The organism is Curvibacter lanceolatus ATCC 14669, assembly GCF_000381265.1.
Taxonomy (GTDB): domain Bacteria; phylum Pseudomonadota; class Gammaproteobacteria; order Burkholderiales; family Burkholderiaceae_C; genus Curvibacter; species Curvibacter lanceolatus.
In genome coordinates, this window is record NZ_KB906266.1 from 1 (window position 1) to 56,580 (window position 56,580).

Consider the following 56,580-nt stretch of genomic DNA (forward strand, 5'->3'; position numbering starts at 1 on the left):
AATCCAATTCAAAGTCTGGTTATGCCAAGACGCAATACAAAAAATAAAATCTGATTCCAAACTCTATGAATTCGCCAGGCTGTTGCTAACCAACAGCCCAGCACCAAGTTATGCCTGATGACCATAGCGAGTTGGTCCCACTCCTTCCCATCCCGAACAGGACAGTGAAACAACTCCGCGCCGATGATAGTGCGGGTTCCCGTGTGAAAGTAGGTCATCGTCAGGCTCTTACAGCCCTCAAAACCCCCTCCAGGCAACTGGCGGGGGTTTTGTCTTTGGCGCGCTGAAAAATCATGCTCCTCTCGATCCAAGCACAGTCAACATCGCTTCAAGGCATCAAGCGCCACACGCGGTGGGAAATTTTGCCCCTAATTCCGCCCATTGGATGAGCGTGCGTCTATGTGGCTCTTGCCCTTAAGTAAATTGCACGACAGGCAAATTCCTGAAAGTGGCCATAATTAGGTCCATGAGCTTCCTTGCTATAGATGTCGGAAACACACGCCTGAAATGGGCGCTGTATGAGGCCCCTTACCGGGGGGCGACCGTGTTGGCGCAAGGCGCTGAGTTCTTGGAGAACGTCGACAAGTTGGCCGACCATGCATGGGCGTCATTGACGCCCCCGGATCGCATGCTGGGGTGCATTGTTGCGGGCGAGGCCGTGAAACGGCGGGTCGAAGAGCAGATGGAAATATGGGATGTGCCTCCCAAGTGGGTGGTTTCGACTCAGGCCGAGGCAGGACTGCAGAACGGGTATGACCACCCGACCCGCCTGGGATCTGATCGCTGGGTCGCCATGATTGGCGCACGGCACCGGATGTTGAGCCGTGGAGAGCGATCGCCCCTGATTGTTGTCATGGTCGGAACGGCGGTGACCGTGGAGGCGATTGATCCTGATGGCGTTTTTTTGGGAGGTCTGATCCTCCCAGGGCATGGGATCATGCTCAGAGCGCTTGAATCGGGTACGGCTGGCCTTCATGTCCCAACCGGTGAGGTCAAGCTCTTTCCAACCAATACCAGTGATGCCTTGACCAGTGGGGGGACCTATGCCATCGCGGGAGCCGTGGCACGCATGGTCGATCACCTAAGAACCCATTGTGGACAGGAGCCGCAGTGTGTCATGACTGGGGGGGCGGGTTGGAAGATGGCGCCCAGCATGTCCGTTCAGTGCGAGTTGGTTGACAACCTCATTTTCGATGGACTGCTGGAGATTGCTGCGCGGCGCTTTCCGCCAACAGAACAGGCTTGATTGGTGCAGATGCGCTGTTCAGTGCGCCGTCAATTCGGTTTTGGCCAATTCGCAATAGAGCTGTTCAGAGGCATCGGCCGGAACACAGCTGGCGGCACGTTCGTAGAGCTGGTTTGCTTGATCATGGCTTGCATCTCCGTTTAGCATGACGAGGGCATTTGCATACTCAACCAAGCCGGCAGCAGAGTCCGGATTGTGATGAAGCGCTTCCGACAGAAGCTGCAAGCCCACATCTTTGCGCGCACCGTAGGTCATGCCGCCGATCAATGCCCCAACCTTGTCAATCACTTCGGCGTGAAATGCGCCTAGTGCAATGCGCGCTTCTACATGCTGTGGGCAGATTTGCAGGGTCCTCTCCAGAGAGTCCTTGACCTTGCTGCCCAGGCCCTGAGCCAAGGCTTTGGCCACACTGATGGCTTGGCTGTACCGGCCAAGCGCATAGGCCTGCAGAAACCACCCATTTTGATTGTGAGGTGTATGAACAGTTTGTGCGCCAGCACGCTGGGCGACATCCATGAACAGGTCCAGCCGGGCCTGTTCACTTTTTTCCAGGTAGCAGGCATATATGCAGGTCGCTTTGTTCGCAACGGTCATGCCACTTGATTCGCCTGCCGCTGCCGCTTCAAGGCCCAAAGTCCTGGCTTCAGCAAAATCGCCGTTGTGGAAGTGCACCCATGCCTGCTCCAGTAGCGGATGTTGGGGGTAGGGCTCTGCATCACCCGCATGCAGGCGAACCCAGGACTTCTTGAGTGACTCGACAGTGAAATTGAAGAGGCCCGGATGCGGAAAGGGTGACCAAGTTGCCATCGCTGTCTCCTCAGGAGGTCGTTGCTTGAAGTGGGCCGCAGTGCTCGCCCAATGAAAGTTCTTGCAGGAGCAGACGATCGTCAGCCTCAAGCCAAGGGGCGAGCAAGCTCAGCGCTTGGTGTGTTCCTCGCGCTGAATCGAGCTTTCCCTGCTCCGTGCTCGCCGCCAGACGCGGTGCTTGCACATACACATAACTGAACCAGTAGCAGAGCAGCACCATGAGATTCGATGCAGTCGTTGACACTTGGCTGGCGTCCATGTGAAGAACATTTCCAGCCCTGAGTCGCTGTAGAAGACTCGTCAGCGCGCCTGTTAAATCGATCTGGATCTGTTGGAAGTGGGTCTCAAGATGCCGGTTCTTACTCAGCAAATCGTTGAGGTCGCGGAAAAGAAAGCGATGCGACCAGTTCATTTCAAAAAGCCTTTGAAGCAGTTGCCACGAACCTTCCAGGTCATTGACCGTGATTGCATCCAGCAACAGTGGCCGGAGTTCGGCCTCGTAGCGGTCGAACAGGGCGTTCACCAATTCGTCTTTGGCCGGGTAGTGGTAGTACAAGTTGCCGGGGCTGATGCCCAAAGCTCCGGAAATCAGCGTCGTCGAGACATTGGGTTCACCGAACTTGTTGAACAGATCGAGCGAGACTTCGAGGATTCGCTCGGCAGTCCTGCGAGGCGCCTTTTTCACCATGAAGTCGTCTCCCAGTATTTTTTTTGAACCTGAATCCACTCTAGCCTAGCGACCCGAGCCCAGCTACTAGGGATCTTGCTAGCCTGTACAAGTGTGAACACCGCCGGGAAATCGAATGGTTCGCATTGATGGGGGCGAATGAAGCTCTGTAGTCGAATGAGATAATCCACGACTTTGGCTCCGGCTGAGCCGACTCCATCCAGGGCAGACAGATGATTCTCGTAACCGGCGGCGCTGGCTTCATTGGCGCCAATTTCGTGCTCGATTGGCTGGCTCAGAACGATGAGCCCGTGATCAACCTCGACAAGCTGACCTATGCGGGCAACCGCGAGAACCTTGCATCACTCGAAGGCGACGCTCGTCACCACTTCGTGCACGGTGACATCGGCGACAGCGCCCTGGTGGATGAACTGCTGCGGGTGCATCAGCCCCGGGCCGTGATCAACTTTGCCGCCGAGTCGCATGTGGACCGTTCCATTCACGGCCCCGAGGATTTCATCCAGACCAATGTGGTCGGCACCCTGCGCCTGCTCGAATCGGTGCGCGGCCACTGGAACGGTCTGGGTGCCGAGCAAAAGTCCAGCTTCCGATTCCTGCACGTGTCGACCGACGAAGTCTACGGATCCCTGTCCCCCACCGACCCGGCCTTCACCGAAGACCACCCCTTCGAGCCCAACAGCCCCTATTCGGCCAGCAAGGCCGCCAGCGACCACCTGGTGCGGGCCTGGCACCACACCTACGGCTTGCCGGTGCTGACCACCAATTGCTCCAACAACTACGGGCCGTACCACTTTCCAGAAAAGCTCATCCCCCTGATGATCGTCAACGCCCTGGCCGGCAAGGCCTTGCCCATCTACGGCGATGGTCAGCAGGTGCGTGACTGGCTCTATGTGAAAGACCACTGCAGCGCGATCCGTCGCGTGCTCGAGGGCGGGCGTGTGGGGGAGACCTACAACGTGGGTGGCTGGAACGAAAAGCCCAACCTCGAGATCGTGCACACCGTGTGTGCGCTGCTCGATGAACTGCGCCCGCGCAGCGATGGCAAGCCTTACCGCGAGCAGATCACCTACGTCAAAGACCGGCCTGGCCACGACCGCCGCTATGCCATTGATGCCCGCAAGCTCGAACGCGAACTGGGTTGGAAGCCGGCCGAGACCTTCGAGTCCGGCATCCGCAAGACCGTGCAGTGGTACCTCAGCCATGAAGACTGGGTGAGCCACGTGCAAAGTGGCGCCTACCGCGACTGGGTGCAAAAGCAATACGCCAGCGAAAGCGCCGCATGAGCCTGCACATCCTGCTGCTCGGCAAAAACGGCCAACTGGGCTGGGAGCTGCAGCGAGCCCTGAGCCCGCTGGGCCGGGTCACGGCGCTGGATCGCCACAGCACTGAACACTGTGGTGACCTCAGCCGGCTCGACGAGTTGGCTGCCACGGTGCGCACCTTGTGCCCTGATGTCATCGTCAACGCGGCCGCCCACACCGCAGTCGACCGCGCAGAAAGCGAGCCCGAACTCGCCCGAACCCTCAACGCCCTGGCCCCAGGCGTGCTGGCCCGTGAGGCGGCTCAACTGGGCGCCACCCTGGTCCACTACAGCACCGACTACGTGTTCGATGGCAGCGGCGAGGCCCCCTGGCAAGAGGGTGACGCCACCGGCCCGCTCAGCGTCTACGGCCGCACCAAGCTGGAGGGCGAGCAGTTGGTCCAGCAAAGCGGTGCACGGCACCTGATCTTTCGCACCAGCTGGGTGTATGCCGCGCGCGGTGGCAACTTTGCCAAGACCATGCTGCGCCTGGCCGCAGAGCGCGAACGCCTGACCGTGATCGACGACCAGTTTGGCGCGCCCACTGGGGCGGATTTGCTGGCCGACCTCAGTGCCCACGCCATCCGCGCCGTACAACAGCGCCCCGAGTTGTCGGGCCTGTACCACGCCGTGGCGGCAGGCCAGACCACCTGGCATGACTACGCCCGCTATGTGATCGACCATGCGCGCCGTGCCGGGGTGCCCCTCAAAACGCCTGCTGACGGCATCGCCCCCGTGCCCACCAGCGCCTTCCCGACGCCGGCCCGGCGCCCGGGCAACTCGCGCCTGAGCACCGCCAAGCTGCAGGCGGCGTTTGAGCTGGTCTTGCCTGATTGGCAGCAGGGCGTGGCCCGCATGCTCGACGAAATCCTGCCTGCGACACAGGCCCCCAAGGGCTGATCAAGCTGCCAAGAACATCAGGGAGAAACACACATCATGACCACGCAACGCAAAGGCATCATCCTGGCCGGTGGCTCCGGCACCCGGCTGCACCCGGCCACGCTGGCCATCAGCAAACAACTGCTGCCGGTGTACGACAAGCCCATGGTGTACTACCCGCTCAGCACCCTGATGCTGGCGGGCATGCGCGACATCCTGCTCATCAGCACGCCGCAAGACACGCCTCGCTTCCAGCAGCTGCTGGGTGATGGCAGCCAGTGGGGCCTGAACCTGCAATACGCCGTGCAAGCCAGCCCCGACGGCCTGGCCCAGGCCTTCATCATCGGCGAGCCCTTTGTGGGCAACCACCCCAGTGCCCTGGTGCTGGGTGACAACATCTTCTACGGCCACGACTTCGTGCCCCTGCTGGCCAATGCCGATGCCCAGACCGCCGGCGCCACGGTGTTTGCCTACCACGTCACCGACCCCGAGCGTTACGGCGTGGTGGCCTTCGACAAGAGCGGCAAGGCCAGCAGCATCGAAGAAAAGCCCCCCGTCCCCAAGAGCAACTACGCCGTCACCGGCCTGTACTTCTACGACCAGCAGGTGGTGGAGATTGCCAAGAGCATCCGCCCCAGCGCGCGCGGTGAGCTGGAGATCACCACCGTCAACGAAACCTACCTGCAGCGTGGCCAACTCAACGTGCAGATCATGAAGCGCGGCTACGCCTGGCTGGACACCGGCACCCACGACAGCCTGCTGGAGGCCGGCCAGTTCATCGCCACCCTCGAGCGCCGTCAGGGCCTGAAGGTGGCCTGCCCCGAAGAGATTGCCTGGCGCAATGGGTTCATCAACAGTGAACAGCTCGAGCGCCTGGCCCAACCCCTGGCCAAGAACGGCTACGGCCAATACCTGCTGCGCCTGCTCAAGGACGAAGCCCAATCATGAACGTCATTCCAACCGCCATCCCTGAAGTCCTGATCCTCGAGCCCAAAGTCTTTGGCGACGCCCGAGGCTTCTTCTTCGAAAGCTTCAACCAGAAGGTCTTCAACGAGGCCACCGGCCTGCAAGTCGAATTCGTGCAGGACAACCACAGCCGCTCCACCAAGGGCGTGCTGCGCGGGCTGCACTACCAGCTGCAGCAGGCCCAAGGCAAGCTGGTGCGCGTGGTGCGCGGCTCGGTGTTCGATGTGGCGGTGGACATCCGCAAAAGCTCAGCCACCTTCGGGCAATGGGTGGGGGTGGAACTCAGCGAGGACAACCATCGCCAACTGTGGGTGCCGCCCGGTTTTGCACATGGCTTTGTGGTGACCAGCGACAGCGCCGACTTTCTGTACAAGACCACCGACTACTACGCGCCGCAATACGAGCGCTGCATTGCCTGGAACGACCCCGCCCTGGCGGTTCAATGGCCCGATGTGGGTGAGCCGCCGCGGCTGTCGGCCAAGGATGCACTCGGTGTGCCCCTGGCTCAGGCTGAGGTATTTGCCTGAACCCGCTCGCGCACTTCAGACTGGTACCGCGCTGAAGCGGTAGATGCCATCCGCGTCCAGCGTGCGCTGCAGCAGCCCCTGAAACCACAGCGCGTGCAGGTGGGCCACGGCCTCACCCATGGCAAACGAGGTCTGATGCAGATCCAGCGGGCGTTTGAACATCACGGGCAGGATGTCCGCCCCGCAGCATGGCCGCTCTTGGCAGGCCTGCAAGACCTCGGCCAGGCGATCGCGGTGGTGCTCATGCAATTGCCGGATGCGTTGCTGCAGGCCGCGAAACGGCTTGCCGTGGGAGGGCAGCGTCAAGGTGTCCGCCGGTAGCGTGGCAAATCGATCGACCGAATCCAGAAACAGCTTCAGCGGGTTCGACTCGGGCTCGATGTCGAACACGCTCACATTGGTCGAGATGCGCGGCAGCATCATGTCGCCCCCCAGCAGCAGGCCCAGCGTGGGGCAGTGCAGGGCAATGTGTTCCGGGGCATGGCCATAGCCGCTGATGCACTGCCAGTCGTGGGCCCCGATGCGCACGGTGGCACCGTCCATGAGGCGGTGAAAGCGGGCCGGCATGGCCGGCACCATGCTGGGGTAGTAACGCGTGCGGCCCCGGATCTTGTCCACCGCCTCGGGGTCGCTCAGTCCGTGGGCGGCAAAAAAGCCGGCGGCGTCCGGCCCGCCGAAGCCGGTCGTGCTCTGCGACCCCAGTCGGGCCGCGTAATAGTCGGTGGCACTCATCCACAAAGGCGCGTTCCAGCGTTCACACAGCCAATGGGCCAGCCCGACATGGTCGGGGTGCATGTGGGTGACCAGCACCCGCAGGATGGGCAGTCCCTGCAGTTGTGTGGCAAAGATCTGCTCCCAAAGGGCCTTGGCGTCGTCACTGGCGATGCAGCAGTCCACCACGGTCCAGCCTTTCACACCATCGAGCTCGTCGGCCAGCAGCCACAGGTTGATGTGGTTCAGCGCGAAAGGCAGCGCCATGCGGATCCAGCGCACCCCGGGAGCCACCTCCAGCGTGTGGCCGGGCTCCGGCAGGGCCTCGCCAAAAGGGTAGTCCAGTTCCAGTTCGAGTGCGTTCATGGTGTGGGGCCTTCGTCCGGGCTTGTGGGGTGGTGTTGCCGCTGTGTGCGCCAGGATTGACGTTGACGTAAGCGTCAGATGTAATCGGCCCATTCTAGGCAGGCGTGCACAGGGCAGATGTCACCGCCGTGCTACCGATTCCACCCGTTTTTTCCATGGCCACCACCTACACTATCAGCGACCTCGCCCACGAATTCGACCTCACCACCCGCGCCATGCGCTTTTATGAGGACATGGGGCTGCTGCAACCGCTGCGCGAGGGGCCTGGCGGGCGCACCCGCATCTACACGGCCCGCGACCGCACCCGGCTCAAGCTCACCCTGCGCGCCAAGCGATTGGGGCTGTCCCTGTCGGAGGCGCGTGAAATCATCGACATGTACGACAGCCCGCGCGACACCGGGCCGCAGCTGCGCAAATTCCTCGATGTGCTGGCCGGCCACCGCCGTCAGCTCGAAGAACAGATGGCCGATCTCCAGGCCAACCTCGAAGAGGTCAAGGTGCATGAAAAGGAGGCCCGCGCCCTGCTTGCCAAGGCCAGCAAGGTGCAGGGCGCCGAGGCGGACACCTTGCCGCCGGCCCCGCCTCAACCCGCCGCCACAGCGGCACCGACCCGCAAGCGCCGCGCCGCCTGATCCAGTGGCGCCCTTCAGGGTGTCTGAGGTGGTCTTTCACTAATTGACGTTTACGTAAACGTCAATTAAGCTGCCGGCCCATGAACCGATCCACTTCCGACCAGGCCGCAGGTGTCCACGCGCTGGAGGCCCTGCATGCCCGCATCGAGGCCAGTCTGGCCCGCCAGGGGCTGATGCAGCACCTGGGGGCGCGCCTGCTGCGGGTCGAGCCCGGCCTGTGCGAAATCGCCTTGCCCTATTCCGAGCGGGTGACCCAGCAGCAAGGCGGCTTTCATGGCGGTGCCATGGGCGCGCTGGCCGACATCGCTGGCGGCTACGCCGGCCTGTCGGTGCTCGACGAGGGGCTGGAGGTGGTCACGGTCGAATACAAGATCAACTTCCTGGCCAGCTTCCACGGGGGTGAACTCCACGCCCTGGGCCGGGTGGTCCGCCCCGGCAAGCGGGTCATCGTGACCACGGCCGAACTCTTTCACGTGGCGCCCGACGGGCGCCGTCAATCCTGCGCGGTGATGCAGCAGACGCTGGCACCGGTCCCTCAAAAATACTGAATCTCAAGGAGACTCCCATGAACCTGCCCGGCCTCAATTTCCAACTGGGTGACGACATCGATGCCCTGCGCGACGCCGTGCGCGACTTTGCCCAGGCTGAGATCGCTCCCCGCGCGGCCGAGATCGACCGCAACGACCAGTTCCCCATGGATCTGTGGCGCAAGATGGGCGAGCTGGGGGTTCTGGGCATCACCGTGCCTGAAACCTATGGCGGCGCCAACATGGGTTACCTGGCCCACATGGTGGCCATGGAGGAAATCTCCCGGGCCAGCGCCTCGGTTGGCTTGTCCTATGGTGCGCACAGCAACCTGTGCGTGAACCAGATCAACCGCAACGGCACCGAGGCCCAGAAGGCCAAGTACCTGCCCAAGCTGATTTCGGGTGACCACGTGGGCGCACTGGCCATGAGCGAGCCCGGCGCCGGTTCCGACGTCATCAGCATGAAGCTCAAGGCCGAAGACAAGGGCGGCTACTACCTGCTCAATGGCAACAAGATGTGGATCACCAACGGCCCCGATGCCGACACCCTGGTGGTCTACGCCAAGAGCGAGCCCGAGCTGGGCGCCCGTGGCGTCACCGCCTTTCTGATCGAAAAGGGCATGAAGGGCTTCAGCATCGCGCAAAAGCTCGACAAGCTCGGCATGCGCGGCAGCCACACCGGCGAGCTGGTGTTCAACAACGTCGAAGTGCCGGCCGAGAACATCCTGGGCGGCCTCAACATGGGTGCCAAGGTGCTCATGAGCGGGCTCGACTACGAGCGTGCCGTGCTCACCGGTGGCCCGTTGGGCATCATGCAGTCGGTGATGGACAACGTCATCCCCTACATCCACGACCGCAAGCAGTTCGGTCAGAGCATCGGCGAGTTCCAGCTCATCCAGGGCAAGGTGGCCGACATGTACACCGTGCTGCAGGCCGGCCGCTCGTTTGCCTACACCGTGGCCAAGAACCTCGACCTGCTGGGCACCGAGCACGTGCGCCAGGTGCGCAAGGACTGCGCCAGCGTCATCCTGTGGTGCGCCGAGAAGGCCACCTGGATGGCGGGCGAGGGCGTGCAGATCTTCGGTGGCAATGGCTACATCAATGAATACCCGCTGGGCCGCCTGTGGCGCGATGCCAAGCTCTACGAGATCGGCGCCGGCACCAGCGAAATCCGTCGCATGCTGATTGGCCGCGAGCTGTTTGCGGAGACTTGCTGAGCCTCAAGCAACTGACATGCACAGCCGCTAACATCGCCGCATGACTTCTCCCTCCAGCCTTCAGCATCTGATCGACAACAACCGCGTTTGGGCGGCCCGAATGGAGCAGGCCCGCCCCGGCTTTTTCAGCCAGCTGGCCCAGCAGCAAAATCCCAAGTACCTCTGGATCGGCTGTTCCGACAGCCGTGTGCCGGCCAATGAGATCACGGGGCTGGATCCGGGCGAGGTGTTCGTGCACCGCAATGTGGCCAACGTGGTGGTGCACTCCGATCTGAACGCCCTGTCGGTGATCCAGTTCGCGGTCGATTACCTCAAGGTTGAGCACATCATGGTGGTGGGCCACTATGGTTGCGGTGGCGTGTTGGCCACCTTGCGTGGCATGCGTGTCGGCCTGGCCGACAACTGGCTGCGCCATGTGCACGATGTGAAGGTGCGCCATCGTCGCCGTCTGGATCACCTGAGCATGGCCGAGCAGGAAGATGTGCTGTGCGAGATGAACGTCATCGAGCAGGTCGGCAACGTCGCCCTGACCAATGTCGTGCAAGACGCCTGGCACCGGGGCCAGAAGCTGGCCCTGCACGGCTGGTGCTATGGCCTCCAGGACGGGCTGGTCAACGACCTGCATGTCAGCATGCAAGGCCCCGACGATGTGATGCCCATGTTCCGCAACGGCCTCAAGCGCTACCCGCGCGGCGTGGCCATCTGAGTGTCTGAGCGGCGGGGCGTGAGCCATGTTTCCATCCCGGCTTGACGCTCCCCAGGCCCATGGCATCGCCCGGGCCATGATGGACGGTTTTAACCGCCATTACCGTCTCTTCCGCACCGAGTCGGCCCGCGCCAAGCACCGCTTCGAGACCTGCGACTGGCATGGCCAGCAGCGTGCCCAGCGCGAGCGCATCGAGTTTTACGGCCTGCGCGTCAAGGAATGCGTGATGCGCCTTGAGAAAGAGTTCAAGGCCGGGGCCCAACCCATGGACGTGTGGCAGCAGGTCAAGCTGCACTACATCGGCCTGCTGGTCGATCACCACCAGCCCGAGCTGGCCGAGACCTTCTTCAACTCGGTCACCACCAAGATCCTGCACCGCACCCATTTCCACAACGACTTCATCTTTGTGCGCCCGGCGGTCAGCACCGAATACATCGAAAACGACGAGCCCGGCGCCCAGCCCAGCTTCCGGGCCTACTACCCCTCGCGCGCCACGCTGCCCGAGGTCCTGACCCAGCTCATCGAGCATTTCCGGCTGCAGCGTCAATTCGAAGACCTGCCCCGCGACGTGGCCAGCGTGCTGCAGGCCCTGCACCAGCGCCTGGGCGATGTGAAGCTGCGCACCAACTTCCAGATCCAGGTGCTGTCCAGCCTGTTCTTCCGCAACAAGGGCGCGTATGTGGTGGGCAAGCTCATCAATGGCTTCAACGAACTGCCGTTTGCCCTGCCCATCCTGCACAACAGCCGGGGTCAGTTGCGCATCGACGCGGCCCTGTTCGGCGAAGACGATCTGCAGATGCTGTTCAGCTTTGCGCGTGCCTACTTCATGGTCGACATGGAGATCCCCTCGGCCTACGTGCAGTTCCTGCGCTCGCTGATGCCGCGCAAGCCGCGCGCCGAGATCTACAACGCCCTGGGCCTGGCCAAGCAGGGCAAGACCCTGTTCTACCGCGATTTTCTGGCCCACCTGCGCCACTCCACCGACCGCTTCCGCATCGCACCCGGCATCAAGGGCATGGTCATGCTGGTGTTCGATCTGCCCTCGTTTCCCTTCGTCTTCAAGCTCATCAAAGACTACTTCCCGCCGCCCAAGGACACCACGCGCGAGCAGGTCAAGGGCAAGTACCTGCTGGTCAAGCAGCACGACCGGGTGGGGCGCATGGCCGACACGCTGGAGTACAGCGAAGTGGCCTTCCCGCGCGAGCGCTTCAGCGACGAACTGATCGCCGAAATCCAGAAGTTCGCCCCCAGCCAGCTCGAGATCAGCGACCGCGATGGCGACGGCCGCACCGAGGTCATCATCAAGCACCTCTACATCGAGCGCCGCATGATCCCGCTCAACCTGTACCTGCAAGAGGCCTTCGACCAGGGGCTGGAGCACCCGGCGGCGCGGGCCCAGATCGAGCGCAGCGTGATCGAATACGGCAACGCCATCAAAGACCTGGTGGCTGCCAACATCTTCCCGGGCGACATGCTGTGGAAGAACTTCGGCATCACGCGCCACGGCAAGGTCGTCTTCTACGACTACGACGAGATCGAGTACATCACCGACTGCAACTTCCGCCGCGTGCCTGAGCCCCGCAACGAAGAGGACGAACTCTCGGGCGAGATCTGGTACAGCGTCGGCCCCCGCGATGTGTTCCCCGAAACCTTTGCGCCTTTTCTGCTGGGCCACCCCGCGGTGCGCGAGGTCTTCATGCAGCACCACGCCGACCTGTTGGAGGCGGGCTTCTGGCAGCAGCACCAGGAGCGCATCCAGGCCGGCCACGTGCACGACATCTTTCCGTACGAGCGCAGCCGGCGCTTCTCACCCTCGCAGGCCAGCCAGGCCTCATGAAGGGCCACCCCCATCCCAGTCAGCCATTCCAGTCAGTCATACCAACACCAGGAGATCACCATGTCCGAATCCATCGTCATCGTCGGCGCCGCCCGCACTCCCATGGGCAGCTTCCAGGGCGACTTCAGCAGCCTCGCGGCCCACGACCTGGGCGGCGTGGCCATCCGTGCCGCCGTCGAGCGCGCAGGCGTCTCGCCCGATGCGGTGGGCGAGGTGCTGTTCGGCAACTGCCTGATGGCCGGTCAGGGCCAGGCCCCGGCGCGCCAGGCCGCGTTCAAGGGCGGTCTGCCCAAGGGGGCGGGGGCCGTCACCTTGTCCAAGATGTGTGGCTCGGGCATGAAGGCCGCCATGTTCGCGCACGACATGCTGCTCGCCGGCACCCACGAGGTGATGGTGGCCGGCGGCATGGAAAGCATGACCAACGCCCCCTACCTGCTGCAGAAGGGCCGTGGCGGCTACCGCATGGGCCACGACCGCATCTTTGACCACATGATGCTCGATGGCCTGGAAGACGCCTACGAGCCCGGCCGCTCCATGGGCACCTTCGGCGAAGACTGCGCCGCCAAATACAGCTTCACCCGCGAGCAGCAGGACAACTTTGCCGTCACCAGCGTGCAGCGTGCCAAGGCGGCCACCGAGTCAGGCGCCTTCGCAGCCGAGATCGCACCGGTCACCGTCAAGTCGCGCTCAGGCGAGACCGTCATCTCGGTGGACGAGGGCCCCGGCAAGGTCAAGCTCGACAAGATCCCCGGCCTCAAGCCCGCGTTCAAGAAAGACGGCACCATCACCGCCGCCTCCAGCTCGTCGATCAACGACGGCGCCGCCGCCCTGGTGATGATGCGCGAGGCGACCGCCCAGAAGCTGGGCTGCCAGCCCCTGGCCCGCATCGTCAGCCACGCCACCCACGCCCAGGAGCCCGAGTGGTTTGCCACCGCCCCGCTGGGCGCCACCCAGAAGGCCCTGGCCAAGGCCGGCTGGTCGGCCGCCGACGTCGACCTCTGGGAAATCAACGAGGCCTTTGCCGTGGTGCCCATGGCGCTGATGACCGAGCTGAAGCTGTCGCACGACATCGTCAACGTCAACGGTGGGGCCTGCGCCCTGGGCCACCCCATCGGCGCCAGCGGCGCCCGCATCATCGTCACGCTGCTGCACGCGCTCAAAGCCCGTGGCAAGAAGCGCGGCCTGGCCACCCTGTGCATCGGCGGCGGCGAGGCCACGGCGCTGGCGCTCGAGCTGCTTTGATGAACCCCTGAGGCGGCCCATGATCAGCACCCTGGAGCAACTGCGCGCCCTGTACCCACCGCCGGCCGAGCGCCCGCGCCTCAAGCAGATGGCGCAACTCGACCGGCACGCACGGCGCTTCATCAGCCTGTCGCCCTTTTGCGTGCTGGCCTCGGCAGGGGCTGCGGGTCAGTGGCTGGACGCCTCGCCGCGTGGCGGAGCCCCTGGCTTTGTGCACACCCCCGACGAGCACACCCTGCTGTTGCCGGATTCCTCGGGCAACAACCGCCTCGACACCTTGCAGAACCTGGTGCAAGACCCGCGCATCGGCCTGCTGTTCATGATCCCGGGTGTGGACGAAACCCTGCGCGTCAACGGGCAGGCCCGGCTGCGCGACGAGGCCGAGTTCACCCAGCGCTTTGCCGAAGGGCGTCAGCCCCCGAAGCTGGTCATTGAGGTGCGGGTGCAAGAGGCCTACCTCCACTGTGCCAAGGCCTTCATGCGTTCGCGCCTGTGGCGGCCCGAGGCCCAGCAGCCGCGCAGCGTGCTGCCCACCCTGGGCGAGATGCTGCACGACCAGATCGGGCTGGCCACGGCGCCCGAGTCACAGGCCCAGATGGTGGCGCGCTACCAGGCCCAACTGCAACAGGAAGGCCTGGGCTGAAGCCCGAGGCCTGTTTCACGGAGCATCCCCATGAGCACCACTTTGATCATCGGCGCCTCGCGCGGCCTCGGCCTGGAACTGGCGCGCCAGGCGCTGGCCGCCGGCGAGCGCGTCATCGCCACCGTGCGCAGTGATGACGCGCGCAGCCAATTGCAAGACCTGGGCGCCCAGGTGCTCAAGCTGGACGTGGCCGATCCGGCCAGCGTCAGCGGCCTGTCGTGGCAGCTTGATGGCGAAAAGATCGACCTGGCCCTCTATGTGGCCGGCGTCATGGACCGCGGCAACGCGCTCTCCCCACCCACGCGGGAGCACTTCGATGCCGTCATGCACCCCAATGTGCTGGGGGCCATGCAGGTGCTGCCCCAGATCATGCCCATGGTCGAAGAGGCGGGCGGTGTGTTTGCCGCCATCTCCAGTTCCATGAGCCAGATCGGCAGCGTGCCCAACAGCAGCGCCTGGCTGTACCGTGTCAGCAAGGCCGCACTCAACATGGCGGTGGCCGCGGCCCAGCACGATTACCCACGCGCCACCCTGGTCACCATCGACCCGGGCTGGGTGCGCACCGACATGGGGGGCGAGTCCGCTCCGCTGACGGTCGAGCAAAGCGTGCAGGGCCTGCGCCGCACCCTGGCCGGCCTCACCCCGGCCGACCGTGGGCGCCTGCTGCACCACGATGGCCGCCGCGCCAGCCACTGGTAAAGCCTGCGCAGGCCGAAGCCCCCTCAGAACAACGATCCAGGAGACCCGAATGCTGTTGACCCAAGACCAGGAAATGATCCGCGACGCCGTGCGCGACTTCGCCCGCGAGCAACTCTGGCCCCATGCCGCCCGCTGGGACCGCGAGCACCACTTTCCCAAAGAAGCCCACCAGGGCCTGGCCGCACTGGGAGCCTATGGCATCTGCGTGCCCGAGGCCTATGGCGGCGCCGAGCTGGATTACGTGAGCCTGGCCCTGGTGCTTGAAGAGGTGGCCGCTGGCGACGGCGGCACCAGCACGGCCATCAGCGTCACCAACTGCCCGGTCAACGCCATCCTGATGCGCTATGGCAACGAGGCCCAGAAGCAGCAATGGCTGGTGCCCCTGGCCCAGGGCCGCATGTTGGGCGCCTTCTGCCTGACCGAGCCCCACGTGGGCAGCGATGCCTCGGCCTTGCGCACCACGGCGGTCAAACAGGGCGACGAGTACGTCATCAACGGCGTCAAGCAGTTCATCACCAGCGGTCAGAACGGTGACGTGGCCATCGTGATCGCCGTCACCGACAAGGCCGCCGGCAAGCGCGGCATGAGTGCCTTTCTGGTGCCCACCGCCAACCCGGGCTATGTGGTGGCTCGGCTGGAGGACAAGCTGGGCCAGCACAGCAGCGACACGGCCCAGATCAATTTCGACAACTGTCGCATCCCGGCCGAGAACTTGATCGGTGCCGAGGGCGAGGGCTACAAGATCGCCCTGTCGGCCCTGGAAGGCGGCCGCATCGGCATTGCCGCGCAAAGCCTGGGCATGGCGCGCAGCGCCTTTGAAGTGGCCTTGGACTACGCCCAGCAGCGCGAGAGTTTTGGCACCGCCATCTTCAACCACCAGGCGGTGGGCTTTCGCCTGGCCGACTGTGCCACCCAACTGGAGGCGGCGCGCCAACTGATCTGGCATGCCGCCGCCCTGCGCGACGCCGGCCGCCCCTGCCTCAAGGAAGCCGCCATGGCCAAGCTCTTTGCCAGCGAGATGGCAGAGAAGGTCTGCAGCGCCGCGATCCAGACCCTGGGCGGCTATGGCTACGTGAAAGACTTTCCGCTGGAGCGCATCTACCGCGACGTGCGCGTGTGCCAGATCTACGAAGGCACCAGTGACGTGCAGAAGATCATCATCCAGCGCGCCCTGGCCTGATTGGGCGGGCCGCCCCGGCCGCCGTCTCGTAGAATCCGGGCCTTTGCCCCGGCCGGCAACGGCCTGTCTGCGTGATGGCTCCTTCTGACCCCTGCCCCTGCGGCCGCCTGGACGCTCGCCGCCGCCCCTTGGCCTGGGCGGATTGCTGCGGGCGCTTTGTCGACCACTTTGATCACACGCCCGCACCGGACGCCGAAAGCCTGATGCGCTCGCGCTACAGCGCCTTCGTGCTGCAGCGGCGCGACTACCTGCTGGCCACCTGGCACCCCGACACCCGCCCCAGCGAGCTGAGCTTCGAGCCCGCACCGCGCTGGCTGGGCCTGGAACTGCGCGGTCACTGGCCCGATGGCGAGCGCGCCCAGGTCGAGTTCGTGGCCCGTTACCGGGAGCAGGGCCGCGCCGTGCGCCTGCATGAACGCAGCCGCTTCGTGCGCCAGACCCGGCCCGAGGCCGACGGCCAGGGCCTGCCGCGCTGGTACTACGTGGACGGCGAGTTCCCTGCCGCCCGCCCTTCTTGAAGCCAATCTTGAATTCTGGAGTTCAACCATGATGCGATTCGATGCGGTGCTGTTCGACTGTGATGGCGTGCTGGTGGACAGCGAACCCATCACCAACGGCCTGCTGCGCGACATGCTCGAAGAGTCGGGCTGGGTGATGAGCGCCGAGGAGTGCTTTCGCGTCTTTGTCGGCAAGGCGGTGCGTGACGAGCGGGCCAACATCGAGGCCCGCACCGGCAAACCCTTGACCGATGCCTGGATGGCCGAGTTCTACGCCCGTCGCAATGCGGCCCTGAACGAGCGCCTCACCGCCGTCGAGCATGTGCACGGCGCGGTCGAGCGGGTGCATGCCCACCACCAGGGGCGCATTGCCTGCGCCTCGGGGGCCGACCGGTTCAAGGTCAATCTGCAACTCGACAAGGTGGGCCTGAGCCCCTACTTCGAGGGGCGCATCTTCAGCGGGCACGAAATGCCGCGCAGCAAACCCGCCCCCGACGTGTACCTGGCCGCGGCCGACTTTCTGCAGGCCGACCCGCGCCGCTGTGCCGTGGTCGAAGACACCGTCACCGGGGTCACGGCGGGCGTGGCGGCCGGGGCCACCGTGTTCGCCTACTTGCCGTCTCAGACCCTGCACGACAGCCGTGGCGCCCTGCTGGCCGCGGGCGCCGTGCAGGTGTTCCGCAGCATGGCGGAGCTGCCCGCCTTGCTGGGCTGCTGAACCAGGGGCGTGGCTGGGTCTTGAAGCGGCCTGGCTTCAGGCCGGTGGCCCGGTGTCCGGCGCCGGGGTGGTCGGCACGCCCTGGTCCAGGGCGGCCTGGTGCTGCGCGGCCAGCGCGCGCATGAAGGCCGGCCGCTGCTGCAGGCGCTGCCAATAGGCCTGGATGGCCGGGCTCATGCGTTCCAGCAGGCCCAGGTGACCGGCCACCATCAAGGCGTAGCCCACCGACACATCGGCGGCCGTGAAACGCCCGCCGCACAGCCAGGGCGCGCCCGTGGCCAGTGCCGCGTCCACCGCTTTGAGCCGGGCCAGAAACCAGCGGCTGTAATCCTCCGCCACCTGGGGTTGGCGCCGCTCGGGCGGCTCGAAGCGGCCATAGCGCAGCACCAGCGTCTGCGGAAAGGTCAGGGTGGCCTCGCCCTGGTGCAGCCAGTTCAGCCAGGCGGCGTAATCCGGCTCGTCGGGGGCCACGGCCAGCGGGGTGCCGGGTACCCGGCTGCTCAGGTACTGGCAGATGGCGGCCGACTCGGTCATGCGCACGGCGCCGTCCTCCAGCAAGGGCACGGTGCCCAGCGGGTTGTCGGCCAGAAAGTCACGTTGCCAGACCCGGGGCGGAAAGGGCAGCATGCGCAAACGGTAGGGCAGGGCCAGCTCCTCCAGCATCCACAGGGGGCGGAATGAACGGGCACTGACGCAGTGATGCAGCGTGATCATGGGGGCTTGTCTCCAGGGGGTGATGCGGTCGCTGCCCACAGCGTAGCGGCACCGGCCCGCCGGGCTGTGCCACGGCCGGTGCAAATTCGGCCACGGTGATCCGGCCAGGCTGGCGTTGAGGCTTCAGCCGGCGCCGGCCTGGCGCCGGAACTCCGCGGGCGACTGCCCCGTCCAGTCGCGAAAGGCCCGCATGAAGCTCTTCTCGTTGCGAAAGCCTGCCGCCTCGGCCACCTGCTTGATCGGCCGGCCCGTGCGCAGCAGCAGTTCGGTGGCGCGCTCGCGGCGCACCTCGTCCTTCAGGGCCTGCAAGGTGGCGCCTTCGTCCTTGAGCTGCCGGTGCAGGGTGCGCGGCGAGATGTGCAACCAATGCGCCAGGGCCTCGGCGCTTTGCGTGTCCTGCGGCTGGCGGGCCAGCAGCTGGCGCACCCGCTGCACCAGCAACCGGTCGCGCCGGTACTGCAGCACGGTCAAGGGCAGGGCGCGTTGCAACATCTGCTTGAGTGCGGTCTCGTCGCGCCGCAGCGGCATCTCCAGGTAGCGTGCGTCAAAGTGGATGCCCGCCTGCGCCGCCCCGAACACCACCGGCCCCGGAAACAACAGCGGATAGACCTCCGCATGGGCCGGTGCCGGCAGGGGAAAGGCCGCCTGCTGCAGCGGCAGGCGCGAGTCGATCAGCCAGCAGGCCAGGCCATGGATGTTGCGCAGCACCGACACCAGGCAGAACTCGCGCAGCTCACCCAGGTCGCGGTGCTCGGTGATGGTGATGCTGCTGTGCCGGCCCTGCACATTCAGGCTCAGTGTGATGTCGTCGGCAATCAGGCCATGGTGCCGGCACCAGCGCTTCAGGGCCACGCCCAGCGACGGGGCGCTGATCGAGGCCCGGGCCAGCATGCCGTAGCTGCCCCAGGGCAGGCGCCGCCCGAACCAGCCCAGGGCCTCGTCGTCCAGCTCCTGCATGGCGGCGCCCGACAGCAACTCGAACTGCAGGGCCGTGACTTTTTTTTGCGCATCCAGAGTGTCTTCTGGCGTGATTTGTGCCGTCCTCAGGGCCTGGTCCGGCGCCAGTCCCCGTCGTTCGTAGGCCTGCAGGATGGCCTTGACAAAAGCCATCGGCGTGGCGGCTGGCTGGGGCGTTGGAAGAGGGGGGCGGCGGGGCTCGGGCGACATGCGGCAAGTGTGCCGGCCTGTGGCGTGATTTGCAACCTTCTTGGCCTCGGCAATTTCGGGCCGCCGACGTATCCTGCGGAGCAACGCCCCCCGAGGGCGACGCCCCGTCAGAGGAGACAAACACATGGCCCCAGCCGATTCCGCCGCCCCGGTGGCCCTGAGCTACGCCCAGGGTCGCACCGACATCGCCCTCATCGAGGACACCCTCGGTGACTTCTTCGACGCCATGGTCGAGCGCCACCCCGAGCGCGAGGCCCTGGTCAGCCTGCACCAGGGGCGCCGCTACACCTACCGCCAGCTGCAGGGCGAGGTGAACCAGCTGGCCAGTGCGCTGCTGGGGCTGAACCTCACCGTGGGCGACCGCATCGGCATCTGGTCGCACAACAACGCCGAATGGGTGTTGATGCAGCTGGCCACCGCCAAGGTGGGCCTGGTGCTGGTCAACATCAACCCGGCCTATCGCACCTCCGAGGTCGAGTACGCGCTCAACAAGGTGGGCTGCAAGGCCCTGGTCAGCATGGCCCGCTTCAAGACCAGCGACTACCTGGGCATGCTGCGTGAGCTGGCGCCCGAGCTGGCCACCAGTGTCCCGGGCCAGTTGCAGGCGCAGCGCCTGCCCGAGCTGCGCAGCGTGGTCTGGATCGATGTCGAGGGCGAGGGCGCCGAAGAGCCCGGCATGCTGCGCTTCTCCAGCCTGCTGGCCCGCGGCGACCGCTTCGACCCGCGCCTGCCCTCGTTTGCGGCCACGCTCAAGGCCACACAGGCCATCAACATCCAGTTCACCAGCGGCACCACCGGCTTTCCCAAGGGCGCCACGCTGACCCACCGCAACATCCTGAACAACGGCTTCTTCATCGGCGAGGCCATGAAGCTCACGCCCGAAGACCGGCTGTGCATCCCCGTGCCGCTGTACCACTGCTTTGGCATGGTGCTGGGCAACCTGGCCTGCCTCACCCATGGCGCCACCATCGTCTACCCCAACGACGGCTTCGACCCGCTGACCGTGCTGCAGGCCGTGCAGGACGAGCGCTGCACCGGCCTGCACGGCGTGCCCACCATGTTCATCGCCGAGCTGGACCACCCCCGCTTCAAAGAGTTCGATCTGCACACCCTGCGCACCGGCATCATGGCCGGCTCGCCCTGCCCCATCGAGGTGATGAAGCGCGTGGTGGCCGACATGCACCTGGGCCAGATCACCATCGCCTACGGCATGACCGAGACCAGCCCGGTCAGCTGCCAGAGCAGCACCGACACCCCGCTCGAAAAGCGCGTCAGCACCGTGGGCCTGGTGCAGCCCCACCTGGAGGTCAAAATCGCCAACCCCGAAACCGGCGAGACCGTGCCCCGCGGCAGCTCGGGCGAGCTCTGTACGCGCGGCTACTCGGTCATGCACGGCTACTGGGGTGATGAAGAAAAGACCCGCGAAGCCATCGACCCCCAGGGCTGGATGCACACCGGCGACCTGGCCACCATGGATGCCGAGGGCTATGTCAACATCGTCGGCCGCATCAAGGACATGGTCATCCGCGGCGGCGAGAACATCTACCCGCGCGAGATCGAAGAGTTCCTGTACCGCCACCCCAAGGTGCAGGATGTGCAGGTGGTCGGTGTGCCCGACCGGCAGTACGGCGAGCAGCTGTGTGCCTGGGTGGTGGTCAAGCCCGGCCAGACCCTGTCCGAAGACGAGCTGCGCGCCTTCTGCAAGGGGCAGATCGCCCATTACAAGGTGCCGCACTACATCCGCTTTGTGTCGGGCTTCCCGATGACCGTCACCGGCAAGATCCAGAAGTTCAAGATCCGCGATGAGATGAAGACCCAACTGGGTCTTGAAGAAACCAAGACCGCCTGAGGCCCCCATGATTCTTGAAAGCAAACTCAACCCCCGTTCGGCCGAGTTCCAGGCCAATGCCAGCGCCATGCGCGCCGTGGTCGACGACCTGGCCGTGCAGGTCGCCAAGGCGGCGGCCGGTGGCGGCGAGGCCGCCCGGGCCAAGCACACGGCGCGCGGCAAGCTGCTGCCGCGCGAGCGGGTTCAGATGCTGCTGGACCCCGGCACGCCTTTTCTCGAACTCAGCCCGCTGGCGGCCCACGCCATGTATGGCGATGCGGCCCCTTGCGCCGGCGTGATCACCGGCATCGGCCGCGTCAACGGGGTGGACTGCCTGATCGTCTGCAACGACGCCACCGTCAAGGGCGGCACCTACTACCCCATGACGGTGAAAAAACACCTGCGGGCTCAAGAGATCGCGGCACAGAACCACCTCACCTGCCTCTACCTGGTCGATTCGGGCGGCGCCAACCTGCCCAACCAGGACGAGGTGTTCCCCGACCGCGACCACTTCGGCCGCATCTTCTTCAACCAGGCCAACATGAGCGCCCAGGGCATCTCGCAGATCGCGGTGGTGATGGGCAGCTGCACGGCCGGCGGTGCCTACGTGCCCGCCATGAGCGACGAGACCATCATCGTCAAGAACCAGGGCACCATCTTCCTGGGCGGCCCGCCCCTGGTGAAGGCCGCCACCGGCGAGGTGGTCACGGCCGAAGACCTGGGCGGTGGCGATGTGCACACCCGCCTGTCGGGCGTGGCCGATCACCTGGCACAGAACGACCTGCACGCGCTGGCGCTGGCGCGCCAGGTCGTGAAGAACCTGAACGCCCGCAAGGCCGACCCGGTGCCCGCTGACGTGGCCAAGCCGCCGCGTTTCGAGGCCAGCGAGCTGTACGGCGTGATCCCCACCGACACCCGCAAGCCTTTCGATGTGCGCGAAATCATCGCCCGCATCGTGGACGACAGCGAGTTCGACGAGTTCAAGGCCCGCTTCGGCACCACCCTGGTCACCGGCTTTGCCCGCATCGAGGGCATGCCCGTGGGCATCATTGCCAACAACGGCATCCTGTTCTCCGAATCGGCCCTCAAGGGCGCCCACTTCATCGAACTGTGCTGCCAGCGCAAGATCCCGCTGGTGTTTTTGCAGAACATCACCGGCTTCATGGTGGGGCGCAAGTACGAGAACGAAGGCATTGCCCGCAACGGCGCCAAGATGGTCACGGCCGTGGCCACGGCCAGCGTGCCCAAGTTCACCATCATCATCGGCGGCAGCTTCGGCGCCGGCAACTACGGCATGTGCGGCCGCGCCTACAGCCCGCGCTTTTTGTGGATGTGGCCCAACGCCCGCATCAGCGTCATGGGGGGTGAGCAGGCGGCCAGCGTGCTGGCCACGGTCAAGCGCGACGGCATCGAGGCCAAGGGTGGCCAATGGAGCGCCGACGAAGAAGAAGCCTTCAAGGCCCCGATCCGCCAACAGTACGAAGACCAGGGCCACCCCTACTACGCCACCGCCCGCCTGTGGGACGACGGCGTGATCGACCCCGCCGACACCCGCCGCGTGTTGGCCCTGGGCCTGTCGGCCGCCCGCAATGCGCCGATCGAAGACACTCGATTTGGCGTCTTCCGCATGTGATGTGTATATTTTTCTAAATCTATACACATCCGAGGTCTGCTGTGCGCACCAATATCGACATCAACGACGAGCTGCTGGCCCTTGCCATGGAGGCCGGGCAGTTCAAAACCAAAAAAGAAGCCGTCGAAGCTGGTTTGCGACTGCTGGCGCGTAAAAAAATCTACGACGGCTTGCTGGCTCTGCGAGGCCAGTTGAACTGGGATGATTCCGACGAGGGCTGGGCCGAGGTTCAAGCCCAGACGGCAAGCCAGCAAGACGCCGCCATGGCGCTGGCGCAAGAGCCTGCCCCTGGCTACAAGGCGGAATCTGCAGTGGCTCGTCCAGCCAAAAGGCGGCGCCCGTGATTCTGGTGGATTCCAGTGTCTGGATCGACTTCTTTGCGGGGCGCAGCAACCGGGCTGTCACGGCATTGGGGGCATTGCTGCAAGGCAATCGCGGTGACATCGCGGTGGCCGATCTGGTGATGTTCGAGGTACTGCGTGGTTTCCGCTCCGGCCGCGCGCTGGACCTGGCCGAGCACTACCTGGGCAGTCTGCCGCAGGTCCAGTTGGGTGGTTCATCAGCCGCTCTGCTGGCGGCCCGCGAGTACCGCGAGCTGCGTGCACAAGGCGTCACCATCCGCAGCCCCATCGACATTCTGCTGGCCAGCTTCTGCATCCACCAGGGCCATCAGCTGCTGCACCGCGACGCAGATTTTGACCTGATCGAAACCTTGAGAGGACTTCAAACATGGCCGAGTTGAGCACCATCACCGTCGACACCGGCCCCGTGGCCCGTGTCACCCTGAACCGCCCTGAAGTGCGCAACGCCTTCAACGAAACCGTGATCGCCGAACTCACCCAGGCCTTCCGCGATCTGGGGCAACACCCCGAGGTGCGGGCCATCGTGCTGGCCGGCCTGGGCCCGGCCTTCTGTGCGGGCGCCGATCTCCACTGGATGCGCAGCATGGCCGATTACAGCCGCGAGCAGAACCTGGCCGATGCCGGGCAACTGGCCGAGATGCTGCGCGTGGTCTACGCCTGCCCCAAACCCACCGTGGCCCGCGTGCAGGGCGATGTCTATGCCGGTGGCACCGGCCTGGTGGCCGCCTGTGATGTGGCCATCAGCGTCGACACGGCCCATTACTGCCTCAGCGAGGTCAAGCTGGGCCTGATCCCCGCCACCATCAGCCCCTATGTGATCCGGGCCATGGGCGCGCGTGCGGCGCACCGTTACTTTCTGACCGCCGAGCGCTTCAACGCGGCCGAAGCCCTGCGCATCGGCTTCATCCACGAGGTGGTGGCCGCCGAGGCATTGGACGCCCGGGTGGATGCCGTCACGGCGGCCCTGCTGGCGGCCGGCCCCGAGGCCGTGCGCCTGAGCAAGCGCCTGGTGCAGGACGTGGCCGGGCACGACATCGATGCGGCCCTGATCGCGGCCACCGTCGAGCGCATCGCCGATGTGCGCGTCAGCCCCGAAGGGCGTGAGGGCATCCAGTCCTTTCTGCAAAAGCGCAAGCCGAACTGGTTGCAGGGTTGAGCCATGCGCAGCCTGTCGACACGTTCGCGTCTCCTGGGCCTGGCCGGCTTGCTCATGCTCGCCCTGGGCCCGCTGGGCCAGGCGGGGGCGCAGAACCCCGCCGCAACACCGCCCGCCGAGCCTGTGCTCGCGGCCGATCTGCGCGAGGAGATTCAGCACATCCCTGTCACGGTGAGCGATCTGTATGCACGCCAGGAGACGCGTCAGATCCCCATCACGGTGTTCCGTCCCGCCGGGGCCGGCCCGCACCCACTGGTGATCCTCAACCACGGCCGGCCCACCCGGGACAAGCGCGCCCAGCAGGGGCGCCAGCGCTATGAGCACATGGCGCGCTACCTGGTCGCCAAAGGCTTTGCCGTGATGCTGCCCACACGCCTGGGTTACTGGGAAACCTACGGCGACTTCGACCCCGAAGACAGCGGCGCCTGCAATGCCATGCGCATCGAGCCCATGGCCAAGGCCGCTTCGGACCAGGTGCTGGCCACCCTGGCCTATGCCCAGAGCCAGCCTGACATCGACACCTCGCGCTGGCTGGTCATGGGGCAGTCCGTCGGCGGTTTGACGGCCGTCGCCACGGTCGCGCGCCACCCCGCCGGGCTGGTGGGGGGCATCAACTTCTCGGGGGGGACTGGCGGCGATCCTGAGCGCCGGGCCGGCAACCCCTGCGGCCCGGCTGTGGTCGCCAAGGCCTGGGAGGCCCAGGCCAAAGAGGCCCGGGTGCCCATGCTGTGGCTGTATTGGGCCAACGACCAGTACTGGGGCGAGGACAACCCCCGCCGCTGGCAACAGGCCTGGACGGCGGGTGGCGGCCTGGCTGAATTCCACACCTTGCCCGCGTCGGGCAAGGACGGCCACAACGGCATGAATGCCGACATGGACCATTGGGTGCCCCTGGTGGAGGCCTACCTGGCCCGGCTGGGTTTCACCCGGCCCGGTGTGCCCACCGTGCCGCCGGCCCAGGGCCAGCGTCGCATCGATGCCGTCAACGAGGTGCCCATCAGCGAGAGCGCCCGCGAAGGCTTCTACCGCAAATTTCTCGCCGCCCCTGCACCCCGCGCTTTCGCCATCGGCCCCTCGGGCAACGTGGGCTGGGCCACCGGCGACTGGGCCGTGGGCCGCGCCCTGGGCTTCTGCCAGGCCCGAAAAGGCCAAGCCTGCAAGCTGTACGCCGTGGACGACCAGGTCGTCTGGGCACCGTGATTTTGGAGACCACCGTATGTTCAAGAAAATTCTGATTGCCAACCGTGGGGACAAGCCGCAACGCGGCGCAGCGGCGAAGCCAAATTGCCTGACACGCGCAGCGTGTGCAGGGTATTGAGACGCGAGGACACCATGTTTAAAAAAATCCTGATTGCCAATCGCGGCGAAATAGCCTGCCGGGTCGCCTCGACGGCCCGCCGCATGGGCATCAAGACAGTGGCGGTCTACTCGGATGCCGATGCCCAGGCCAAGCATGTGGCCGCCTGTGACGAGGCGGTGCATGTGGGCGGCAGCGCCCCCAAGGACAGCTACCTGCGCTGGGAGCGCATCCTGGAAGCCGCCAAGTCCACCGGGGCCGAGGCCATCCACCCGGGCTATGGCTTTCTCAGCGAGAACGAAGACTTTGCCCAGGCCTGCGCGGCCGCCGGCCTGGTCTTCATCGGCCCGCCGGCCTCGGCCATCAAGGCCATGGGCCTCAAGGCCGAATCCAAGCAACTGATGGAGAAGGCGGGCGTGCCTCTGGTGCCCGGCTACCACGGTGCCGACCAGAACCCTGAGCTGCTGCAGCGCGAGGCCGACCGCATCGGCTACCCGGTGCTGATCAAGGCCAGTGCCGGCGGCGGCGGCAAGGGCATGCGGGCGGTCGACCGGGCCGAAGACTTTGCGGCGGCCCTGGCCTCGTGCCAGCGCGAGGCCATCAACAGCTTTGGTGACGACGCCGTGCTGATCGAGAAATACGTGCAGCGCCCGCGCCACATCGAGATCCAGGTCTTTGGTGACACCCACGGCCAGTGCGTCTACCTGTTCGAGCGTGATTGCTCGGTGCAGCGCCGCCACCAGAAGGTGCTCGAAGAAGCCCCGGCCCCGGGCCTGAGCGAGATCATGCGTCAGCAGATGGGCGCTGCCGCCGTGGCCGCGGCCAAGGCGGTCCAGTATGTGGGCGCCGGCACGGTCGAATTCATCGTCGAGCAGCGCGCCGACGGCAGCATGAACTTCTTCTTCATGGAGATGAACACCCGCCTGCAGGTGGAGCACCCGGTCACCGAGGCCATCACCGGCCTCGATCTGGTCGAGTGGCAGCTGCGCGTGGCCAGCGGCGAGCCGCTGCCCCTGCAGCAGGCCGACCTGCGCATCCAGGGGCATGCGATCGAGGCCCGCATCTGTGCCGAGACCCCCGACAAGCAGTTCCTGCCCGCCACCGGCCGCCTGGACATCTACCGCAAGCCCGCCAGCACCAGCTTCGAGCGCGGCACGGTGCGCATCGACGACGGCGTGCGCCAGGGCGATGCCATCAGCCCGTTCTACGACTCCATGGTGGCCAAGCTCATCGTGCACGGCGCCACCCGCGAAGAGGCGCTGGCGCGGCTCGACGCCGCACTGGCCCAGACCCACATCGTGGGCCTGGCCACGAATGTGCAGTTCTTGCGCCATGTGGTGCGCAGCCCCTCGTTTGCCGGGGCCCAGCTCGACACGGCGCTGATCCAGCGCGAGCAGGCCGTGTTGTTCCAGCAAGAGGTGCTGGGCCTGCCCCTGGTGGCGGCCGCCGTGGTGGCCCAGACCCTGGCGGCCGAACAGGCCCTGGCCGGTGCCGACCCCTTCAGCCGCCGCGACGGTTGGCGCTCGCACGGCGAGACCGTGCGCCGCTTTGCCTTCGAGTTCCATGGCGAGCGCTGTGAGGCCCGCCTCACCTACGGGCACGATGGCCAGCTGCAACTGGCCATTGGCGAGGCCGCCGGCCCCTTGAACTGGCGCCACGCTGATTCGGGCCTGCTGCTTGAGTTTCAGGGCCAGCGCCTGGGCGTTCAGGTCGATGTGCTGGGCGAGGTGGCCCATGTGTTTGCGGCGGCCGGCGCCTCGCAGATCACCGTGATCGACCTGCTGGCCCACGCGGGCGATAGCCAGGGCGAAGGCGGGCGCCTCACGGCGCCCATGCCGGGCAAGGTGGTGTCCTTTGCCGTCAAGGCCGGCGATGGGGTGCGCAAGGGCCAGCCCCTGGCCGTGATGGAAGCCATGAAGATGGAACACACCATCGCCGCGCCCGCCGATGGCACGGTGCTGGAGCTGCTCTACGCCCCGGGCGATCAGGTCAGCGATGGCGCCGAGTTGCTGCGCCTGGAGGTCGCGGCCTGACCGGCCTGCGACTGCAGAAACGGGCACTTGATGGCAGACTGCGGCGCCATGAACATCACACTCTGCCTTACCGACACCAAGCCTGAGCCCTGGAAAGCCGGCCTTCAGGCCGCTTTCCCCGACGCCCGCATCACGAACTGGCAGCCCGGCGACCCCCAGGCCGACTACGCCGTGGTCTGGGCACCCCCCCAGGCCTTTCTGGATCAGCAGGCCGGCCTGCGCGCGATCTTCAACATCGGCGCGGGCGTCGATGCCCTGATGAAAAGCCGCCTGCCCGCTGGGGTGCCGGTGGTGCGCCTGGACGATGCCGGCATGTCGGTGCAGATGGCCGAGTTCGTGGCCCATGCCGTGATCCGGCATTTCCGCGAGCTCGATGGCTATGAGGCCGACGTGGCCCTGGGCAAGTGGTCCTACCGCAAGCCCCGCCTGCGCAGCGACTTCACTGTGGGCGTGATGGGTCTGGGCGTGCTGGGCCAGCGGGTGGCCCAGGCCTTGCGCCTGTTCGAGTTTCCGGTGCGTGGCTACAGCCGCAGCGCCAAACAGGTCGAGGGCATCGAGTGCTTCTCGGGGCCGGTGGGCGGCGAGGGCTTCCAGGCCTTTTTGCGCGGCACCCGGGTACTGGTCTGCCTGCTGCCCCTCACCCCCGAGACCGAAAACATCATCGACCGCAACACCCTGGCGGCCCTGGCTCCCGGCGCTTATGTGATCAACGTGGCGCGGGGCGCCCACCTGGTCGAGGCCGATCTGCTGGACGCCCTGGCCCGTGGCCAGGTGGCCGGCGCCACCCTGGACGTGTTCCGCACCGAGCCGCTGCCCGCCGGCCATGCCTTCTGGCAGCACCCGCAGATCACGGTCACACCGCACACCTCGGCCCGCACCCTGCGTGAAGAAAGCATGGCCCAGATCGCCGGCAAGATCCGGGCGCTGCAGGCCGGCGCCCCGCTGGACGCCATCGCCGGCGTGGTCAACCCCGAGCGCGGCTACTGAAGCCGGCGCGCACTTATCCCCGGAGACACCCCCATGACACTGCCCACCCGCGTCAAACTGGTCGAGGTCGGCCCCCGTGACGGCCTGCAGAACGAAAAACAGCCCGTGCCTGCCGAGGTCAAGATCGGCCTGGTGCACCGCCTGCAGGACGCCGGCCTCACGCACATCGAGGTCACCAGCTTCGTCAGCCCCAAGTGGGTGCCGCAGATGGGCGACAACGCCGAGGTCATGGCGGGCCTGCAGCGCCGCGCCGGGGTGCAGTACTCGGTGCTCACGCCCAACCTCAAGGGCTATGAGGCGGCGGTGCTGTCGCGGCCCGACGAGATCGTGGTGTTCGGCGCCGCCAGCGAGGCCTTCAGCCAGCGCAACATCAACTGCTCGATCGCCGAGAGCATCGAGCGCTTCGCGCCCGTGGTGGCCGCGGCGCTGGCCGCCGGCATCCGCGTGCGGGGCGCCATCTCGTGCACCGTGGGCTGCCCCTATGAGGGCGACATCGCCCCTGAGCGCGTGACCCAGGTGGCCCGGCTCATGAAAGACATCGGCGTGCAGCACGTGGGCGTGGCCGACACCATCGGCGTGGGCACGCCGCTCAAGGTGCAGCGCGCCATGGAGGCCGCCCTGCAGGTGTACGCGCTCGATGACGTGTCGGGCCACTTCCATGACACCTACGGCCAGGCCCTGGCCAACACCCTGGCCACACTGCAGATGGGGGTGTGGCAGTACGACACCTCGGTGGCCGGCCTGGGCGGCTGCCCCTATGCCAAGGGCGCCACCGGCAATGTGGCCACCGAAGACGTGGTCTACATGCTGCACGGCATGGGCATCGACACCGGCATCGACCTCGATGCCCTCATCGACGCGGGCGACTTCATCAGCCGCCACCTGGGCCGACCCACCGGTTCGCGCGCCGGCAAGGCCATCCTCAACAAACGCTCGGCTTGAACCCTGCGGGTGCCTGGACATCGCTACAGCGGCACAATGCTGGCCGTGATGAACCCTGAGGAAGCCAGAACCATGTGTGGTGCCGAATTGAAACCCCTGCCTGATGGCGTGCAGCGCGTGGCCGCTGCGCTGCAGGCCAAGGGCCATCCCCATGCCCCGCAAATGCTGGGCGAATCCTGTCGAACGGCCCAGGAGGCCGCCGACACCCTGGGCGTGGCCGTGGGCCAGATCGCCAAGAGCATCATCTTCAAGCGCAAGAGCGACAACCTCGCCGTGCTGGTGATCGCCTCGGGCGACCGCCGGGTGGACGAGAAAAAGGTCGACGCCCTGGTGGGCAAGACCGGCCGGGCCGACGCCGATTTCGTGCGCGCCAGCACCGGCTTTGCCATCGGCGGCGTGTCGCCCGTGGGCCACCTCAACCCCCCCGTGACCCTGATCGACCGCGATCTGTTCCGCTTCGAAGAGGTCTGGGCCGCGGCCGGGCACCCCAATGGCGTGTTCCGTCTGCGCCCACAGGATCTCGAATCGCTGACGGGTGGCGCCCCGGTGGCCGATGTGGCCCAGGCCCCGGCGCCATGAGCTCCACGCTCGAGCTGCTGGCCGCCAAGGCCGAGGCCGCCATGGCGGCCGAGGACAACGTGCCCTCGCCCTGTGTCTCGGTGTGCCGCATGACGGCCGACCGCAGCCTGTGCCAGGGCTGCTACCGCACGCTGGACGAGCTGCGCGCCTGGAGCGGCGCCTCCGACGGCTACAAGCGCAGCGTCTGGCGCCAGGTCTTGCTGCGCAGCGGCCTGGTGCGCGAGCCCCAGGCCTGAGTCCTCACCCCGTGGCCCCAGCACCGCATGAAACACATCGATTTCTACCTCGACTTCGTGTCGCCCTATGCCTGGCTGGCGCTGGAGCAACTGCCCCAGGCCTTGCAGGGCCTGAGCTACCACGTGAGCTACAAGCCCGTGCTGCTGGGGGCCCTGGTCAAGCAATACGGCCACGGTGGGCCGGCAGGCATCGCGCCCAAGCGTGACTGGACCTACCGCCACGTGGCCTGGTTGGGGCACAGCCTGGGCGTGGGCCTGCAGATGCCGGCGCAGCACCCGTTTTCGCCCGTGCCCTTGCTGAGCCTGGCCCTGGCCACCAGCGTGGACGGCTGCATCAGCCGCCATGTGGCGCGTGAAGTGATGCGCCATGTCTGGCACGGCGGCCAGGATGCGCTGGACCCCGAACGCCTGCAGGCCTTGCAGCAGCGCCTGACCTTGCGCCACGAGCCGGGCGCCGATGCGCTGCGGGCCCGGTTGCGCCAGAACACCCAGGAGGCGCTGGCGGCAGGCGCCTTCGGTGTGCCGACCTGGGTGGTCGATGGGCGCGTGTTCTGGGGCCTGGACGCCTTGCCCCTGCTGCGGGCCTGTCTGGCCGGTGACCCCTGGCTGCAGGACCACTGGGACACGGTGCCCCAGGTGACGAACGGTCTCAAGCAGGACCTCCAAAGCTGAACCTGGGTCAAGTCGCGGCGCCCTGGGCGGCGCGACAATCTCTCGACAACACCGCAGCCCGCCTCGGCGCCGCGGCCCCTGATCGGAGACAAGCGATGCCCAACGCCTTCAATTTCTCGGCCTCGCCATTCGACTGCCTGAACCCCGACGAGCAGCGTCTGGTGCGCAACAGTGTCGATGTGGCCTACTTTCGCGCCGGCACCCCCATCCTCGAGGTGGGCTCGGCGCCCACCCACCTGTTCGTCATCATCAAGGGCTATGTGACCCAGCTCGATGGCGAGGAGGTCATCGGCAGTTATGGCCCCGACGACTGCTTTGATGGCCGGGGCCTGGTGGCGGGCCGTGTCAGCCACCGTTTCGTGGCCTCGGAAGAGGTGGTGGCCTACCAGCTGGCGCACCAGGCCGTCAACGAGCTGATCGCCTCGAACGCCACCTTTGGCGCGCTGCTGTTCTCCGACCTCAGCAACAAGCTCAGCACCCTGGCCCAGCGCCAGGGCAGCCACGAGCTGCACTCGCTCACCATGGCGCGGGTCGACGAGGCCTTTGTGCGCCCGGCCCCCACGGTGGAGGCCGACACCGACATCGTCACGGTGGTGCGCCGCTTCCAGGCCGAAAAGACCTCCAACGTGCTGGTGCGCGACAGCCGCAGCGACCCGCCCCGGCTGGGCATCTTCACCGCCACCGCCTTGCAGCGCGCGGTGCTCGACGGCCGCCCGCTCGACCAGTTGGCCGTGGGCGAGCTGGCCAGCTACCAGCTGGTCACTGTGCGCCCGGGCGATCTGCTGGGCGACGCCATGGCCCTGATGCTGCGCAGCCGGGTGCACCGTGTGGTGGTGGCCGAAGGCGGCGAGGTGCGGGGCATCCTGGAGGCCCTGGACCTGTTCAGCTTCCTGGGCAACCACTCGCACCTCATCACGGTGCAGATCGAGCAGGCCCGCGATCTGGCCGGCCTGGAGCAAGCGGCCGCCCAGATCAACCGCATGATCGGCCTGTTGTCGCGCGGCGGCACCCGGGTGGGGCTGATTGCGCGCCTGGTGCAGCAGCTCAACCTGCGCCTGTTCGAACGCGCCTGGGACATGCTGGCGCCGCCCGAACTGGTGGCCAACAGCTGCCTGTTCGTGATGGGCAGCGAGGGCCGCGGCGAGCAGCTGCTCAAGACCGATCAGGACAACGCCCTGGTGCTGCGCGACGGCTATGTGCCGCCGGCCGATCTGCAGGCCCTTTGCGAGCGCTTCTCGGCGGCCCTGAGCCGATTCGGCTACCCCGAATGCCCGGGCCACATCATGCTGAGCAACCCCGACTGGCGCGGCAGCGTCAGCGAGTTCAGCCAGCGCGCCCGCGACTGGCTGCTGGTGCCCGATGGCGACAAGCTCATGAAGCTCGCCATCTTCATGGACGCCCATGCGGTCTGCGGCGACGCCCATTTGCTGACCCGGGTGCAGGAGCAGGTGCAGGCCCTGTCGCTGGACAATGAGGCCATGCTGAGCCGCTTTGCCTCGGCGCTTGATGCCTTCGGCGAATCTTCCAATGGCTGGCTGCACCGGCTGTTCTCGCTGGGCGAGGATGATCGTCAGCTCAACCTCAAGAAAGAAGGCATCTTTCCGCTGGTGCACGGGGTGCGCAGCCTGGCACTGGCCCACCGCATCACCGAGACCAGCACCAGCGGCCGCATCACGGCCCTGGTGGCCACCGGGGCCCTGAGTGCCGACACGGCCACCGAGCTGACCGACAGCCTGCAGGTGTTCATGGGCCTCAAGCTCAAGGCCGGCCTGGCCGAGATCGACCTGAAGCGGCCGGTCACCGGCGCGGTCGACTTTGCCCAGCTCAGCGCCCTGGACCGCGACCTGCTCAAGGATTCGCTCAGCGTGGTCAAGCGCTTCAAGGTGCAGCTGCGCCACCGTTTCCGCCTGGACGCCCTGTCATGAGCACCCTGCCCTTGCCCTCGGTGGCCAACCGCTGGTTGCAACGCCTGCGCCGTGACTGGGCCTTGCGCCGCCTGGCCGACCCCTCGTTTGCCTTTCTGTTCGACGACCCGCCGCCCGATGAGTGGGTGTCGCTCGACTGCGAGACCACCGGCCTCAATGTGCGCAGCGACGAGATCGTCTCCATCGGGGCCGTGCGCATCGTGGGCGACCGCCTCATGACCAGCGAGCGGCTGGAACTGCTGGTGCGCCCCGAGCGCGGCGTATCGGCCGAGAGCGTGCGCATCCACCGCCTGCGTGAGCGCGACGTGGCCGAAGGCCTGCCCGCCGACGAGGCGGTGCGCCGCCTGCTGCACTTCATCGGGCCGCGCCCGCTGGTGGGTTACTTTCTGGAGTTCGATGTGGCCATGCTCAACCGCGTGGTGCGGCCCCTGCTGGGCCAGCCTTTGCCGCAGCCCAAGATCGAGGTGTCGGCGCTGTACTACGACCACAAGTTTCGCCAGCTGCCGCCCTACCAGCAGCACGACAACGCCGACATCGACCTGCGCTTTGCCACCCTGATGGCCGATCTGCAGCTGCCGCTGCGCGATGCCCACGACGCCATCAATGACGCGGTGATGGCGGGCCTGGCCTTCATCAAGCTGCGGGCGCTGAAGAGCGGCTAGCGCTCGCGGCGCAGAAAAAGAAAAACCGGGCCTAGGCCCGGTTTTTTCATGGGGGGGAGACGGGGCGCGTCAGGGCGACCCGATTCCGCTTCAGTGACCCGAGGCGCCGGAGGCACCCAGGCCGGTTTCCGAGCGCACCTGCTGCGAAGCGAAGGCGGCACGTTCCTTGGTGGCCTGGGCGCTGCGGTCCAGCACCGAGAACAGCCACACACCGAAGAAGCCGATGGCCATCGAGAACAGGGCCGGCGACGAGTACGGGAACCAGGCCGAGCCCTTGGGGTAGCCCAGCGTGGCTTCCCACACCGAGGGCGACACGATGGTCAGGCCCACCGAGGAGATCAGGCCCAGGAAGCCACCGATCACGGCCCCCTTGGTGGTGCAGTCCTTCCAGAGCACCGACAGGAACAGCACCGGGAAGTTGGCCGAGGCGGCAATCGCGAAGGCCAGCGACACCATGAAGGCGATGTTCTGCTTCTCGAAGGCAATGCCCAGCACCACGGCGACGATGCCCAGGGCGATGGTGGTCAGGCGCGACACCTTCAGTTCGGAGGCGCTGTCGGCCTTGCCGTTCTTGAACACGGTGGCGTACAGGTCATGCGACACGGCCGAGGCACCCGACAGCGTCAGACCGGCCACCACGGCCAGGATGGTGGCGAAGGCCACGGCCGAGATGAAGCCGTAGAACACGTCACCGCCGACCGACTTGGCCACCAGCACGGCCGCCATGTTGGCGGTACCGGCACCGCCCTTGATCACGCCCTTGGCCACGTCGGCCATTTCGGGGTTGGTCAGCACCAGGGTGATGGCGCCGAAGCCGATGATGAAGATCAGCACGTAGAAGTAGCCGATCCAGGTGGTGGCCCACAGCACCGACTTGCGGGCTTCCTTGGCGTCGGGCACCGTGAAGAAGCGCATCAGGATGTGGGGCAGACCGGCGGTACCGAACATCAGCGCCATGCCGAAGGAGATGGCCGAGATCGGGTCCTTGATGAAGCCCCCTGGGCCCATGACCGACAGGCCGATCTTGGCCGCCTCTTCAGGCGATTTGCCAGCGTTGGCGGCGATGGCGGCTTTCACCTTCACGCCTTCAGCAAACAGCGCTTCGGGGCTGAAACCGTACTTGGCCAGCACCATGAAGGCCATGAAGCTCACGCCGGCCAGCAGCATGCAGGCCTTGATGATCTGCACCCAGGTGGTGGCGGTCATGCCGCCGAACAGCACGTAGACCATCATCAGCGCGCCCACGATCACCACCGCCAGCCAGTAGTCCAGGCCGAACAGCAGCTTGATCAGCTGGCCGGCACCCACCATCTGGGCAATCAGGTAGAAGGCCACCACCACCAGGGTGCCCGAGGCCGCGAAGGCGCGGATCGGGGTCTGCTGGAAGCGGTACCCGGCCACGTCGGCAAAGGTGAACTTGCCCAGGTTGCGCAGGCGCTCGGCCATCAGGAAGGTGATGATGGGCCAGCCCACCAGGAAGCCGATCGAGTAGATGATGCCGTCATAGCCAGCGCCCATCACCATGGCCGAAATGCCCAGGAAGGAAGCGGCCGACATGTAGTCGCCCGCAATCGCCAGGCCGTTCTGGAAGCCGGTGATGCCGCCGCCCGCGGTGTAGAAGTCAGAGGCCGACTTGGTCTTGGCTGCGGCCCACTTGGTGATCCACAGCGTGCCCGCCACAAAGGCGCCGAACATGAGGATGGCGGTCCAGTTGGTGGCCTGCTTGGCGGCTTCGCCCAGGTCCCCGCCAGCCGCGAGGGCCGAGCCGCTGGCCGCCAGTGCCAGGGCGCCCGCCAGTGCGAATTGGAGTTGCTTTGTCATTTTGTGGCGTCCTTCAGGATGTCCTTGGTCAGCTGGTCGAATTCACCGTTGGCGCGCTTCACGTAGATGGCCGTGATGATGATGGTGAAAATGATCACGCCCATGCCGATCGGCACGCCCACAGTGGTCACGCCGGTGCCGATGGGCTGCGCCAGAAAGGCCTTGTCAAAGGCGATCAGGGCGATGTAGCCGTAGTAGACGACCAGCATCAGGATGGTCAGCAGAACGCCCAGGCCATTGCGCTTGCGGCGCAGTTCCAGGTACTTCGGGTGGGTTTTTATCTTGTCGACAACGGGGTCGCTCATGTCTCTCTCCAGTTGGTGGAATGGATGCAGGGCGTGGCCCGAAAGCCACCGGCCACGAAACAATTCTGGGTAGCCTCCCTGACCAACTGCTTACGTAAGCCAGCGATAAGCCAGCCCCGTCGGCCAAGACCCGAAAATCCGCAAACCCAAGCCCCATGCGGGTTCCAGCGGTTTTCTGGCGCGCTGAACGGTATGAGATCGACCGTTCAGCCGGCGACAGGCGGCATGGGGATCGGGTAAACCCCTGACCCGTGTTTACCCTTGCATCAGGGCATGTCCCGAGCCTGTTTGTCAGGGTTCGGTCAGAGAAGCTTCTGATAGTGGCTGCAAGTGCCCAAGCAGGGCACGCTGCACCCACACGACTGGAGACAAAACATGGCAGCCTCTGCACGCCCCATGACGCCCGAGGAGCGCCGTGTCATCGTTGCATCCTCACTCGGAACCGTCTTCGAGTGGTACGACTTCTACCTGTACGGATCGCTGGCCGGCATCATCGCGCAGCAGTTCTTCTCGGGGCTGGACCCGAGTTCGGCCTTCATTTTCGCCCTGCTGGCCTTTGCGGCCGGCTTCATCGTGCGGCCTTTCGGGGCCCTGGTGTTCGGGCGCCTGGGCGACATGATCGGGCGCAAGTACACCTTCCTGGTCACCATCCTGATCATGGGCATGTCCACCTTCATCGTGGGCATCCTGCCGTCGTACGCCACGGTGGGGCTGGCGGCGCCGGTGATCCTGGTGGCCTTGCGCATGTTGCAGGGCCTGGCCCTGGGCGGTGAGTATGGCGGGGCGGCCACCTATGTGGCCGAGCATTCGCCGCCCGGGCGGCGGGGCGCCTACACGGCCTGGATCCAGACCACCGCCACGCTGGGGCTGTTCCTGTCGCTGGTGGTCATCCTGGGGGTGCGCAGCCTGGTGGGCGAGGCCGCCTTTGCCGACTGGGGCTGGCGCATTCCCTTTCTGGTCTCCATCCTGCTGCTGGGGGTGTCGGTGTTCATCCGCCTGTCGATGAACGAGTCGCCCGCCTTCAAGCAGATGAAGGCCGAGGGCAAGACCTCCAAGGCGCCGCTGACCGAATCCTTCGGCCGCTGGAAGAACCTGCGCGTGGTGCTGCTGGCCCTGTTCGGCCTGGTGGCCGGGCAGGCCGTGGTCTGGTACACGGGGCAGTTCTATGCACCTTTCTTCCTGACCAATGTGCTGCGGGTGGACGGCTCGACCGCCAACATCCTGACCGCCGTGGCCCTGCTGCTGGGCACGCCCTTCTTCATCGTGTTCGGCACGCTGTCCGACCGCATCGGGCGCAAGCCCATCATCCTGGCCGGCCTGCTGTTGGCCACCGTGAGTTACTTCCCCCTGTTCAAGGCGCTGACCCAGGCGGCCAACCCCGATTTGGCGGCGGCCCAGGCGCGCAACCAGATCGTGGTGATCGCCGCCGCGGGGGATTGCTCCTTCCAGGGCAACCCGGTGGCGCGCGAGATCGACTTCTACCGCTCCTGCGACATCGCCAAGCGCTTTCTGGCCCAGAACGCGGTGAGCTACTCCAACCAGGTGTCGGCGGCTGGCGGCCCGGCCCGGGTGCGCATCGGCGAGCAGGACATCCCGGCCCCGGTGGGCCGGGTGGTCAACCACAAGTTCGACGACGAGAGCTTTCGCGCCATCGCCGCCTTCAAGAAGCAGGTGGGCGAGGCCCTGAAGGCCGCGGGCTACCCGACCCAGGCCGACCCTGCCAAGGTGGACCACGTGACCATCGTGCTCATCCTGACCTTGCTGGTGATCTACGTGACCATGGTCTACGCGCCCATTGCGGCCATGCTGGTCGAGCTGTTCCCCACCCGCATCCGCTACACCTCGATGAGCCTGCCCTACCACGTGGGCAACGGCTGGTTCGGCGGCCTGCTGCCCACCATCAGCTTTGCCATGGTGGCGCAGAACGGCAACATGTTCCACGGGCTGTGGTACCCGGTGGTGATCGCTGCGGCGACCCTGGCCATCGGCCTGGTGTTTGTGCCGGAGACCCGGCAGGTGGATATCTACAGCGCTGATTGAGCTGCTGTCGGTGCGCCCGGCCAGGGCGCACCGACTTTGAAGGGCTTTGGCTGGCGTCATGCTGGCTTCGCGGCGGGCTGCCTAGAATGTTTGGCCTCCACAGGAACCAGCCGACCATGACCCAGGGAATCATCAAAATCCGCGGTGCCCGCCAGCACAACCTCAAGAACCTCGATCTGGACATCCGCACGGGTGAGCTGACCGTGGTCACGGGGCCCAGTGGGTCGGGCAAGTCGAGCCTGGTGTTCGACACCCTGTATGCCGAGGGGCAGCGCCGTTACGTCGAGACCTTCTCGGCCTATGCGCGCCAGTTCCTGGACCGCATGGACAAGCCTGCGGTGGACCGGGTGGAGGGGGTGCCGCCGGCGATTGCCATCGACCAGACCAACCCGGTGCGCAGTTCGCGCTCCACCGTGGGCACGATGACCGAGCTGAACGACCACCTCAAGCTCTTGTTTGCCCGTGCCGGCGCCCTGTTCGATCGCCAGACCGCGCAGCCCGTGCGCCACGATTCGCCCGAGACCATCTACGCCCAGTTGCTGGCGCGGGCCCAGGCCGCCAGCGTGGACGGGGTGGAGCCGCGCCTGATCCTGACCTTCCCGGTCGAGCTGCCGGCCAGCGCCACGGCCGACGAGGTGGGCCAGTGGCTGGCGGCCAGCGGTTTCACCCGCGTGCAGGCCGAGCGCGAGGTGGCCACACCCACCGGCCCGCGCAAGGTACTGGACGTGGTGGCCGATCGCCTGCGCGTGGGCAACGCCGAGAAGGTGCGGGTGGTCGAGGCCATCGAGACCGCGCTCAAGCGCGGCAGCGGGCGTCTGAACGTCTATGCCCTGGCGGGTGACGATGCCGAGCCCGAGCTGTGGCGCTTTTCCACCGGGCTGCACTGCCCCGACAGCGACCAGCGCTACAGCGAGCCGATCCCGTCGGCCTTTTCCTTCAATTCGGCCGTGGGCGCCTGCGAGGTGTGCCGTGGCTTCGGGCGCGTGATCGGGGTGGACTACGGCCTGGTGATCCCGAACGACAAGCTCACGCTGCGCGCCGGTGCCATCAAGACCCTGCAGACCCCGGCCTGGGCCGAGTGCCAGGACGACCTGATGCGCCACGCCGAGGCGGCCGGCATCCCGCGCGACACGCCCTGGTACAAGCTCACCCCCGAGCAGCAGAAGTGGGTGATCCAGGGCTCGCCCAACTGGAACGGCAAGTGGAACCAGCACTGGTACGGCGTCAAACGCTTCTTCGAGTACCTGGAGACCAAGAGCTACAAGATGCACATCCGGGTGCTGCTGTCCAAGTACCGCAGCTACACGCCCTGTGAGACCTGCGCCGGCGCCCGCCTGAAGACCGAAAGCCTGCTGTGGCGCATCGGCAGCCGCGAAGCCGCCGACGCCGTGCTGGCGCCTGCCAAACGCTTCATGCCGGCCGGCGTGGCCTGGTCGCGTGAGCAGCTCGAGGCCTTGCCCGGCCTGTGCCTGCACGACCTGATGCTGCTGCCGCTGGAGCGCCTGCGCCGCTTCTTCGATGCCCTGCACCTGCCGGGCCATGGCTCGGACGGTGAGGCCCAGGCCCTCAAGCTGCTGTACGAAGAGATCACCACCCGCCTCAAATACCTGTGCGACGTGGGCATCGGCTACCTCACGCTGGACCGGCAAAGCCGCACCCTGTCGGGCGGCGAGGTGCAGCGCATCAACCTGACCACGGCGCTGGGCACCTCTCTGGTGAACACGCTGTTCGTGCTTGATGAGCCCAGCATCGGCCTGCACCCGCGCGACATGAACCGCATCACCGAGGCCATGCACCGGCTGCGCGACGCCGGCAACACCCTGGTGGTGGTCGAGCACGACCCGGCCGTGATGCTGGCGGCCGACCGCATGATCGACATGGGCCCGGGCCCGGGCGAGCGTGGCGGCCAGATCGTGTTCGACGGAACCACCGACGACCTGCGCCGTGCCGATACCCTGACCGGCCAGTACCTGGGCGCGCGCAAGCAGGTGGGCATGGGCTTCAAGCGCCTGGTCAGTGACAACACGCCGCGCCTCATCCTGGAAGGGGCGCGCGAGCACAACCTGCAGAATGTGTCGGTCGAGATCCCGCTGCAGCGCCTGGTCTGCGTGACCGGCGTGTCGGGGTCGGGCAAGTCCTCGCTGATCCAGGACGTGCTGGCGCCCGCGCTGCTGCGCCATTTCGGCCGCGCCACCGAAACCCCGGGCCTGCACGACCGCCTGCTGGGCGCCGACCACCTGGGCGATGTGGTGTTTGTCGACCAGTCGCCCATCGGCAAGACGGCGCGCTCCAACCCCGTCAGCTATGTGGGCGCCTGGGACACGCTGCGCGAGATCTTCGCCACCGCGCCGATGGCCCGCCAGCGCAGCTACACCGCCAGCAAATTCAGCTTCAACAGCGGCGATGGCCGTTGCCCCACCTGTGGCGGCTCGGGCTTCGAACACGTCGAGATGCAGTTCCTGTCGGACGTGTACCTGCGTTGCCAGGATTGCGATGGCCAGCGCTACCGCCCCGAGATCCTGGAGGTCAAGATCGAGCGCGGGGGCCGCCACCTGAGCGTGGCCGATGTGCTGGACCTGACCGTCAGCGAGGCGGCGAGCCTGTTTGCCGGCGACCGCGAGGTGCTGCGCGCCCTGCAGCCCATCGTGGATGTGGGCCTGGAGTACGTGAAGCTGGGCCAGCCCGTGCCCACTTTGTCGGGCGGCGAGGCGCAACGCCTGAAGCTGGCCGGCTTTCTGGCCGAGGCCGCCAAGGCCGGCAGCTCCAGCCGCCAGCCGGTGGCGCGCAAGGGCACGCTGTTCCTGTTCGACGAGCCCACCACCGGCCTGCATTTCGACGACATCGCCAAGCTCATGCGCGCCCTGCGCAAGCTGCTGGAGGCCGGGCACTCACTGCTGGTGATCGAGCACAACCTGGACGTGATCCGCGCCAGCGACTGGCTGATCGACCTGGGCCCTGAAGGGGGCGATGGCGGCGGCCTGGTGGTGGCCGTGGGCACGCCCGAAGACGTGCGGGCCCACGCCACCTCGCACACCGGCCAGGCGCTGCGCGAGTACGACCGCGCCATGGGCCTGGGCGCCCATGCCGTCGAAGAGGGCACGCCGCTGCAGGCCCTGGTGCGCCCGCGCCGCCAGGTGCCGGCCCACGGGGCCGATGCGATCCAGATCGTCAACGCCCGCGAGCACAACCTGAAGGGCCTGTCGGTCGACATCCCGCGCGGCAAGTTCAGCGTGGTCACGGGGGTCAGCGGCTCGGGCAAATCGACCCTGGCCTTCGACATCCTGTTCAACGAAGGGCAGCGCCGCTACCTTGAAAGCCTCAACGCCTATGCGCGCAGCATCGTGCAGCCGGCCGGGCGGCCCGAGGTGGATGCGGTGTATGGCATCCCGCCCACGGTGGCGATCGAGCAGCGCCTGTCGCGCGGCGGGCGCAAGTCCACCGTGGGCACCACCACCGAGCTGTGGCACTTTTTGCGCCTGCTCTATGTGAAGCTGGGCGTGCAGCACTGCGTGCACGACGGCGCCGCCGTGCAGCCGCAGACGCCCGACAGCATCGCCTCGCAGTTGCTGCGCCAGTTCCGCGGTCAGCACATCGGCCTGCTGGCGCCGCTGGTGATCAACCGCAAGGGGGTCTACACCGAGCTGGCCGACTGGGCCCGCCCGCGCGGCTACACCCACCTGCGGGTGGATGGACAGTTCCTGCCCACCACGGGCTTCCCGCGGATCGACCGTTTCAAGGAACACACCATCGAGCTGCCGGTGTGGAGCTTGATGGTGCGGCCCGACAACGAGGCCGAGTTGCGCCAGGCCCTGGCCACCGCGCTGGAGCATGGCAAGGGCGTGGTCCATGTGCTGAGCGACCTGGCCGGCCTGAAAGAGGCCATGGCCGAGGGCCGCGACACCTCGGCCATCGGCCGCCTGACGCAGTACAGCACCAAGCGCGCCTGCCCCGTGTGCAGCACCAGCTACGCCGAACTCGACCCGCGCCTGTTCTCGTACAACAGCAAGCACGGTTGGTGCCCCGATTGCGTGGGCACCGGCGTGCGCCTGAGCAAGGAGCAGCGCAAGGCGCTCGACGATTCGGTGCGCGACGACGACAACAAGGGCCGCGAGCAGACCTTTGCCGAGCCCGAGGTGGAAGACCTGAGCGACGAGGCCTGCCCGAGTTGCGAAGGCACCCGGCTCAACAAGGTGGCGCGTGCGGTGCGTTTTGCCCAGGTGGGCATCACCGACATCGCCCAGCGCTCGGTGCTGCAGGTGCGCGACTGGGTGGCCTCGCTGGCCCTGCCCGACGAAATGAGCGCGCGTGAGCGCGACATCGCCCGCGATCTGATCCCCGAGATCGGCAGCCGCCTCGACTTTCTCGACGAGGTGGGCCTGGGCTACCTCACCCTGGACCGTGGCGCCCCCACCCTGAGCGGTGGCGAGGCCCAGCGCATCCGCCTGGCCGCCCAGCTGGGCAGCAACCTGCAGGGCGTGTGCTATGTGCTCGACGAGCCCACCATCGGTCTGCACCCGCGCGACAACCAGATCCTGCTGAAGGCGCTGCAGAACCTCAGCGACAAGGGCAACACCCTGGTGGTGGTCGAGCACGACGAGGACACCATCCGCCACGCCGACCACATCATCGACATCGGCCCCAGCGCGGGCAAACGCGGCGGCCGTCTGGTGGCCCAGGGCACGGCGGCCGAGATCGGGGCCTGTGCCGAATCGGTCACCGGACGCTACTTGCTGCACGCCATCCGGCACCCGTTGGCGCCGCGCCGTGAGGTGCTGAGTGCGCCCGAAGGTGGTCAATGGCTGAGCGTGGAAGGGGCGCGCCTGCACAACCTGGCCAACATCACCCTGCAGGTGCCGCTCAAGCGCCTGGTGGCGGTGACCGGTGTCTCGGGTTCGGGCAAGTCGACCCTGGCGCGTGACGTGCTGCTCACCAATGTGCAGGCCCTGGTGCAGCAGCGCAGCACCCAGGCCGGGCGGCTGGCCCAGGCCGAGGGGCGCCGTGTGGGCCTGGTCGGCTGCGCCGATGTCCAAGGCTATGAGGTGATCGACCGGGTGCTGGAGGTGGACCAGACCCCCATCGGCAAGACCCCGCGCAGCTGCCCGGCCACCTACATCGGCTTCTGGGACACCATCCGCAAGCTGTTCGCCGAGACGCTGGAGGCCAAGGCCCGGGGCTATGCCGCCGGCCGCTTCTCGTTCAACACCGGTGAAGGGCGCTGCCCGGCCTGCGAGGGGGCCGGTGTGCGCACCATCGAGATGAGCTTTCTGCCCGACGTGAAGGTGCCCTGCGAGACCTGCCACGGCGCGCGCTTCAACCCCGAGACCCTGGCCGTGACCTGGCGCGGCAAGAGCATCGGCGATGTGCTGCAGATGGAGGTGGACGAGGCGGTGGATTTCTTCGCCTCCATGCCCAACATCAGCCACCCGCTGCAGTTGCTCAAGGACGTGGGTCTGGGCTACCTCACGCTGGGCCAGCCTTCGCCCACGCTGTCGGGTGGCGAGGCGCAACGCATCAAGCTGGTGACCGAGCTCAGCAAGGTGCGCGACGACGTGACCCGGCGCGGCAACAAGGCGCCGCACACCCTCTACGTGCTGGACGAACCCACCGTGGGCCTGCACATGGCCGACGTGGAAAAGCTGATCCACGTGCTGCACCGGCTGGTCAACGGTGGTCACAGCGTGGTGGTGATCGAGCACGATCTGGACGTGATGGCCGAGGCCGACTGGATCATCGACCTGGGCCCCGAAGGCGGGCAGGGCGGGGGGCGCATCGTGGCCGCCACCACCCCCGAAGGCCTGGTGCAGCGCGCCACCCACACCGGGGTGGCGCTGGCACCGGTGCTGGCACGCGGGGGACAGGCGGCAGAGGTCTGATCGTTTACGGTCATGGGACAAGGCTGCGCAAAAGCGCAGCCTGAGATTCGGCGCGCGGCGCCATTTCACTGGAGACACCCCCATGCAAAGAAGATCCCTGCTGAAGCTGGCTGGCAGCACCCTGGCCCTGGGCCCGCTGGCGGCCCACGCCCAGGCCTTTCCGGCCCGACCGGTCAAGCTGATCATCGCCTTTCCGGCCGGTGGCCCCACCGACATCACCATGCGCCAGCTGGCCGACAACGCCGGCAAGATCCTGGGCCAGCCCGTCATCGTCGAGAACAAACCTGGCGCTGGCGGCACCCTGCCGGCGCAGGCCCTGCAGAGCTCGGCGGCCGACGGCTACACCGTGGCGCAGATCCCCCTGGGCGTGTTCCGCATGCCCTACACCACCAAGATCAACTGGGACCCGGTGAAAGACATCAGCTACGTGATCAACGTCACCGGCTATGCCTTTGGCCTGGTGGTGCCCAGCAGCAGCCCGATCAAGACCTGGGCCGACTTTGTGGCCTATGCCAAGGCCAACCCGGGCAAGCTCACCTTTGGCTCCACCGGCACCCTGACCAGCCCGCACCTGACCATGGAGCAGGTGGCACAGAAGCTGGGCCTGGAGCTGACCCATGTGCCCTACAAGGGCAGCGCCGACCTGATGCAGGCCGTGCTGGGCGGGCACGTGATGGCGGCCGCCGATTCGACCGGCTTTGCCCCTCAGGTCGAAAGTGGCAAGCTGCGAGTGCTCAACACCTGGGGCGAGCAACGCCTGGCCAAGTTTCCCGATGCCCCCACGCTCAAGGAGCTGGGCCTGGACCTGGTGCAGAACTCGCCCTTTGGCATCGGTGCCCCCCGCGGCACGCCGCCCGAGGTGGTCAAGCGCCTGCACGACGCGTTCAAGAAGGCCATGGAAGAGCCCAGCTACGTGCAGGCCCTGGGCCGTTACGACATGCTGCCCAACTACATGGACAGCACCCAGTACCAGAAGTTTGCCCAGGACACCTTCAGCCGCGAGAAGGCCTTGATCGAGAAGCTGGGCCTGAACAAGCCGTCCTGATCGCATGGGCTTCTGGCCCGGGCTGGCATGATGGCGGGGCCCTCAGCGCTGCCCATGTCCGAACACCGCGTCATCGAGATTCACCCCCAAGCCCCGGCCAAGCCGGCCTGGGGCCAGCCCTGCAATGGTTGCGGCGTGTGCTGCCTGGCCGAGCCCTGCCCCTTGGGCGTGCTGGTGTCGCGGCGCCGCCGCGGTGCCTGCCAGGCGCTGCAGTGGGCGCCTGAGCTGTCGATCTACCGCTGTGGCATGCTCAGCGCCCCGGCGGCCTATCTGCCATCGCCCCTGCGTTGGGCTGCGCCGCTGCTGGCCCGCCTGGCCCGGCGCTGGATTGCGGCGGGCGTGGGCTGTGATGCCGCCATCGAGGTGCCCGGCTCAGCCCGGCGAGACTGAACGTGCCGCCAACAACACCTGGGCCAGTTCGGCAAAACCCGCGCCGCGCTCGCTGGGGGTGATGTAGCGCGGCAGGTGCTGCAATTGCGGCACGAAGCGGCGCACATTGGCCACTCCCACACTGAGCGGAAAGTGCTGGAACATCAACTGGTCGTTGGTCGAATCACCCACATACACCCAGCGGTCCAGCTCCTCGTCCAGCTTGCGACCCCAGAGCTCGCGCAGAATCCAGCGCGCTCCTTCGAGCTTGTTGTGCGGGCCGTACCAGCCGTTGATGTGGATGCTGCTCACCGTGGCGTTCATGCCCGCCGCCCGCATCCGGGCCACCACCTGCTCGATGGCCTGAGGCGGCAGTTCGGTGAACTCGCTGTGGTCGATCGCGATATCGGTTTCGCGCCCGGCCGAGTCGGTGGCCCGCCTGGCGCCCGGCACGGTGGCTTCAATCTCCTGCAACACGGCCTGCATGCGCTGGTACTGCTGTTGTCGCAGGGCCTCATCCTGCTGGTAGCAGCGCCGCAGGCGGCCGTCGGCTTCGGGGATCAAGGCCACGGCCCCGTTTTCAGCCACCAGGGCGTCGAGCGGCCAGACCGGGGCAAAGGGCTCGCTCCAGCCCACCGGCCGCCCGGTGATGGCGATCACCCGCAAGCCGGCCGCCTTCAGATCATGCAGGGCCTGCAGGGCTTCAGGCGCGATGGCACCCTCGGTGGTGAGGGTGTCGTCGATGTCGGTGAGGAGCCCGTGCACCCGGGGCTGAGCCGTGGCTGGGAACTGGTGCAGTGCTTGCAGAAATGATGGGCTGATCATGGGAGCTGGGCGCGCAGAACATAGAACGCGATGGGGCCATCAAGTTGTCGGAAGGTCTGAACCCCCAGTAGCTGCAGGTTCAGGTTCTGCAACTCGGCCTGGTACTTGGCGAGTTGCTGCTCGTTCCAGATGGGCAGACGCAGTTCGGTGTTGCGCCCTCGAAAGCGTTCCAGCCATTTTGTGTCCAGGCTGGTACGCATGGGCACCTGGTTTCCGGTCAGGAACATCAAGGGCATCATGAAACCCCATTCGGGCAGCACATAGACGGCCCTGTCCTTGTCGGTGAGGGCCTGCTTGGCCATCAGGTTGATGTTGTGGCTCATCATCCCGACACCACCGGTGCGTGCCAGGGCGTCGAAGACGTGCTGTTGTTGAATGATGTTGCCACCCAGCAGGGCCAGGCACAAGGCTCCGGCAACCCAGGTGCCGCTACGGCCGGGGCGTTCGCTGCTTGTCCAGGTGTTCAAGACCAGGTTCAGCGTGCAGGCCAGGCACAGGTAGAACAAGGGGACCAGCACGGTGAAATGGTGAGCCCAGAGCCGGTGCCCAAACACCATGCTGAAGGCCCCATAGCAGATGGGCAGCATCAGCACCAGCCAGGCAGGGGTCTGTTGCCGGGATCCGATAGGGGAGCGCCTCCAGGTCAGCAGGCCGGTGCCCAGCAGCAAACACAAGGCCAGTAGGTCCAGCTTGTGGTCGGCCCACGGGCCGCTCACCCCTTGCCGAAACATCATGTACTCGTTGCCGCCATTGCTCAAACCCAGGCGGGCGATGGTCAAAAGATAGCTCAGCGTGTCTGACCAGGTGTAGCCGGTAGCCATGGGAGCCAGGCCTCGCACCGTGTGATCGAGGTGCGTCACAAAGGCGTTGGGGCCACCCAGGGCGATCATCATCGAGGCGTAGCCGATGACATAAGGCATCAATCCCAGGCACACGCCCAGAGCCCAACGCATCAGACTGCGGCAGCGTTGCCCAGGCGAGGCCAGTGCCAGAACCCCCAGCATCAGCACCGGCATGAAGAATCCCAGCACAAAGTAGCCGTAGATGGCCAGGCCTGCGAACAGGCCGGACCGGAACCAGCGGGGGGCGGGCGCATCCACCTGTTGGCGATTCATCACTGGAAGCAGGCTGTCCACGGAAAGCAGCAACCAGGTCATGCCGCCCTGGATGATGTAGTTCTGCGTTCGAAACGACATCACGAATGCCGCGTCACAGGCCAGACCCAGGGCTGCGGCCGTGGCCAGCCAGCGGCGTTCACTCAGGCGCCAGGTGATGCGGTAGACCACCAGCACGCTGATGGCACCAAACAAGGCCTGTGCCAGCCGCAAACCGGCGACGGAGAAATCTGTCAGCCAGAAGAAGGGCAAGCCGACATAGGTGTTTTGCATGCCGTGATAGATGCCTCCCAGCAAGGGCAGGCCTGCGAAGGGTTGGAGCCAGACCGGGTTGTCCAGCTCGGGGTGCAGCATGCGCGCCGCCACGTAGTCGGGGTTGACCCCGTCCATGTAGATGCCCGGCCATTCGATCATCCGCAGCACCCCCAGCAGGAAGACGCCGACGGCCAGGCAGCCTCCCCACGAGCGGTACCAAGGTTCGGATCGATGTGTCATGACAGACCTTGCCAGAAGGGAATGCCCAGGTAAACCAATTGCTTGGCTTCGCGGCGCCCGGTGGTCACGGTGTGCAGAATGGCTCCGCACACCAGCGACAGCCCGGCGCACATCATGATGCCGGTGGCCAGCACGCCAGTGGGCAGGCGTGGTACCAGTCCGGTCTCGGCGTAGGTCAGCAGCAGGGGGATCGCCAACCCCAGGCCCAACAAGACCAGCAGCAGTGCCAGCAAGCCGAAGAAGGCCAGCGGTCGCTCGCTGATGAACAGCTTCAGGATGGTGCCCAGAATGCGCCAGCCATCACGCAGGGTCGAGAGCTTGCTGGTCGAGCCCTCGGGGCGGGCGCGGTAGATGATGTCGGCCTCGGCATAGGGCATGCGCAGTTCGAGGGCATGCACTGTCAGCTCGGTCTCGGTCTCGAAGCCTTGCGACATGGCCGGGAAGGATTTCACGTAGCGGCGCGAGAACACCCGGTAGCCCGACAGCATGTCGGTGAAACTGCCCCCGAAGATCCAGGCCACCGAGCCTGTCAGCATGAGGTTGCCCAGGCGATGGCCGGGCCGGTAGGTCTGCGGGTTGGATCCATCGTCGCGTCGGCAACCCACCAGCATGTCCAGGCGTTGCGCCAGCAATTGGTCGATGTGGGCCCGGATGTCGCGCAGGTCATAGGTGGCATCGCCATCGACCATCACATACACGTCGGCCTCGACGTCGGCAAACATGCGCCGCACCACATTGCCCTTGCCGCGCAGTTTGACCGGGATCACGGTGGCGCCGGCCCGGCGGGCGATGCCAGCCGTGTCATCGCTGGAGTTGTTGTCGAAGACAAACAACTCGGCTTCGGGCAGGCAGGTCTTGAATTCGTCGATCACCAATTGGATCGACAAGGCTTCGTTGTAACAGGGGACGACGACGGCAATGCGGGGCTGGGTCATGACCATGGGTGGCAGTTGTGGCAGGTAGCACCCAGTTCAGGGATAGCACTTCCCTTTTCCTCCCTGGGTATCCTATTGTTAACAAGGAGAGCAATCTTGCCACAGCCCATCGGGGCAATCCCGAGAAGCTTGTCTGAGGCGTTTAACAGCGGTTTTGGGGCCGCTGCCGTTCAGAAAAAGCGGCCGGAACCTTGTGACAGAGGCTCGACTGCCAGCGCAACGGCGCGGGTTCAGGATTTCGACTGCTTGGGTCGGGTCCGAAAAATCAGAAAACGGGCGCTTGCAAAGTTGAATCCAAGCCCGGCCAGACTCCCCACGGCAACGCCCCACATGGCAAAGCCGGGAAGTTCGGGGAAGTGGTGAACAAAGCCCACGTAGGCGCTGTAGTTGACTGCGCCGCCCACACTCATTGTGCCCAGGTAAGCCAGGTATTCGGCCACCAGCGTCCTGCCTTGCCGCCCCGTGGGGGCGAAGGTCTGGCGCCGGTTGAAGGCCCAGGTGCTGGTGGCGGCGCACAAAAAGGACAAGACCCGCCCGCCATACAGGCCCAGCCAGGGAACAGCCAACCACAGCACCCCCATGTCGACCAGCAAGCCCAGCACCCCCGAGACCCCGAACCAGAACAGTTGATGGATCACGGAACGTGGCGGGGCGGTCGATGCGCCGGTTTCGGCTGTCATGGTCCTCAACCCGCCGTCTGCAGCGCCAGGCCGGCGTGTTCGCGCAGCGGGTGGAAATGGATCTTCGGGAAGCGCTCCTGGGCCAGGCGCACGTCATAGGGCGAGGTGCACAGGTAGGCCAGGGTGTTGGCTGCGTCGTGGGCCAGGCGCAGCGGGTAGGCGTCGGTGAAGGCCTTCAGTTCGGCGGGTGTGTCGGCGGTGATCCAGCGGGCGCTGGTGTACTGGCTGCTTTCCAGTCGCACGTCGGCGTCGTACTCGGTCTTGAGGCGGTGCTGCACCACTTCAAACTGCAGCTGGCCCACGGCGCCCAGCAGCATGGCCCCGCCCATGTCGGGCTTGAAGACCTGGATGGCGCCTTCTTCACCCAGCTGCGCCAGGCCTTGCTGCAACTGCTTGGTGCGCAGCGGGTTCTTGAGGATCACGTTCATGAACAGCTCGGGCGCAAAGAAGGGCAGGCCGGTGAACTGCAGGCTGGCGCCGTCGGTGATGGTGTCGCCCAGTTGCACGCCACCGTGGGTGGTGAAGCCGATGATGTCGCCGGCATAGGCCTCGTCCACCGCCTCTCGACGCTGCGACAGAAAGGTCACCACGCTGGTGGGCCGCAGTTCCTTGGCCGTGCGCTGCACGCGCAGCTTCATGCCCGGCGTGTACTTGCCCGAGGCCATGCGCACAAAGGCGATGCGGTCGCGGTGGTTGGCGTCCATGTTGGCCTGCACCTTGAACACGACGCCCGAAAACGCCTCGTCCTCGGGCTGGATCACCTTTTCGACCGGCTGGCGGTTCACGATCACCGTGCTCTTGCGCGATTGCGGGGGCGGGGCCAGATCGACCAGGGCGTCGAGCACCTCCATCACGCCGAAGTTGTTCACCCCCGAGCCGAAGAACACCGGGGTCTGCTTGCCCGCCAGGAAGGCGTCGTGGTCGTAGCTGGGCGAGGCGCCAGTGGCCAGCTCCATGGCTTCCACCGCGGCCTCAAACTCGCTGCCGAAACGCTGGACCAGGGTGCCGCGCTCGGACAGCGGGATGGATTCGAAGTCATGCGGCAGGCGTTCGCTGCCGGCCTCGAACACCGTCATGGCCTGGGTGCGCAGGTTGATGATGCCGGCAAAGCTCTTGCCCTGGCCCACCGGCCAGGTCATGGGCACGCAGGGCATGCCCAGCTCGCGCTCCACCTCGTCGAGGATGTCCAGCGGCTCGCGCACTTCGCGGTCCATCTTGTTGACGAAGGTGAGGATGGGGGTGTCACGCTGACGGCACACCTCGATCAGCCGGCGGGTTTGCGATTCCACGCCGTTGGCGGCATCGATCACCATCAAGGCCGAGTCGACGGCGGTCAGCACCCGGTAGGTGTCTTCCGAGAAGTCCTTGTGGCCGGGGGTGTCGAGCAGGTTGATCACATGATCGCGGTACAGCATCTGCATCACCGACGAGGCCACCGAGATGCCGCGCTGCTTTTCGATCTCCATCCAGTCCGAGGTGGCGTGGCGGCTGGCCTTGCGCGCCTTCACCGAGCCGGCGATCTGGATCGCGCCCGAGAACAGCAGCAGCTTTTCAGTCAGCGTGGTCTTGCCCGCGTCCGGGTGGGAAATGATCGCGAAAGTGCGACGGCGGCGGGTTTCTTCGAGAAAGCTCAAGGTCTTTGTCCGAGTGAGGCAGAGGGTTGTCGTGGCCTGGCCGGCAAGCGCTCAGGGCTGGCCGACAGCCGCCAGGGGCGGCGGATCCAAGTTGGGAGCCAAGGGCGGTGGCCTGAGCCTGGCCCGTGGGTGCCGATTTTACCGGCTTGGCCCGGACAGTCGTCGAAAGAGGCACTCTTGTGTCCATGTGTTGCGAGCCACAAGTGTTTGAAAATCCCGCACGCGAAACGGCTGCCATCGCCAAGAATCCGAGCTAGACCAGGATTGACGATGACCACTGCAGCCCTCTTTTCCCAAAATCACCTGAACTTCGACACCAAGGGCCTGGGTGCCGCACCTGACGGATGCACGCTGGCCCAGCTCAAGGACCTGCAATGGCGCATTCTTGACGACGAGGTGAGCCTGCCGGTGGCCGTGCTGCGCGAAAGCTGCATCGAGCACAACCTGCGCTGGATGAAGACCTTCATGGCCCGCTATGGGGTCAAGCTGGCACCGCACGGCAAGACCACCATGAGCCCGGCACTGTTCCATCGGCAACTGGAGCACGGCGCCTGGGGCATCACGCTGGCGACGGCCTCGCAGGTCAACGCCGCCTACCGCCATGGTGTGCACCGCATCCTGATGGCCAACCAACTGGTGGGGCGCGGCAACATGGCGCTGATCGCGCGCATCCAGGCGCAAGACCCGGATTTCAGCTTTTGCTGCATTGTCGATTCGGCGGCCAACATCGATGCGCTGGGGCATTTCTTCACCGAGGTGGGGCAACGCCTGCGGGTGCTGATCGAGTACGGCGTTCCGGGTGGCCGCACCGGGGTGCGCGATGCCGCCCAGGAGGCCGAATGCCTGGCCGCCCTGGCCCGCTGGCCCCGCGCCCTGGCCCTGGTCGGGGTGGAGGTCTACGAAGGGGTGTTGCAGCAGACGGACGCAATCCGGGGCTTTTTGCAGCAGGTGCTGGAGCGCACGCGGGCACTGGCGGCCGAGCAGCGCTTTGCCGAAGACACGGTGCTGCTGTCGGGTGCCGGCTCGGCCTGGTTTGACGTGGTGGCCGAGGTGTTTTCGGGGCAGGACCTGGGCTGCACGCTGGACGTGGTGCTGCGCCCGGGTTGCTACCTGACCCACGACGTGGGCATTTACCGCGCCGCCGAGCGCCGCATTCGGGCCGACAACCCGGTGGCGCGCGAGATGGGGCAAAGCCTGTTGCCGGCCCTGCAGCTGTGTGCCCATGTGCAGTCCTTGCCGGAGCCCGGGCGCGCCATCATCGCGCTGGGCAAGCGCGACGCGGCCTTCGATGCCGGCCTGCCCACCGTGAGCCTGCAGGCCCGGCCGGGCGGCTTTGCCGGGGTGCGACCCGCCCCCGAGGATTGGGTGCTGACCGCGATGATGGATCAGCACGCCTTCATGAGCGTGCCCGAGGGCGCCGACCTGCGGGTGGGCGACATCCTGATCTTCGACATCTCCCACCCCTGCCTGACCTTCGACAAATGGCGTCAGCTGCTGCTGGTGGACGAGCACTACCAGGTGCTGAGCGCCGTCGAGACCCTGTTCTGACGCCCAGGCCCTGACCCGCTGCCAACGTGCCTGAGCGCAACGCGGGACCTGCATGCCAGGCCGCGCTGGGTCGGCACGTCGACGCCGCCTTGCGGAGGGCGCCCATTGAACCGTTTGAAACGCTTGCCCCAAGAAACAACAACCAAGGAGACCCTGTGCCTGCTGTCGCCAACCCGTCTTTGCTGCTCTATGCGCTCATCGCCATCGTGGCGCTGGTGCTGCTGATTGCACGCTACCGCATCAATCCCTTCATCGTGCTGACCCTGGTCTCCCTGGGGCTGGCCCTGGTGGCCGGCATGCCGGCCAAGGACATCATGGCGGCCTACGAGACCGGCGTCGGCAAAACCCTGGGGCACATTGCCCTGGTGGTGGCCCTGGGCACCATGCTGGGCAAGATGATGGCCGAGTCCGGCGGTGCCGACCGCATCGCGCTCACGCTGATCGACCGCTTTGGTGAGCGCAATGCGCATTGGGCCATGGTCTGCATCGCGTTTGTCTGTGGGCTGCCCCTGTTCTTCGAGGTGGGCTTTGTGCTGCTGATCCCGATCGCCTTCACGGTGGCCCGGCGCACAGGGGTGTCCATGCTGATGGTGGGGCTGCCCATGGTGGCGGGCCTGTCGGTGGTGCACGGCCTGGTGCCGCCTCACCCGGCGGCCATGATGGCGGTGGGCGCCTATGGTGCCGAAGTGGGCAAGACGGTGGCCTACGCGATCCTGGTCGGTGTGCCCACCGCCATCATCGCCGGCCCGCTGTTCGCCAAGTTCATCGCTCCGCGCATCGTGCTGCCCAGCCACAACCCGATGGCCGACCAGTTCACCGACCGCGACGCCGGGGCCCGCTCGCTGCCGGGTTTCGGCATCACCATGTTCACCGTGCTGCTGCCGGTGGCGCTGATGCTGCTGGGCGGTTGGGCCCCGGTGCTGGCGCCGGCCGGCACCCCACTGAGCGGCTTTCTGCTGTTCATCGGCAATTCGGTGATCGCCTTGCTGATTGCCACCGTGGTCAGTTTCTGGACCCTGGGTCTGGCGCGCGGCTTTTCACGCGAAGACGTGCTCAAGTTCTCGCAGGAATGCCTGGCGCCGACGGCGGGCATCACCTTGCTGGTGGGGGCGGGTGGGGGCCTCAACCGCATCCTGGTGGATTCGGGCGTGACCACGCAGATCGTGGCCCTGTCGGCGGCCTTCCAGCTGTCGCCCCTGCTGCTGGGCTGGCTGCTGGCCGCCTTGATGCGTGTGGCCACCGGTTCGGCCACCGTGGCCATGACCACCTCGGCCGGCATCGTGGCGCCGATCGCGCTGGCCATGCACTACCCCCACCCTGAATTGCTGGTGCTGGCCACCGGTGCCGGCTCGCTGATCCTGTCGCACGTCAACGACGGCGGCTTCTGGCTGATCAAGGAATACTTCAACATGAGTGTGGGGCAGACCCTGAAGACCTGGACGGTGCTCGAGACCTTGATCTCGGTGGTGGCGTTTGGCCTGGTGTGGGCCCTGGCTGGGGTGCTGTGATGGAGGCCCTCGACACGCTGATCCGCCACGCCACGGTTTACGACGGCACGGGCCGCCCGGGCGAGTTGGCCGATGTGGGGGTGGACTCCGCCGGCCGGCTGTGCCTGTTCCGAGGCGACGAGCCCCGTCCCGCCGCCCGGGTCGAGTTCGATGCCCAGGGCCTGGCGCTGGCGCCCGGCTTCATCGACGTGCACACCCACGATGACACCGTGGTGATCCGCCAGCCCGAGATGCTGCCCAAGATCAGCCAGGGCGTGACCACGGTGGTGGTGGGCAATTGCGGCATCAGCGCATCGCCGGTGCGCCTGCGCGGCAGCGCGCCCGACCCCATGAACCTGCTGGGGCCGGATTCGGCCTTCCGCTACCCGCGCTTTGCCGATTACCGGCAGGCCATCGAGGCGGCGCAGCCGGCGGTCAATGTAGCCGCCCTGATTGGGCACACGGCCTTGCGCAGCAACCACCTGGATGACCTGGACCGGGCGGCCCGCCCGGCTGAAATCGAGGCCATGCGGCTGGAGCTGGCCGACAGCCTGGCGGCCGGGGCCCTGGGCTTGAGCACAGGCCTGGCCTATGCCTCGGCCTTTGCCGCCAGCACCGACGAGCTCAAGCGTCTGGTGGCCGAGGTGGCGGCCCATGGCGCCCTCTACACCACCCATTTGCGCAGCGAGTTCGAGCCCATCCTGGCGGCGTTGGACGAGGCCTTTGACGTGGCCCGCCACGGGCCCAGCCCCCTGATCGTGTCGCACCTCAAGTGCGCGGGCGCCCGCAACTGGGGGCGCAGCACCGAAGTGCTGGCCGCCATGGACGGCGCCGCCCGCCTGCAGCCCGTGGGTTGCGACTGCTACCCCTATGCCGCCAGTTCGTCCACGCTTGACCTCAAGCAGGTGACCGACGAGTTCGACATCTTCATCACCTGGTCCACGCCCCACCCCGACATGGCCGGGCAGACCCTGGCCTCGATCGCTCGGACCTGGCAGGTCGGCCTGCTGGAGGCGGCGCGTCGGCTGCAGCCTGCGGGCGCGGTGTACCACGGCATGAACGAGGGCGATGTGCGTCGCATCCTGTCGCACCCGATGTCCATGGTGGGTTCGGATGGACTGCCCGAAGACCCCCATCCGCATCCACGGCTGTGGGGGGCCTTTCCCCGGGTGCTGGGCCACTACGCCCGCGAGCAGGGCTTGTTTGCCTTGCCGGAAGCGCTGCGCAAAATGACCGGCCTGTCGGCGGCCCGCTATGGCCTGGATCAGCGCGGGCGCCTTTTGCCGGGGTATTGGGCCGACCTGGTGCTGTTCAACCCCCTCACGGTGCGAGACACCGCCACCTTCGACGACCCCCAGCAGCGTGCCGCGGGCATCGAGGCGGTGTGGGTCAACGGCGTGCTGTCGTACCGCCAGGGGCAGGCGACCGGCGCCCGCGCCGGTCGCTTCCTGCCACGCTCGTCCGATCTGCCCGCCCGTTTTGCTGCCGCACCGCAGCGGCTTGAGGCCCAGGCCTGACAAGCCGCTCAGCAGCCCCCAACCAGAGCTTCACAGCGCTTGACAGCGCGTCATTGAATTCAAGAAAGAAGGAGTTTTCTCATGTCCGATATCCAGCGTTATGGCGTCGCCGATGGCACAGGCGGCCAGAAGATGCCGTTTGCACGCGCTGCCCAAGCTGACGGGTGGTTGTTTGTGTCGGGCCAGACCCCGATGCGCGATGGCGAGGTGATCGACGGCGGCATCGTGGCCCAGTCGCACCAGGCCATCCGCAATGTGCTGGCGGTGCTGGCCGAGGCCGGCTATGGCCCTGAGCATGTGGTGCGCTGCGGTGTCTGGCTGGACGACCCACGTGATTTCGCCTCGTTCAACCGGGTGTTCATGAGCTATTTTGGCGAGCACCCGCCGGCGCGCGCCTGCGTGGTGTCCCCCATGGTCATCGACTGCCGGGTTGAGGTGGACTGCGTGGCCTACCGCCGGCCCACAGCGGTCTGAGCAGGGGTCTGGCGCCATGAGTTCCCATTTTCCGGCCGCTGCCAGCGCCGGGCCCGTGCATATCGTGTCGCTGGGCGAGTGCATGATCGAGTTCGGGGGGGCAGCCCCTGATGCGTCGCTACGGGGGGGACACCCTGAACACGGCGATCTACCTGGCGCGGCTGTTGCAGGGCTGGCCCGCCGAGGTGCATTACGCCACCGCGCTGGGCGACGACCCGCTGAGTGAGGGCTTGCTGAGCCAGTGGCAGGACGAGGGGCTGTTCACCGAGCGGGTGGCCCGCCTGCCCGGGCGCATGCCAGGCCTGTACCTGATCGAGACCGATGCCGGCGGGGAGCGCCGGTTCTTTTACTGGCGCAACGACAGCGCTGCCCGTCACTACTTCAGTGGCGAGCTCGATTTCGCCACCCTGCTGAATCCGGGCCAGATCGATGTGCTTTACCTGTCGGGCATCACGCTGGCGCTGTTTCCACCGGCGCGGCGCGAGGCCTTGTTCGAGGCCCTGGCCGCCTTCCGGCGCGCCGGCGGGCTGATCTGGTTTGACAACAACTTCAGGCCCACACTGTGGCGCGCAGACCAGGCCCGTGAGGCCCATGAGCGCGTGCTGGCCCTGGCCGATGTCGCTCTGCTGACGCTGGACGATGAAACTCTGCTGTACGGGCCGCACCCTGCCCAGCAGACGGTACAGCGCAGTCTGGGCCTGGGATGCCGCGAAGTGGTGGTCAAGCAAGGGGCCCGCCCCTGTGTGGTGGCCACCGAAGCCGGCCAATGGCATGTGCCGACCCAGCCGGTGGCTCGGGTGGTCGACACCAGTGCCGCAGGCGACTCCTTTGCGGCG

General features: G+C 66.4%; 51 protein-coding genes and 1 rRNA gene (1 of these 52 only partly in view). 40 read left to right on the forward strand and 12 right to left on the reverse strand.

Annotation, left to right across the window (positions count from 1 at the left end; all coding sequences use genetic code 11):
- The first annotated feature begins 113 nt into the window (after window positions 1-113).
- Both rrf and F624_RS0121335 read left to right on the forward strand, forming a co-directional pair.
- Window positions 114-226: ribosomal RNA gene (rrf, locus tag F624_RS0121330) — 5S ribosomal RNA — on the forward strand.
- Between the two features lie 240 nt (window positions 227-466).
- Window positions 467-1,246 (forward strand): type III pantothenate kinase, encoded by a 780-nt coding sequence (locus tag F624_RS0121335; RefSeq protein WP_019576388.1) that lies wholly within the window; start codon window positions 467-469, stop codon window positions 1,244-1,246.
- 18 nt (window positions 1,247-1,264) lie between these two features.
- On the opposite strand, the gene F624_RS0121340 is transcribed toward F624_RS0121335, so the two are convergent.
- Complete coding sequence (locus F624_RS0121340) at window positions 1,265-2,053, reverse strand: tetratricopeptide repeat protein (protein WP_031255775.1); 789 nt, start codon at window positions 2,051-2,053, stop codon at window positions 1,265-1,267.
- A 10-nt stretch (window positions 2,054-2,063) separates the two neighbouring features.
- Window positions 2,064-2,741, reverse strand: a complete 678-nt coding sequence (locus tag F624_RS0121345) for a TetR/AcrR family transcriptional regulator (RefSeq protein ID WP_019576390.1) — start codon at window positions 2,739-2,741, stop codon at window positions 2,064-2,066.
- Window positions 2,742-2,953: 212 nt separating this feature from the next.
- On the opposite strand from F624_RS0121345, the gene rfbB reads away from it, so the two are divergent.
- From rfbB to rfbC, 4 genes are read left to right on the forward strand one after another with little or no spacing between them, the layout of a single operon-like run.
- Window positions 2,954-4,024: a dTDP-glucose 4,6-dehydratase gene (gene rfbB, locus F624_RS0121350; protein WP_019576391.1), complete on the forward strand. Its 1,071-nt coding sequence runs from the start codon at window positions 2,954-2,956 to the stop codon at window positions 4,022-4,024.
- Window positions 4,025-4,026: 2 nt separating this feature from the next.
- A complete protein-coding gene (gene rfbD, locus F624_RS0121355; RefSeq protein WP_031255777.1) occupies window positions 4,027-4,941 on the forward strand; it encodes a dTDP-4-dehydrorhamnose reductase in 915 nt (304 codons plus the stop codon).
- A gap of 36 nt (window positions 4,942-4,977) precedes the next feature.
- Window positions 4,978-5,868, forward strand: a complete 891-nt coding sequence (rfbA, locus tag F624_RS0121360) for a glucose-1-phosphate thymidylyltransferase RfbA (RefSeq protein WP_019576393.1) — start codon at window positions 4,978-4,980, stop codon at window positions 5,866-5,868.
- Window positions 5,865-6,413: a dTDP-4-dehydrorhamnose 3,5-epimerase gene (gene rfbC, locus F624_RS0121365; RefSeq protein ID WP_019576394.1), complete on the forward strand. Its 549-nt coding sequence runs from the start codon at window positions 5,865-5,867 to the stop codon at window positions 6,411-6,413. Before rfbA ends, rfbC begins: the two co-directional genes overlap by 4 nt.
- A 15-nt stretch (window positions 6,414-6,428) precedes the next feature.
- Here the strand turns inward: rfbC and F624_RS0121370 are convergent, their stop codons facing one another.
- Window positions 6,429-7,490 (reverse strand): MBL fold metallo-hydrolase, encoded by a 1,062-nt coding sequence (locus tag F624_RS0121370; protein WP_019576395.1) that lies wholly within the window; start codon window positions 7,488-7,490, stop codon window positions 6,429-6,431.
- 155 nt (window positions 7,491-7,645) lie between these two features.
- Here F624_RS0121370 and F624_RS0121375 point away from each other — a divergent pair, with 155 nt between their 5' ends.
- The 11 genes from F624_RS0121375 to F624_RS0121425 all read left to right on the forward strand — a co-directional run bounded on the left by F624_RS0121375 (window position 7,646) and on the right by F624_RS0121425 (window position 17,388).
- On the forward strand, window positions 7,646-8,122 hold the full coding sequence (locus F624_RS0121375) for a MerR family transcriptional regulator (RefSeq protein WP_019576396.1): 477 nt from the start codon (window positions 7,646-7,648) through the stop codon (window positions 8,120-8,122).
- 80 nt (window positions 8,123-8,202) lie between these two features.
- Window positions 8,203-8,670 carry a hotdog fold thioesterase gene (locus F624_RS0121380; protein ID WP_019576397.1) on the forward strand — a complete coding sequence of 156 codons (468 nt, stop codon included), beginning with the start codon at window positions 8,203-8,205 and terminating at the stop codon, window positions 8,668-8,670.
- Window positions 8,671-8,687: 17 nt separating this feature from the next.
- The gene (locus tag F624_RS0121385) at window positions 8,688-9,866 is read left to right on the forward strand and encodes an isovaleryl-CoA dehydrogenase (RefSeq protein WP_019576398.1); all 1,179 of its coding nucleotides are present in this window, start codon (window positions 8,688-8,690) and stop codon (window positions 9,864-9,866) included.
- A 40-nt stretch (window positions 9,867-9,906) separates the two neighbouring features.
- The gene (gene can, locus F624_RS0121390; protein WP_031255781.1) at window positions 9,907-10,572 is read left to right on the forward strand and encodes a carbonate dehydratase; all 666 of its coding nucleotides are present in this window, start codon (window positions 9,907-9,909) and stop codon (window positions 10,570-10,572) included.
- Between the two features lie 25 nt (window positions 10,573-10,597).
- Window positions 10,598-12,409, forward strand: a complete 1,812-nt coding sequence (gene aceK / locus F624_RS0121395) for a bifunctional isocitrate dehydrogenase kinase/phosphatase (protein ID WP_031255782.1) — start codon at window positions 10,598-10,600, stop codon at window positions 12,407-12,409.
- 60 nt (window positions 12,410-12,469) lie between these two features.
- Complete coding sequence (locus F624_RS0121400) at window positions 12,470-13,651, forward strand: acetyl-CoA C-acyltransferase (RefSeq protein ID WP_019576401.1); 1,182 nt, start codon at window positions 12,470-12,472, stop codon at window positions 13,649-13,651.
- Between the two features lie 19 nt (window positions 13,652-13,670).
- The gene (locus F624_RS0121405) at window positions 13,671-14,294 is read left to right on the forward strand and encodes a pyridoxamine 5'-phosphate oxidase family protein (RefSeq protein ID WP_019576402.1); all 624 of its coding nucleotides are present in this window, start codon (window positions 13,671-13,673) and stop codon (window positions 14,292-14,294) included.
- Between the two features lie 30 nt (window positions 14,295-14,324).
- Window positions 14,325-14,993 (forward strand): SDR family oxidoreductase, encoded by a 669-nt coding sequence (locus tag F624_RS0121410; RefSeq protein ID WP_019576403.1) that lies wholly within the window; start codon window positions 14,325-14,327, stop codon window positions 14,991-14,993.
- Window positions 14,994-15,042: 49 nt separating this feature from the next.
- Window positions 15,043-16,173, forward strand: a complete 1,131-nt coding sequence (locus F624_RS0121415; RefSeq protein WP_019576404.1) for an acyl-CoA dehydrogenase family protein — start codon at window positions 15,043-15,045, stop codon at window positions 16,171-16,173.
- A gap of 74 nt (window positions 16,174-16,247) precedes the next feature.
- A complete protein-coding gene (locus tag F624_RS0121420) occupies window positions 16,248-16,691 on the forward strand; it encodes a YchJ family protein (protein WP_019576405.1) in 444 nt (147 codons plus the stop codon).
- A gap of 31 nt (window positions 16,692-16,722) precedes the next feature.
- Window positions 16,723-17,388, forward strand: coding sequence for an HAD family hydrolase (locus tag F624_RS0121425; protein WP_031255784.1), 666 nt, complete (start codon window positions 16,723-16,725; stop codon window positions 17,386-17,388).
- Window positions 17,389-17,424: 36 nt separating this feature from the next.
- On the opposite strand, the gene F624_RS0121430 is transcribed toward F624_RS0121425, so the two are convergent.
- Together F624_RS0121430 and F624_RS0121435 are read right to left on the reverse strand one after the other, a co-directional pair.
- Entirely contained in the window at window positions 17,425-18,102 is a 678-nt protein-coding gene (locus F624_RS0121430) for a glutathione S-transferase family protein (RefSeq protein WP_031255786.1), read from the reverse strand.
- Window positions 18,103-18,225: 123 nt separating this feature from the next.
- Complete coding sequence (locus F624_RS0121435; RefSeq protein ID WP_019576408.1) at window positions 18,226-19,212, reverse strand: AraC family transcriptional regulator; 987 nt, start codon at window positions 19,210-19,212, stop codon at window positions 18,226-18,228.
- A 181-nt stretch (window positions 19,213-19,393) separates the two neighbouring features.
- On the opposite strand from F624_RS0121435, the gene F624_RS0121440 reads away from it, so the two are divergent.
- The 14 genes from F624_RS0121440 to F624_RS0121505 all read left to right on the forward strand — a co-directional run bounded on the left by F624_RS0121440 (window position 19,394) and on the right by F624_RS0121505 (window position 33,581).
- Entirely contained in the window at window positions 19,394-21,118 is a 1,725-nt protein-coding gene (locus tag F624_RS0121440; protein WP_031255788.1) for an AMP-binding protein, read from the forward strand.
- A 7-nt stretch (window positions 21,119-21,125) separates the two neighbouring features.
- Window positions 21,126-22,730, forward strand: a complete 1,605-nt coding sequence (locus F624_RS0121445) for a carboxyl transferase domain-containing protein (protein WP_019576410.1) — start codon at window positions 21,126-21,128, stop codon at window positions 22,728-22,730.
- A 41-nt stretch (window positions 22,731-22,771) separates the two neighbouring features.
- Window positions 22,772-23,074, forward strand: coding sequence for a type II toxin-antitoxin system VapB family antitoxin (locus F624_RS0121450; protein WP_019576411.1), 303 nt, complete (start codon window positions 22,772-22,774; stop codon window positions 23,072-23,074).
- Complete coding sequence (gene vapC / locus F624_RS0121455; RefSeq protein WP_019576412.1) at window positions 23,071-23,472, forward strand: type II toxin-antitoxin system VapC family toxin; 402 nt, start codon at window positions 23,071-23,073, stop codon at window positions 23,470-23,472. The genes F624_RS0121450 and vapC overlap by 4 nt, the downstream gene beginning before the upstream one ends.
- The gene (locus F624_RS0121460; RefSeq protein WP_019576413.1) at window positions 23,460-24,248 is read left to right on the forward strand and encodes an enoyl-CoA hydratase/isomerase family protein; all 789 of its coding nucleotides are present in this window, start codon (window positions 23,460-23,462) and stop codon (window positions 24,246-24,248) included. Before vapC ends, F624_RS0121460 begins: the two co-directional genes overlap by 13 nt.
- 3 nt (window positions 24,249-24,251) lie before the next feature.
- A complete protein-coding gene (locus F624_RS0121465) occupies window positions 24,252-25,448 on the forward strand; it encodes an alpha/beta hydrolase family protein (protein ID WP_019576414.1) in 1,197 nt (398 codons plus the stop codon).
- A gap of 132 nt (window positions 25,449-25,580) precedes the next feature.
- Complete coding sequence (locus F624_RS0121470) at window positions 25,581-27,578, forward strand: acetyl/propionyl/methylcrotonyl-CoA carboxylase subunit alpha (RefSeq protein WP_019576415.1); 1,998 nt, start codon at window positions 25,581-25,583, stop codon at window positions 27,576-27,578.
- Window positions 27,579-27,626: 48 nt separating this feature from the next.
- Window positions 27,627-28,565: a 2-hydroxyacid dehydrogenase gene (locus F624_RS0121475; RefSeq protein ID WP_019576416.1), complete on the forward strand. Its 939-nt coding sequence runs from the start codon at window positions 27,627-27,629 to the stop codon at window positions 28,563-28,565.
- Between the two features lie 33 nt (window positions 28,566-28,598).
- Window positions 28,599-29,507, forward strand: coding sequence for a hydroxymethylglutaryl-CoA lyase (locus tag F624_RS0121480; RefSeq protein ID WP_019576417.1), 909 nt, complete (start codon window positions 28,599-28,601; stop codon window positions 29,505-29,507).
- Between the two features lie 72 nt (window positions 29,508-29,579).
- Window positions 29,580-30,086: a YbaK/EbsC family protein gene (locus F624_RS0121485; RefSeq protein WP_027478502.1), complete on the forward strand. Its 507-nt coding sequence runs from the start codon at window positions 29,580-29,582 to the stop codon at window positions 30,084-30,086.
- A complete protein-coding gene (locus F624_RS0121490; protein ID WP_019576419.1) occupies window positions 30,083-30,322 on the forward strand; it encodes a DUF1289 domain-containing protein in 240 nt (79 codons plus the stop codon). Before F624_RS0121485 ends, F624_RS0121490 begins: the two co-directional genes overlap by 4 nt.
- 27 nt (window positions 30,323-30,349) lie before the next feature.
- Complete coding sequence (locus F624_RS0121495) at window positions 30,350-30,994, forward strand: 2-hydroxychromene-2-carboxylate isomerase (RefSeq protein WP_019576420.1); 645 nt, start codon at window positions 30,350-30,352, stop codon at window positions 30,992-30,994.
- Window positions 30,995-31,089: 95 nt separating this feature from the next.
- On the forward strand, window positions 31,090-32,919 hold the full coding sequence (locus F624_RS0121500) for a DUF294 nucleotidyltransferase-like domain-containing protein (protein WP_019576421.1): 1,830 nt from the start codon (window positions 31,090-31,092) through the stop codon (window positions 32,917-32,919).
- Entirely contained in the window at window positions 32,916-33,581 is a 666-nt protein-coding gene (locus F624_RS0121505) for a 3'-5' exonuclease (protein ID WP_019576422.1), read from the forward strand. Before F624_RS0121500 ends, F624_RS0121505 begins: the two co-directional genes overlap by 4 nt.
- Before the next feature lie 90 nt (window positions 33,582-33,671).
- Here F624_RS0121505 and F624_RS0121510 read toward each other — a convergent pair whose 3' ends face one another.
- Both F624_RS0121510 and F624_RS0121515 read right to left on the reverse strand, forming a co-directional pair.
- On the reverse strand, window positions 33,672-35,402 hold the full coding sequence (locus F624_RS0121510) for a cation acetate symporter (protein ID WP_019576423.1): 1,731 nt from the start codon (window positions 35,400-35,402) through the stop codon (window positions 33,672-33,674).
- Complete coding sequence (locus F624_RS0121515; RefSeq protein ID WP_019576424.1) at window positions 35,399-35,707, reverse strand: DUF485 domain-containing protein; 309 nt, start codon at window positions 35,705-35,707, stop codon at window positions 35,399-35,401. Before F624_RS0121515 ends, F624_RS0121510 begins: the two co-directional genes overlap by 4 nt.
- A 375-nt stretch (window positions 35,708-36,082) precedes the next feature.
- Between F624_RS0121515 and F624_RS0121520 the strand changes: the two genes are divergently transcribed.
- The 4 genes from F624_RS0121520 to F624_RS0121535 all read left to right on the forward strand — a co-directional run bounded on the left by F624_RS0121520 (window position 36,083) and on the right by F624_RS0121535 (window position 45,055).
- Window positions 36,083-37,747, forward strand: a complete 1,665-nt coding sequence (locus F624_RS0121520) for an MFS transporter (protein WP_031255791.1) — start codon at window positions 36,083-36,085, stop codon at window positions 37,745-37,747.
- A gap of 116 nt (window positions 37,748-37,863) precedes the next feature.
- Window positions 37,864-43,620 (forward strand): excinuclease ABC subunit UvrA, encoded by a 5,757-nt coding sequence (gene uvrA / locus F624_RS0121525; protein ID WP_019576426.1) that lies wholly within the window; start codon window positions 37,864-37,866, stop codon window positions 43,618-43,620.
- A gap of 82 nt (window positions 43,621-43,702) precedes the next feature.
- Entirely contained in the window at window positions 43,703-44,665 is a 963-nt protein-coding gene (locus tag F624_RS0121530) for a Bug family tripartite tricarboxylate transporter substrate binding protein (RefSeq protein ID WP_019576427.1), read from the forward strand.
- Between the two features lie 54 nt (window positions 44,666-44,719).
- On the forward strand, window positions 44,720-45,055 hold the full coding sequence (locus F624_RS0121535; protein WP_031255792.1) for a hypothetical protein: 336 nt from the start codon (window positions 44,720-44,722) through the stop codon (window positions 45,053-45,055).
- On the opposite strand, the gene F624_RS0121540 is transcribed toward F624_RS0121535, so the two are convergent.
- The 5 genes from F624_RS0121540 to F624_RS0121560 form a co-directional block, all read right to left on the reverse strand.
- The gene (locus tag F624_RS0121540; RefSeq protein WP_019576429.1) at window positions 45,038-45,859 is read right to left on the reverse strand and encodes an HAD-IIB family hydrolase; all 822 of its coding nucleotides are present in this window, start codon (window positions 45,857-45,859) and stop codon (window positions 45,038-45,040) included. The genes F624_RS0121535 and F624_RS0121540 overlap by 18 nt on opposite strands.
- Window positions 45,856-47,469 carry an ArnT family glycosyltransferase gene (locus F624_RS0121545; RefSeq protein ID WP_031255794.1) on the reverse strand — a complete coding sequence of 538 codons (1,614 nt, stop codon included), beginning with the start codon at window positions 47,467-47,469 and terminating at the stop codon, window positions 45,856-45,858. The genes F624_RS0121540 and F624_RS0121545 overlap by 4 nt, the downstream gene beginning before the upstream one ends.
- Window positions 47,466-48,410: a glycosyltransferase family 2 protein gene (locus F624_RS0121550; RefSeq protein ID WP_019576431.1), complete on the reverse strand. Its 945-nt coding sequence runs from the start codon at window positions 48,408-48,410 to the stop codon at window positions 47,466-47,468. Before F624_RS0121550 ends, F624_RS0121545 begins: the two co-directional genes overlap by 4 nt.
- A gap of 224 nt (window positions 48,411-48,634) precedes the next feature.
- A complete protein-coding gene (locus F624_RS0121555; protein WP_019576432.1) occupies window positions 48,635-49,084 on the reverse strand; it encodes a GtrA family protein in 450 nt (149 codons plus the stop codon).
- 5 nt (window positions 49,085-49,089) lie between these two features.
- On the reverse strand, window positions 49,090-50,718 hold the full coding sequence (locus F624_RS0121560; protein ID WP_019576433.1) for a peptide chain release factor 3: 1,629 nt from the start codon (window positions 50,716-50,718) through the stop codon (window positions 49,090-49,092).
- A gap of 270 nt (window positions 50,719-50,988) precedes the next feature.
- Between F624_RS0121560 and F624_RS0121565 the strand changes: the two genes are divergently transcribed.
- The 5 genes from F624_RS0121565 to F624_RS32710 all read left to right on the forward strand — a co-directional run.
- The gene (locus F624_RS0121565) at window positions 50,989-52,266 is read left to right on the forward strand and encodes an amino acid deaminase (protein WP_019576434.1); all 1,278 of its coding nucleotides are present in this window, start codon (window positions 50,989-50,991) and stop codon (window positions 52,264-52,266) included.
- Window positions 52,267-52,421: 155 nt separating this feature from the next.
- Window positions 52,422-53,774 carry a GntT/GntP/DsdX family permease gene (locus F624_RS0121570; RefSeq protein ID WP_019576435.1) on the forward strand — a complete coding sequence of 451 codons (1,353 nt, stop codon included), beginning with the start codon at window positions 52,422-52,424 and terminating at the stop codon, window positions 53,772-53,774.
- Complete coding sequence (locus F624_RS0121575; protein ID WP_031255798.1) at window positions 53,774-55,270, forward strand: N-acyl-D-amino-acid deacylase family protein; 1,497 nt, start codon at window positions 53,774-53,776, stop codon at window positions 55,268-55,270. The genes F624_RS0121570 and F624_RS0121575 overlap by 1 nt, the downstream gene beginning before the upstream one ends.
- Window positions 55,271-55,360: 90 nt before the next feature.
- On the forward strand, window positions 55,361-55,744 hold the full coding sequence (locus F624_RS0121580) for a RidA family protein (RefSeq protein ID WP_031255799.1): 384 nt from the start codon (window positions 55,361-55,363) through the stop codon (window positions 55,742-55,744).
- A gap of 110 nt (window positions 55,745-55,854) precedes the next feature.
- Window positions 55,855-56,580, forward strand: partial view of a sugar kinase gene (locus F624_RS32710; protein ID WP_019576438.1) — the 5' portion only. Its footprint extends 129 nt past the window's final position; the window shows 726 of its 855 coding nt (coding positions 1-726); its start codon is at window positions 55,855-55,857; its stop codon lies beyond the right edge, outside the window.

Excerpts from the sequence above, each read along its gene's own strand:
- F624_RS0121540 (WP_019576429.1), bottom strand. The coding sequence starts at position 45,859 with ATGATCAGCCCATCATTTCTGCAAGCACTGCACCAGTTCCCAGCCACG.
- F624_RS0121340 (WP_031255775.1), bottom strand. The coding sequence starts at position 2,053 with ATGGCAACTTGGTCACCCTTTCCGCATCCGGGCCTCTTCAATTTCACT.
- F624_RS0121480 (WP_019576417.1), top strand. The coding sequence starts at position 28,599 with ATGACACTGCCCACCCGCGTCAAACTGGTCGAGGTCGGCCCCCGTGAC.
- rfbC (WP_019576394.1), top strand. The coding sequence starts at position 5,865 with ATGAACGTCATTCCAACCGCCATCCCTGAAGTCCTGATCCTCGAGCCC.
- F624_RS0121435 (WP_019576408.1), bottom strand. The coding sequence starts at position 19,212 with ATGGCTTTTGTCAAGGCCATCCTGCAGGCCTACGAACGACGGGGACTG.
- F624_RS0121405 (WP_019576402.1), top strand. The coding sequence starts at position 13,671 with ATGATCAGCACCCTGGAGCAACTGCGCGCCCTGTACCCACCGCCGGCC.
- F624_RS0121575 (WP_031255798.1), top strand. The coding sequence starts at position 53,774 with ATGGAGGCCCTCGACACGCTGATCCGCCACGCCACGGTTTACGACGGC.
- F624_RS0121400 (WP_019576401.1), top strand. The coding sequence starts at position 12,470 with ATGTCCGAATCCATCGTCATCGTCGGCGCCGCCCGCACTCCCATGGGC.
- F624_RS0121425 (WP_031255784.1), top strand. The coding sequence starts at position 16,723 with ATGCGATTCGATGCGGTGCTGTTCGACTGTGATGGCGTGCTGGTGGAC.
- F624_RS0121380 (WP_019576397.1), top strand. The coding sequence starts at position 8,203 with ATGAACCGATCCACTTCCGACCAGGCCGCAGGTGTCCACGCGCTGGAG.
- F624_RS0121415 (WP_019576404.1), top strand. The coding sequence starts at position 15,043 with ATGCTGTTGACCCAAGACCAGGAAATGATCCGCGACGCCGTGCGCGAC.
- F624_RS0121520 (WP_031255791.1), top strand. The coding sequence starts at position 36,083 with ATGGCAGCCTCTGCACGCCCCATGACGCCCGAGGAGCGCCGTGTCATC.
- F624_RS0121545 (WP_031255794.1), bottom strand. The coding sequence starts at position 47,469 with ATGACACATCGATCCGAACCTTGGTACCGCTCGTGGGGAGGCTGCCTG.
- rfbB (WP_019576391.1), top strand. The coding sequence starts at position 2,954 with ATGATTCTCGTAACCGGCGGCGCTGGCTTCATTGGCGCCAATTTCGTG.
- aceK (WP_031255782.1), top strand. The coding sequence starts at position 10,598 with ATGTTTCCATCCCGGCTTGACGCTCCCCAGGCCCATGGCATCGCCCGG.
- F624_RS0121510 (WP_019576423.1), bottom strand. The coding sequence starts at position 35,402 with ATGACAAAGCAACTCCAATTCGCACTGGCGGGCGCCCTGGCACTGGCG.
- F624_RS0121460 (WP_019576413.1), top strand. The coding sequence starts at position 23,460 with ATGGCCGAGTTGAGCACCATCACCGTCGACACCGGCCCCGTGGCCCGT.
- F624_RS0121410 (WP_019576403.1), top strand. The coding sequence starts at position 14,325 with ATGAGCACCACTTTGATCATCGGCGCCTCGCGCGGCCTCGGCCTGGAA.
- F624_RS0121495 (WP_019576420.1), top strand. The coding sequence starts at position 30,350 with ATGAAACACATCGATTTCTACCTCGACTTCGTGTCGCCCTATGCCTGG.
- F624_RS0121430 (WP_031255786.1), bottom strand. The coding sequence starts at position 18,102 with ATGATCACGCTGCATCACTGCGTCAGTGCCCGTTCATTCCGCCCCCTG.
- F624_RS0121515 (WP_019576424.1), bottom strand. The coding sequence starts at position 35,707 with ATGAGCGACCCCGTTGTCGACAAGATAAAAACCCACCCGAAGTACCTG.
- F624_RS0121440 (WP_031255788.1), top strand. The coding sequence starts at position 19,394 with ATGGCCCCAGCCGATTCCGCCGCCCCGGTGGCCCTGAGCTACGCCCAG.
- F624_RS0121500 (WP_019576421.1), top strand. The coding sequence starts at position 31,090 with ATGCCCAACGCCTTCAATTTCTCGGCCTCGCCATTCGACTGCCTGAAC.
- F624_RS0121370 (WP_019576395.1), bottom strand. The coding sequence starts at position 7,490 with ATGAACGCACTCGAACTGGAACTGGACTACCCTTTTGGCGAGGCCCTG.
- can (WP_031255781.1), top strand. The coding sequence starts at position 9,907 with ATGACTTCTCCCTCCAGCCTTCAGCATCTGATCGACAACAACCGCGTT.
- F624_RS0121385 (WP_019576398.1), top strand. The coding sequence starts at position 8,688 with ATGAACCTGCCCGGCCTCAATTTCCAACTGGGTGACGACATCGATGCC.
- F624_RS0121530 (WP_019576427.1), top strand. The coding sequence starts at position 43,703 with ATGCAAAGAAGATCCCTGCTGAAGCTGGCTGGCAGCACCCTGGCCCTG.
- F624_RS0121565 (WP_019576434.1), top strand. The coding sequence starts at position 50,989 with ATGACCACTGCAGCCCTCTTTTCCCAAAATCACCTGAACTTCGACACC.
- F624_RS0121345 (WP_019576390.1), bottom strand. The coding sequence starts at position 2,741 with ATGGTGAAAAAGGCGCCTCGCAGGACTGCCGAGCGAATCCTCGAAGTC.
- F624_RS0121375 (WP_019576396.1), top strand. The coding sequence starts at position 7,646 with ATGGCCACCACCTACACTATCAGCGACCTCGCCCACGAATTCGACCTC.
- F624_RS0121550 (WP_019576431.1), bottom strand. The coding sequence starts at position 48,410 with ATGGTCATGACCCAGCCCCGCATTGCCGTCGTCGTCCCCTGTTACAAC.
- F624_RS0121335 (WP_019576388.1), top strand. The coding sequence starts at position 467 with ATGAGCTTCCTTGCTATAGATGTCGGAAACACACGCCTGAAATGGGCG.
- F624_RS0121475 (WP_019576416.1), top strand. The coding sequence starts at position 27,627 with ATGAACATCACACTCTGCCTTACCGACACCAAGCCTGAGCCCTGGAAA.
- F624_RS0121485 (WP_027478502.1), top strand. The coding sequence starts at position 29,580 with ATGTGTGGTGCCGAATTGAAACCCCTGCCTGATGGCGTGCAGCGCGTG.
- F624_RS0121555 (WP_019576432.1), bottom strand. The coding sequence starts at position 49,084 with ATGACAGCCGAAACCGGCGCATCGACCGCCCCGCCACGTTCCGTGATC.
- rfbA (WP_019576393.1), top strand. The coding sequence starts at position 4,978 with ATGACCACGCAACGCAAAGGCATCATCCTGGCCGGTGGCTCCGGCACC.
- F624_RS0121445 (WP_019576410.1), top strand. The coding sequence starts at position 21,126 with ATGATTCTTGAAAGCAAACTCAACCCCCGTTCGGCCGAGTTCCAGGCC.
- F624_RS0121490 (WP_019576419.1), top strand. The coding sequence starts at position 30,083 with ATGAGCTCCACGCTCGAGCTGCTGGCCGCCAAGGCCGAGGCCGCCATG.
- F624_RS0121505 (WP_019576422.1), top strand. The coding sequence starts at position 32,916 with ATGAGCACCCTGCCCTTGCCCTCGGTGGCCAACCGCTGGTTGCAACGC.
- uvrA (WP_019576426.1), top strand. The coding sequence starts at position 37,864 with ATGACCCAGGGAATCATCAAAATCCGCGGTGCCCGCCAGCACAACCTC.
- F624_RS0121465 (WP_019576414.1), top strand. The coding sequence starts at position 24,252 with ATGCGCAGCCTGTCGACACGTTCGCGTCTCCTGGGCCTGGCCGGCTTG.
- F624_RS0121470 (WP_019576415.1), top strand. The coding sequence starts at position 25,581 with ATGTTTAAAAAAATCCTGATTGCCAATCGCGGCGAAATAGCCTGCCGG.
- F624_RS0121420 (WP_019576405.1), top strand. The coding sequence starts at position 16,248 with ATGGCTCCTTCTGACCCCTGCCCCTGCGGCCGCCTGGACGCTCGCCGC.
- F624_RS0121535 (WP_031255792.1), top strand. The coding sequence starts at position 44,720 with ATGTCCGAACACCGCGTCATCGAGATTCACCCCCAAGCCCCGGCCAAG.